Genomic DNA, 57421 nt, shown 5'->3' on the forward strand with positions numbered 1-57421 from the left:
TGTTGGGAGGGCGGTCGTTTGGCCGTCGCTTTCTTCCCCTGGCAATTTTGATATAACACTGGCTCTGCGTTCGGATTAGGCGCCCGCAGGCGGAGCTGCATTCCGGAAATACCGAACAATCCTCGTCGGACAGCCGCCTGTCGTTCCTGACAAGGTCTGACCGGCGCCGGGCCGTATGACTGCGCGAATGGGGCGATGGGTTCGATCGTCGCCCATCAGGTGGCTCAGGTGCGTGTAATCGATGCACCGCCGTCGACGAGCGAAGCCGTGCCGGTCACAAAGCTTGAATCGTCCGATGCGAGATAAAGAACGGAACGGGCCAGTTCGTCAGGCGTGGCAACCCGCTTCAATGCATGCAATCCGGTGATGAAGGCCTGCTTTTCAGCCGTATCATTCATGTCGCGATACATGTCCGTATCAACGGCGCCGGGAAGGATCGAATTGACCCGCACGTTCTTCGGGCCGTATTCGGCGGCCAGCGCCTGGGTCAGGCCGATCAGGCCGGACTTGCTGGCAGCGTAAGCGGCAACGCCGGGGAATGCAAAGCTGTAGCCGACGAATGTTGAGGTGAAGATGATCGACCCGCCACCATTTGCCTCCATGGCGCCGACCTGATGCTTGGCGGCAAGGAAGGAAGCCGTGAGGTTGATCGCCAGTGTGTCGGAAAATCCGGTTTCCGACACGCCGGTGCTCGGTCCGGCTTCGCCCAGCGTGCCGGCGTTGTTGAAGGCGATGTCCAGCTTGCCGAAGCGCGTAATGGCCGTCTCGACCAGCAGTTTGTGATAGTCTTCCGAGCGCACGTCGCCGGCAAGTGCGATCGCCGTGCCGCCGGCTGCTTCTATTTCTGCAACCAGGCTGTCGAGTTCGGCTTGCCTTCGCGCGCCGACAACGAGTTTGGCACCTTCAGCGGCGAAGAGGCGGGCTGTGGCGCGCCCGATGCCAGCACTTGCGCCTGTGATGATAGCAACCTTGTCGCTCAGACGGAATGTGTCGTGGGTCATGTCTTGTCTCCTTGGTGTGGAGGGCGGCTCCCTGTCGCCCGTTCCGATGAGGAGAAGATGGCATTTCCGCATCGTTCGGATTAGTCTCCAGCTGTTGGAACTGGAATCCGGAAATACCGAACAATGATCAAGACGGAATGCATCCTGGCCTTTGTCGCCATCGTCGAGGAAGGCTCGATCAGCGAAGCCGCAAGACGGCTGCGCCTGTCGAAATCGGTGGTCAGCGACAGGCTCGCCGAACTGGAAAAGACCTTGGGTGGCGTGCTTCTGCACCGCACGACGCGCAAGCTCTCCCTGACCGAGGACGGCGCGTCATTTCTGGAGCGCGCCCGTCGTATCAGTCGCGAGATTGAGGAGGCCGCCGCCGACATGTCGGAGCGACGGGGCACGCTCGCCGGCCCGGTGCGCATCGCCGCACCCGTCACCTTCGGTCGTATGCATCTTGGCCCCGCGCTCTATCCGTTCCTCGCCCGGCATCCGGAACTCGAATTGACGCTCGATATCGACGATCGCCGCGTTGATGCTTTCTCGGCCGGATATGATGCGATCATCCGCCATGGCCCGATCATGGATTCACGCCTCGTCGCCTGGAAGCTCGCGCCCAGCCGTCGCATGCTATGTGCATCCTCGGCCTATCTCGAAACCCACGGCACGCCGAAAACCCTGCGCGATCTGGAAGGTCACAGGGGCCTGTTCTACACCAATCGCGGCGTCGCCGACTGGCGCTTCCAGACCGAGGCCGGCATCGAGATCGTCCGCGCCACCCTGGCGCTGGGCATGAACAACGGTGACATGCTGCGCGACGCCGCCATCGCCGGGCTCGGCATTGCCATGCTCCCGCCCTTCATCGCCGGTCCTGCCATCAGGGACGGCCTGCTGCAGGAGATCGACATCGACCACAGGCCGGAACCGGAATTCATCTATCTCGCCTATCCGCAGGGCAAGAAGCCTTCCGCCAAGGTCACCGCGATCGTCAACCATCTCAGGCAGGCCTTCGGCAGTCCGCCTTATTGGGAAAGGTGACAAAGCTTGCATGCCGCGATGCCGATATCTGTATTGTTTACCATCGCCGCAAGCCATGTCTGAACCCAACCGAGCCCACGCGGGGGGGCGAGCACGGCCAATCTTGCCATTCAGCCGTCTCCACGGTACAAGCCTTGCATTCGCAAGGACCCGGTGAAACTCCGGGTGGCTCTTCTGGCCGCCAATCCGCCAGACAACACAGCAACGCAACCCTCTCCCTTGGTCCGATATCTCTCGGCCAGTTGCCTTTACCTGTGGAATCCCATGTCAAACCTGTCTTCCTACCGCCGCGAGTGGTCCGCCAATCCCATGCGCGAAATGCTCGCCGGCGCTGTCGCCACCTTCGCCCTGATCCCCGAGGTCATTGCCTTTTCCTTCGTCGCCGGCGTCGATCCGCAAGTCGGCCTGTTTGCCTCCTTCGTCATCGGCATCGTCATCGCCTTTACCGGCGGCCGTCCTGCGATGATTTCGGCCGCTGCCGGCTCGGTCGCGCTCGTCGTCGCGCCGCTTGTGCATGCGCATGGACTGCAATACCTGCTGGCCGCCGGACTGCTCGCCGGTCTCTTCCAGATTCTCTTCGGCCTATTACGGCTTGGCGTCCTGATGCGCTTCGTGTCGAAATCGGTGCGCACCGGCTTCGTCAACGCGCTCGCCATCCTGATCTTTGCGGCGCAACTGCCGCATATTATCCACGGCGACTGGATCGCCTATGCCGTGCTGGCGGCAGGCCTTGCCATCATCTACCTCGTGCCGCGCATCACGACGGCCATTCCCTCGCCACTGATCTGCATTCTCGTGCTGACTGCGGCGGCCGTGACCTTCGATCTGCCGGTGATGACCATCGCCGATCTTGGCAAGCTACCGGATTCGCTCCCGGTCTTCGGCTGGCCGTCGGTGCCGCTCACCCTGGAAACGCTGTCGATCATCGCCGGCCCGGCACTCGCCATCGCCATGGTCGGCCTTCTGGAATCGATGATGACGGCGAGCGTAGTCGACGATCTCACCGACACGCCAAGCTCGAAAAACCGCGAATGCACCGGTCTCGGTATTGCCAATACCGCCGCCAGCCTGTTCGGCGGTATCGCCGGCTGTGGCATGATCGGTCAGACGGTCAGCAATGTGAAATACGGTGGTCGCGGTCGCCTGTCGACGCTGTTTGCCGGTGCTTTTTTGCTGGTTCTGATGGTGCTGCTGAAGCCCTGGGTATCGCAAGTGCCGGTGGCGGCATTGGTTGCCATCATGGTCATGGTTTCGATCGATACGTTCGACTGGTCGTCGCTGCGTGCCGTCGTCATCCATCCGAAGATGTCCAGCGCTGTCATGGTTGCGACCGTCGTCGTCACGGTGTTCACGGCGAACCTGGCACTTGGTGTCTTCGTCGGCGTGCTCTTGAGCGGCGTCTTCTTCACCTTCAAGGTCGCGCGCCTGCTCAAGGTCGAAGAGCAAGCCGATACCGCGGCCAACCGGTTGACCTACCGCGTCTCCGGTCAGATCTTCTTCGCATCCGCCGATGTCTTCATCGACGCGTTCGATATTGAGGATGCCAACGGCATGACCGCCGTCATCGACCTGTCGGACGCGCATTTCTGGGACATCACGGCCGTTGCCGCCCTCGATCGTGTCGTCCAGCGCTTCAAGGCGCATGGTATTGGCGTGGATGTCGTCGGCCTCAATCAGGCAAGTGCCACCCTGATCGGCAGCCTCGACGGCGGGGAACGTCTGAAGGAAGTGTAATCAGGGCGAGACCGCCGTTGCCGCATATGGCGCGGCGGTCGAGCGCTCAGTTCAGCGTCCGCACCATGCCCGGGCTGTCGAGCGAAAAGGCGGGAATATCGACGTCAAAGGCTTCGCCGTCGTCGGTTTCCATCCGGTAGGTGCCGTGCATCATGCCCGACGGGGTGTCGAGCGGACAACCGGAGGAATATTCATAAGTGTCGCCAGGGCCCAGGCGCGGCTGTTCGCCCACGACTCCTGGACCACTGACTTCGTCCACCTGGCCGTTTTGGTCGGTGATATGCCAGTAGCGATGGGTCAGTCGCACGGACTTTCCGGAGTGATTGGCAATGACGATGCGGTAGCCCCAAACATAACGGCTGTCATCCGGATCGGACTGCTCCTCCAGATAATAAGGCTCGACGCTGACTTCGATATCCCGTGTCAGGGCGCGATACATGCCTGAACCTTCTGAATGCTTCATTTCCAACATCAAATTAGTCTGCCCGGCGTGGAGAGCAAGGTGTCGCTGTCCGGTTCGAAAACATCAATCCATGGCATATTAGCGCATTTCGCCCCGTCAAGGGCAAGTGTCCGGCCGCACGCACAGGTACGGCCGAACTTTTTTTGGCTTGCCGGCGGAACGCCTCGGTCTCAGAGCGCCTTCAGGGCCTGCGCAAAATCCTCGAGCAGATCGGTGGTATCCTCGATGCCGCAGGAGAGCCGCACCGTTCCGCCCGACATGCCGAGTTCCGCGCGGGCCTCATCGGTCAGGTTCTTATGCGTCGTTGTTGCCGGATGGGTGATCAGGCTCTTGGCGTCGCCGAGATTGTTGGAGATCTTCACGATATCCAGCGCGTTCTGCAGCTTGAACGCCGCATCCTTGCCGCCCTTCATCTCGAAGCACACCAGCGTCGAGCCGCCGGTCATCTGCTTGGCGACGAGGTCGGCCTGCGGATGGTCGGCGCGTCCCGGATAGATCACCTTGGCAACCGTGCCCTGTTCCGCGAGGAAATCGGCGATCGCCGCGGCATTCGCCGTTTGTTGCTTGACGCGCAGCGGCAGTGTCTCGATGCCCTTCAGAAGCGTCCAGGCATTGAACGGCGACATCGCCGGGCCTGTGTGGCGGAAATAGTCCTGCAGGTTCTCGGTGATCCATTCCTTATCGGACAGAACCACGCCACCGAGGCAGCGTCCCTGGCCGTCGATATGCTTGGTCGCCGAATAGACGACGATATGCGCGCCGAGTTCGAGCGGCTTCTGGAACAGCGGCGTGGCAAACACATTATCGACGATCAGCTTGGCGCCGATCTGGTTGGCCAGCTTGGCGACGCCGGCAATGTCGACCACTTCCAGCGTCGGATTGGTCGGGCTTTCGAGGAACATCACCTTGGTATTGGGGCGGATGGCCGCTTCCCAATTGGCCAGATCGCGGCCGTCGACCAGCGTGAACTCGACGCCGTAGCGCGGCGCCAGCGTTTCGATGATGTAGCGGCAGGAGCCGAACAGGGCGCGCGCGGCAACGATATGGTCGCCGGCCTTGACCTGGCAGAGAATGGCCGCGGAAACGGCCGCCATGCCCGATGCCGTGGCGCGCGCATCTTCGGCGCCTTCCAGCATGCACATGCGCTTCTCGAACATGTCATTGGTCGGGCTGCCGTAGCGGGCATAGATGAAACCTTCGGTCTCGCCCTTGAAGCGGGCTTCGGCCGCTTCCGAGCTGTCGTAGACGAAACCCTGGGTGAGATAGATCGCCTCGGAGGTTTCGCCATACTGCGAGCGCAGTGTGCCGCCATGGACGAGTTGGGTTGCCGGACGCCAGTTCTTGCTCATGTCAGTGCCTTTTCAAACACAAAAAAACCGGTCGCGAAGACGGACCGGTTTACAAGTAACCCGGTCTATTTAGCCATTTGTTTAACGTGGCTGCAAGCCGACCGGCCAAATCACCACGGGATAAGCTTGCCATACGCCGAAGCTGGACTTGCGTCAATTCCTCGGGTTTGGTTTTGTCGGCCCAAACAGGATAGAGAAAATGAGCAGTAAACCCGGGATATTGTCGGATCGCGCCATCGGCACGCTGTTTGGCACCGAGCGGCTGAAAAGCGAGGTCATGCTCGATCACGACCAGATCCAGCCGGCAAGCCTGGACCTGCGTCTCGGCGGCAAGGCGATCCGTGTCCGCGCCAGCTTCATGCCGGGCCGCGGCCATACCGTTGCCGACAAGCTTGAGCGCTTGACCCTGCACGAGATCGATCTGGAGAACGGTGCCGTGCTCGAGACCGGCTGCGTCTATATCGTGCCGCTGATGGAAAGCCTCGATCTGCCGGCCGAGATCTCGGCCTCGGCCAATCCGAAGAGTTCGACCGGCCGCCTCGATATCTTCACCCGCGTCATGGTCGATTATGCCCAGGAATTCGACAAGGTGCCGGCCGGCTACAAGGGCCCGCTCTATCTCGAAATCTCGCCGCGCACCTTCCCGATCATCGTCCGTCGCGGCTCGCGCCTATCGCAGATCCGTTTTCGCGTCGGTCATGCCCTGCTCGGCGAAAGCGAACTGCTCGACTTGCACAGAGCCGATACGCTGGTTGCCAGCGACATGCCGAATGTCTCGGGCGGCGGCATCGCCTTGTCGATCGACCTCAAGGGCTCCGGCCCGCAGGGCCTGATCGGCTATCGTGGCAAGCACCATACCTCGGTCATCGATGTCGATCTGAAAGGCGCCCATGAGGTCCTCGATTTCTGGGAACCGCTCTACAGCCGCGGCGCCGACGAACTGATCCTCGATCCGGACGAATTCTATATCCTCGTCTCCAACGAAGCGGTCCATGTGCCGCCGCTCTATGCGGCCGAGATGACGCCTTACGATCCCTTGGTCGGCGAGTTCCGCGTCCACTATGCCGGCTTCTTCGATCCGGGCTTCGGCCACGCCCCCGCTGGCGGCTCCGGCAGCCGTGCCGTGCTTGAAGTGCGCAGTCACGAGGTGCCCTTCATCCTCGAGCACGGCCAGGTCATCGGTCGCCTCGTCTATGAGCACATGCAGGAGCGCCCCGAAGGCCTCTATGGCACCGGCCTCGGTTCCAACTACCAGGCCCAGGGTCTGAAGCTGTCGAAACACTTCCGCCTGCCATAAGTGAGCACCGTTTCTGCGAGGCCGGCGCTTGACAGCGCCGGTGAACTGTTGGATTCCTCCCCCTGTCGCGGGTGTAGCTCAATGGTAGAGCAGCAGCTTCCCAAGCTGAATACGAGGGTTCGATTCCCTTCACCCGCTCCAGCTTCCCCCTTCTTGCTCCTGTTTCTGATCGACACTGTGTCACCCTTTGACCACGGCATCAGTGCGTTCCACTGTCTTCGTTTTGCTGTATGCAACGTCCTGTAGACAAGAACGGAGAACGCATGACCAGCGGCCTGCACCACATCACCGCCATCACCCGCAAGATCCAGGCGAATGTCGATTTTTATCTCGGCTTTCTGGGGCTTCGGCTAGTCAAGCGCACCGGCGGTTTCGAGGATGCGGCCCAGCTTCATCTGTTTTATGGCGATGCGACCGCCAGTGCCGGTTCGCTGGTGTCTTTCCTCGCCTGGGAGGACGGGGCACCGGGACGGGTCGGCCATGGGGCGCCCAGCGAGATTTCCTTTGCCATTGAAGCGTCGGCCATCGGCTTCTGGCTGACACGCGCGCTGCAGTTCGGCATCAAGGCATCTGGCCCGTCGCTTGAATTCGGCGAACCGGTGCTGCGTCTGACGGATCCCGACGGCATCATTGTCAAGCTGGTCGGTGTCAGCGGCCTGATCCTCGGCAAACCTTGGCTTGCTCCCGGAATTTCCCCCGGTATTGCGGCGGAGGATGCCATCATCGGCCTGCGCGGTGCGACACTGTTGTCCGAGCAGCCGGCAGAAACCGCAGGTTTTCTGGTTCGCCACGGAGATTTTGCCGAAAGCGGCAGCGAAGGTGCCGTGACGCGGCTTGTCTCCGGCTCAGGCCAGATCATCGATATCCGCAATGCCACCGGCTTCTGGCCGGCTATACCCGGCACGGGCATGATCGACCATATCGCGCTGCGTTTGACCGATCAGGCCCATGTCGATCGGCAGGCTGGCCGCTTGCTCGTCGAAGGTCACAGCGACATCAATGTGCATGACCGCAAGTATTTCTATTCGCTCTATGCGCGCGAACCGGCTGGCAGCCTGATCGAACTGGCCAGCGACGGTCCCGGTTTCGACATTGATGAGCCGATGGACGCCCTTGGCCAGCGGCTGTTCATTCCCGAACATTTCAAGCTGGACAATGACGACATCACGCCGATGCTGCCGCAATTCGGCCTGCCTGGCGAGCCGCGCATCATCTATCGCGATCTGCCCTTTGTTCACCGTCTGCACGAGCCGGAGACGGCTGACGGATCGACCCTCATCCTCCTGCATGGCACCGGTGGCAACGAGGCGGACCTCCTTCCTTTCGCCCGTAAGCTCAATCCGGATGCGCTTCTGATCGGTCTGCGCGGCCGCTCCACGGAGGAAGGCGTCGCCCGCTTCTTCCGGCGTTTCTCCGAGTTGAGTTTCGACCAGAAGGATATCCGCTCGGAAGCCGAAGCCTTGTCCGCCTTCGTCGACGACGCCGTGCCCGCCTATGATCTCGACAGGCAGGACCTGACCTTCATCGGCTATTCGAACGGCGCCAATATGCTGGCCGCCGCCATGCTGCTCCATTCGGGTATTGCCACCACGGCCGTGCTTCTGCGCCCCATGCGGGTGCTCGAGGAAACGCCGGACGTGCAGCTTTCCGGCAGTCGTGTGCTGATCGTCTCCGGAGATGGTGATCCCTACGGCGACCATGCGCTGGCGCTCGCAGAGCAGTTGCGCTCGGTCGGCGCCAGTGTAACCCATCGTGTCATCCCGGCAGGCCACACCATCGTGGCCGGCGACATCGACGTCGCCCGGGAGTGGCTGGCGAATGACGCGCAGGCGTGAAACGTATCTGGGACAGTGCAACCCATTGCGGGGCCGGTGGATGCGCCATCCGGTCAGGCCGCAAATATCGCGCCCTGTGCGTCGATCCTGGTGTTTGGTGCCGAGGCATGCGACGGCAGATGCGGCGTCTTGCTCCAGTAGAACGGCCGCAGTCGAAGCTCGATCACCGCCTTCCAGGCTGCGATCGAAATCGCCATCCAGTAGACAGGGATAAACAGCCAGCAGCGGCCAAGACTGCTTTTTTCACGCGGGCTCATCGGCATCGAGCCGGAGACATAGAACACGGCATAACTGCCGAGAATATTGACCATGTCGATCGCCAGCATGACCTTGGTAAAGACAGAGCTGTCGCTTGCCGGTGATTGCAGCATCGATAGGACAGACAGGCTGATGAAGCTCAGAAGCGCCGGGTGGCTGAGTGCCGAGATCAGCATGCCGCCAATCAGCAGCTGGAAGACGAAGAAGGGCAGCGGTCGCATCTCCCGCATCGTTCGGCCCGGATTGCGCATCAGCACCAGCCAGGTCTGGAGCCAGCCCTTGTACCAGCGCGTCCGCTGCCCGAGCCAGACCGGAAACCGCGTCGGCGCGTCCTCAAGCGTCGGCAGGGACAGCGTTGCCACCTCGTAGCCCATGCGATTGAGCCGCATGCCGAGATCGGCATCCTCGGTAACGTTGAACGGATCCCATCCGCCGCAGCCGGTGAGGGTCGCAGTGCGGAAATGATTGGAGGTGCCGCCCAGCGGCAGCGGCATGCGATAGAAGCCGAGCGCCGGCAAGAGACGTCGAAACAGCGCCGCATATTCCAGCGCAAAGATCGCACTCAGCCAGCTTTCGCCGCCATTGGCGATCACCAGCGGCGACTGCAGGCAGGCGAGCTTGTCCGAACTCAGGCGGAAGCGGTGATAGGCTTCCCGCAACTGCTGCGGATGCGGCCTGTCCTCGGCATCATAGATGGTGACGAACTCGCCGCGTACACCTGCCAGCGCATAGGTCAGTGCCTTGGGCTTGGTGCGCGGCTGCATTGCGGGTACTTCCACCACTTCGAAATGCGGTCCCGGACGAACCTTTGCGATTGCGGCCAGCGTCTCCAGGTCGTCCGCCTCGCAGACGAGCTTGATGTCGAGCCGGCTGCGCGGCCAGTCGATCTCGTCCAGTGCCGCGATCAGCTGCGGCACCACCGCTGCCTCGCGGTAGATCGCCACCATCACGCTATAGATCGGCAGGGCCATGTCGGCGCTTTCCAGCAATGCCTCATGCTCTGGCCCATGGCGACGGGTATGTGCCAGAACAGCCAGCCGCAACATCAATGCACCGAGATAGAAAAGCGACAGGACCAGATGCAGGATGCTCATCAGAAGCTGCGGCGCCAGCGCAAGCATCATCAGCAGCCCGCTGATGAACAGCCCGGCGGAAAACCCCTGGTCGCCGGTCACAACCGTGCGCGCCGAAAGCGGCTGTGTATCCTGGAACAGCCCGTGCACGGCGACCCGGCCACGTCGCTCTCCGCCTGCCTTCCACACTGCCCGTCGGATCGCGGACGGAGTGGTGATCACGATCGCCTCGCCAAGGCAGGCGCTGCGTTTCACTCGCGATGCCAGGCCTTCGATATGGGTAATTTTCGGCACAAGCGCGATCACCGGTGTCCGGCCGTTGCAATGCAGCCGCACCAGGGTCGGTTCCTTCAACTGGCTGTCCAGCGCCGGACCGTCATTGATCATTCCGTCGGGAATCTCCGCGATAAACGGCAGTCCAGCCATGCGTGCCAGTCCGCCGTAATAGGCCTCTTCGTCGATGGAGCCTGACGCAAGCAGTTCGGTTTCGATGCTGGTTCCCGTCACCGCCGCGCACTGCGCCATGCGGGCGATCAGCGGCTTGGAGATGCCGAGTGTCTTCAGCAGCATGGCCTCATGGCGAAACCTGGCAAAATGCCGCGCCCGCGCCGCGCTGACTGCGCCTCGCTCTGAACGGCCCGTGTCTGGCAATCGGCGCGCGACAAGCCGCGCGAACCCATATTCCCTCGTCCACATGAACCTGATACACGTCACCACCCCAGATGACGCCCCCAATGACCCCGGTATGTGATGATACGGATACGCGCAGAAGTTACATCCCTAGATTTACGTGGGTTGTGTTCATGGCTGTCTCGATTTTTGCTGCTTTTGCTGGTGACACTTGCAGCGGCTGCCCAGGCGCAAGGCCCGGCCGCACAGGCTCCAAGCGAAGCGACGGGCGATCTGCCGGTGCTCTTCGATGCCCGCGAGCGACTGGCGCGGCCGGACGTCAACGACATCCTGCGCCTCCGCTTCCTCACCACGACGGATTTTCCGCCCTTCAATTTCACCGATCAGACAGGCCGTTTGGCCGGCTTCCACATCGATCTTGCCCGCGCATTATGCGCCGAACTCGGCCTGGAGGCGAAATGCCAGATTCAGGCGCTTCCCTATGCGCAGTTGCAGGAGGCGCTTGAGGCTGGGCAAGGTGATGCGGTTCTGGCCGGTGTTGCGGTCACGGCAGCCCTGCGCCAGCGTTTCGTCTTCAGCCGGCCCTACATGCTCCTGCCGGCGCGGTTTATCCGTCATCGCGATACACAACTGCTACGCCAGGATTCTGCTGCCCTGTTCGGCCGTCCTGTCGGCGTGCTGACTGGTACGGCGCATGAGGCGATGCTGAAATCCTTCTTTCCCGACATCAAGCCGGTGGCTTTCGAAACCCGCGAGGCGCTGCTTTCAGCGGTGAAGGATCGCAAGGTCGATGCCGCCTTTGCCGATGCCCTGCAGCTGTCCTTCTGGACACAAAGCCCGGCCGCCGGCAATTGCTGCATGCTGTTTGACGGCCCTTACATGTCGGAAAGGTTTCTCGGCGAGGGCATGACCATCATGCTCGGCCCGCAGGGCGGCACGCTGGCTGCAGCCCTCGACAGCGCGCTTGCGGCGCTGTCGCGCGATGGCCGGCTGGAAGAGATCTATCTGCGCTATTTCCCCTCCGGCCTTTATTGAGCGAGGCCGGCTGACATCAGGCGAAATCAGGCCTGGCGGTATCGCGCCGCCGCACTCCGCTCGATTGCCGCACACACCAGCTTGTCGAGCTTCAATCGGCTGCGCAACAATTCCAGCAGCCGCAATTCCTCGGAACGGATCGCAAGATCTACTGCCGCAATCTCGACGGCAAGCGCATAGGCGGTCTCGTACAAACGCTCCGGCAAGGCGTCGCGAACGGTCTCCAGTGCGACATCCAGGCCTTCTGCGCCATTGAGGATTTCGGCACAGCGCTGTGAAACCACGATCAGCCGATCTTTGTCGAAATCGCCAAAGACCGGCAGGATGTCGATCAACTGGCCGATCCGGCGCAGCTCCTTTTCCGCCATGGCATTGTCGACGGCCGAAGCCATCACCATGACGAAAATAAGCGCTTCTTCGGTGGAGACGTGGTTTTGCATGAAATCAGGTCCTGATTGTTTCGGCCGAGAGTAGGCACTGCGTTGGTCGCTTTCAAGGCCGGCACCTGTGTTGCGCCTGGATTGCGGGTCTGCCGGTCTGTGGGCTGACTTTAGCGGATAGCGTCGCCGAACAGTCCGATTCCATCTGTCCGCGCCTTTTCGGTCAGCATTGCCAGCGCCGAGCCAGCGCGCGCCTCTGCCCAGCCATGCTGGGCAAGCCAGGTCGAGACATCCAGCGTGCCGACCCAGCAGCGTGTCTCGATCTCGCCCACCCAATGTTGCTCGCTTGTTTCACAGGCGAGCGACCGGTTGCGCAGCAAAAGTCTTTGCTGCGTGCGCGCCATCATGCCGCACGGCCATTCGCCGGCATCCGCCGCCGGACAATTGCGCTCGAGCGCGGTCGCCTCGATATCGACGAGCCGTATGCGCTGATCGTCCCCGAAAGCCACGATCCCCGCCTGCAGTGAGATCGGCCGCGGCAGAAGAACCACATCCGGCTTGGCCGCCACACGGTTCTCGCTGAACGGTTCGCGGGGCGCCACGCGTTCGAGGTTTTCGGCATTGGCAACGGCCGGCGAAGCAAACACCTCCGGCGCAATCGGCCTGACGCTGCGCCCCTCGATCTGCGGCTCGACGATGGTCTCGGCTTCCGGCAGCTCCAGTTCCGAGGGATCCGGCACATCCATGTCTTCGAGATCGTATTCGACCGGCTCATCACGCAGGGAATGGCCGGCGGAAGCAACCAGAAAGCTCCACAGCAGAAGTCCGGCCATTCCGATGGCGATAGTGATGCCGTTCCGTCGCATAGGTGCGTTTTCCTACTGGCTGGCCCAGATGATCCGCGCCACCCATTCGACATCGCCCATGTCGATACTGCGTGGCGGGTGTTCCGGGTTGAGCGATTGCAAGTCGATGCTTTTGGCGCTTTGCCGCGCCATGATCTTGGCCATGACCTCGCCCTCGCGGGTCTTCACCACCACGCGGTCGCCACGGCGCACCTGTGCGCCCGGTTCGACGATCAGGATGTCGCCGTCCCGGTAGAGCGGCTTCATGCTGTCGCCCTGCACCTCGAGCGCATAGACGCCGGCGCCGCGCCCGGGCGGCGAGGGGAATTCCACCAGGTCCCAGCCCTGTCCTGCCGGAAAGCCGCCATCGTCGAAAAATCCGCCCGCGCCGGCCTGCGCCATGCCGAGCAACGGTATGGAGCTGGCCTGGGCCGGAAAGGAGCCTTGCGGAATCTGGTAACGACCGGCGTCTGGCGAGACATAGCTCATGAACTGGTCGAGGCTCGCGCCGGTCGCGTCCAGCACCTTGGAAATCGATTCCGTCGATGGCCAGCGCATCCGGCCGTCGGCAGCCACACGTTTGGATTTGTTGAACGAGGTCGGGTCCAGGCCCGCCTTGCGTGCAAGCCCTGATGGCGTCAGCGAATGCCGCTCGGCAAGGCGGTCAATCGCGGCCCATATGCTGTCGTGCGAAAGCATGATCGCGCCTGCTCCAGGACCGGATAGGCGGCACACAGCCTGCCCCGGCCAATTCGGCTGGAACAATAAGGCAGAGCGTCATCGTAGTAAAGCAAAAAGGAATAAAATCCTTGCACTGAAAGCCGCCCGTCAGGCGACCATGGCCATGTTGATCTTGCCGAGCTGAATCACGGCCTGGGTCCGGCTGTCGACCTTGAGCTTCAGCAGGATGGCCGAGACATGCGCCTTGATGGTTGCTTCCGATACGCCGAGTTCATAGGCGATCTGCTTGTTCAGCAGCCCTTCGCCGAGCATGCCGAGCACGCGGCTCTGCTGCGGCGTCAGCGTCCTCAGCCGGCTGATCAGGTCGGCCACGTCCGGATCGGTCTCCTGTCCGCCCTGATAGCTCTTCGGCGTCCAGATATCGCCTTCCAGCACACACTGGATCGCCGCCCGGATATCGTCGATGCCGGAGGATTTGGAAATGAAGCCGGATGCGCCCAGTTCCAGCGCCCGGCGAATGGTCACCGGGTCGTCGCTGGCCGAGACGATCACCAGCGGCAGGCTAGCAAATTCGGCGCGCATCGCCATCAGGCCGGAAAAGCCGCTGACGCCCGGCATGGCGAGATCGAGCAGCATCAGGTCGGCATCGGGATGGGCCGTTGCCGCCGCCCGCGCCGCTTCGAAATCGCCGGCCTCGATGATCGTCTGGGTACCGTCGATGCCGGTCACGGCCTGGCGCAGTGCGCCGCGAAACAATGGATGGTCGTCAGCAATGATGAAAGTGGATGCAGCCATGTCAAAGCCCCCTCCCAAGAGCTGTGTCAGCTATGGCGCAATGCGCCTGTCTTCTTTTAGCGCTTGCTGCGCCACTAGACAATGACAATAGACAAGTCCGCTCGACAAGCACGATCATCAACGCCAATCGACGGAGCCCATTCGACATGACATCGCCGCCATGGCGCGGCGTGCTTGCCTCAGTTCTTGCTCGCCTCAGGTCTTGCTCGGCGGTGTCTGCTCCTCTTCCTGCCTGAACTCCTGCACCAGTCCGAAGAAGGCCCGCATGAAGCGCTCCATGATCCCGATCGAGCGGTCGATTTCGGCATCGCTCGGCAACTCGCCCTTGGCCGCCGCCGCAGGCATGCCGGACGCCAGCTGTTTTTCCAAAAGGTCGACGCGTTTTTCCAGCCGCGCCAGATCCTCGTCATAGGCTGCCCGTTCATCCGCCGCCATGCGGCAGGTCAGGCTGCCATCGACCTCCTTGCACAGCGTCACAGTCCCCGTCTGCCGGTCAAGACGGACAAAGCCGGTTTCGGATTTTTCCAGGCTGTAGCGATCGGCCGATGCATCCTGGGCGACTGCCGGCAGGCTCGACAGCGCCAGCACTGTGGCAACAAGGCTCGTGGACAGCATTCCCACCATTTCTTTATTCCTCCTCTTGTCGTGCAATTGGCCACAGGCGTGGACAAGGACGCCGCTTTGCGGCAAACCGCTGCCAAAGATCGCGTCGGAACACAAGAACGTCAGGAGCGACCATGGATCGGATCATATACAAGATCGTCCCGCAGGAATTATGGCAGGCGGCGCGTCCCGGCGGCCAGTTCACGGGAGCGGCAATCGATCTCGCCGATGGTTATATCCATTTCTCCACTGCCGCCCAGGCGGTTGAGACCGCAAGGCTGCATTTCACCGGACAGTCGGGCCTCTTGCTGGTTGCGGTTGAAACGGCAGCGCTGGGAGACGCCCTGAAATGGGAGCCGTCGCGCAATGGTGCACTCTTCCCCCATCTTTACGCCGCTTTGCCGTTCGATGCTGTCGTCTGGGAAAAGCCGCTACCGCTTGGACCGGACGGCGCCCATCTTTTTCCCGACGCCTTCAAGAACGCTTCTTCCAGGGATACCCAGTAATGCTCGATTTCGCCTCTCTCGCCCGCCGTGGCCTCTTCCTCTTCGACGCCGAAACCGCCCATGGCATGTCGATTGCCGCGCTGAAATCCGGCCTCCTGCCGTCCTGCCGCATCCATCCCGATCCACGCCTCGCCCAGACGGTCGCCGGCCTCTCCTTCGCCAATCCGCTCGGCATGGCCGCCGGCTATGACAAGAATGCCGAAGTGCCTGATGCGCTTCTGTCGCTCGGCTTCGGTTTCGCCGAAATCGGCACGCTGACCCCTAAGCCGCAGGCAGGCAATCCCAAGCCGCGCATCTTCCGGCTGGTGGACGACATGGCGGTGATCAACCGCCTCGGCTTCAACAATGAGGGTCATGATGCCGCCTATGCGCGTCTGTCTGCCCGTTCCGGCAAACCCGGTCTTGTCGGCGTCAACATCGGCGCCAACAAGGATGCAGAAGACCGGATCGCCGACTATGTCGCCGGTATCCGCCGCTTCTATCCGGTCGCCAGCTATTTCACCGCTAACATTTCGTCGCCCAACACGCCGGGCCTGCGCGACCTGCAAGCGCGCGAGAGCCTGGCGGCCCTGTTGTCGGCCGTGCTCGCCGCGCGCCAGGAGGAGGCGCTGCGCGCCGGCCGCCGCATCCCGGTCTTCCTCAAGATCGCCCCCGATCTGACGGAAGAGGGCATGGACGACATCGCCGAAGTGGCGCTCGCCCATGATCTCGACGGCCTGATCGTCTCCAACACCACGCTCGCCCGCGACGGCCTCTCTGATCCGGTCGTCGCCAAGGAAGCGGGCGGCCTGTCCGGCAAGCCCCTGTTCGACAGGTCCACCGCGGTGCTTGCCCGCATGCGCAAGCGTGTCGGCAAGGATCTGGCGATTATCGGCGTTGGCGGTGTGTCGTCAGCGGAAACGGCGCTGGAAAAGATCCGCGCCGGCGCCGATCTCGTCCAGCTCTATTCCTGCATGGTCTATGAAGGCCCCGGCCTGCCGGCCAAGGTCGTCCGTGGTCTGTCGACCCTCATCGACCGCGAAAAGGTCGCCAATATCCGCGAACTGCGCGACAGCCGCCTCGATCACTGGCTCTCGGTGAAGGTCTGATCGATCTTCATCTTCAGCCGTGACAGCAGCAAAAGGCCGCGCAGCGCCAGAAACACGTTGAGCGCGACCCAGAGCCCGTGATTGCCGGCCAACGGTACCAGGATCGCCACCGCCAGCAGGTAGCCTGCGAGCGCCACGATCATCATGTTGCGCATCTCGCTCGACCATGTCGCGCCGATGAAGACGCCGTCCATCTGGAAGGCGAGCGCCCCGGTCAGGGCCGTCAGCGCGGCGTAGGGCAGGTAGGTAGAAGCCATGGCCCGCACGTCTTCGGCCGTGGTGATGAAGCCGATGATCGCCGCGCCGAAGACGAGGAAGAAAGCGAGGCTGGCGAGCGCCAGCCCCAGCGACCAGATCCCGGTCAGCTTGACTGCCTTTTCGAAGCCTGCCCGAGATCTGGCGCCGACCGTCTGGCCGGTGATCTGCTCGGCGGCCGTGGCAATGCCGTCGAGATAGAAGCTGGCGATCATGAAGAAATTCATCAGCACGGCGTTTGCCGCCAGCGTCACCGGCCCGAAGCTCACGCCCACCCGTGTCATCACGGTAAAGGCGGTGATCAGCGAGAAGGTCCGGATCAGGATGTCGCGGTTCAGCTGGAAGAGATGAGCGAGCCTGGCTCTGTCGGTCAGCATCGCCAGCCGGGGCATGGCTGCGCCGCGATAACGCCAGAAGACGAAACAGATTCCTGCGACAGCTGCGACCCCTTCGCCGATCACCGTGCCCCAGGCAACGCCGGCAATGCCCCAGCCGAATGTGATGCCAAGCGTGATCGACATGATGATGTTGACGCCGTTCAGCAGGATCTGCAGCGCCAGCCCCACCGATCCCATGCCGCGCCCCAGCACGAAGCCGAGCAGGGTGAAGTTGGACAGTGTCAGCGGCCCGGCCAGGATGCGGATGGCGATATAGGTGGATGCTGCCAGTGCCACCTCGCCCTCGGCTCCCATCAGTGCCAGACCACCGGCCGCGATCAGCGGCGACAATGCCAGGATGAGCAGCCCGAAGCCGACCGATAGCGCCATCGATCGCCAGAAGACGGCAAAAACCTCGTTGTCGTCCCGGCGGCCCTCTGCCTGTGCGACGAGCGCCGTGGTCGAGGTGCGCAGAAAATTGAGACTGGCAAACAGCAGGTCGAAAAGGGCGGCTGCAATGGCAAGGCCGGCCAGGCTTGCCGCAGTGCCGGTGCGGCCGATCACGGCGGTATCGGTCAGGCCAAGCAGTGGCGTGGTCAGGAAGCCCAGCGTCATCGGCACGGCGATTGCCAGCACCGAACGATGCGTCACCTCTATGATGCGAGAGGGATCTGCGCCCTGATCTCGAACCTTGCTATGGTCCATGTCCTGCCCTCTGTCCTGCCCTTGGCGGCAAGGCGGGAATCGCTCAGGCCGACAGCACCATGGCCCAATACGGCCGGTTTGCGGAAGAGGCATTAAAGGCTACCGCGACGCCCAGCCCGCGATAGGATCCGAGCATATTGTCCAGGTGCCGTCGTGAATCGATCCACGCCTGAACCGCGCGACCGACCGTATCCTGGCCGGTGGCGATGTTTTCCGCTGCCGGAAGCGGCACATCGCTGTCCTTCATCCGCTCCAGGAAGCTGTCGTTGAAGCCGATCAGATGGGTCATCTTGCCGGCGCGCGCCATGCGCTTGGCCTGGACGATGGCCGCCACTTCCGCCTCTTTGGCCCGCACCAGCGGCGAAAGTCCCTTCGCGTTACGCAGATCGTTGACCAGTTTCAGCGCACCCTCGGTCTCGGCCCGCGCCTGGGCGTCGTCCGGGGTCAGCACGTCGGTCGTGCGGCAGCCGGCGATCGAAAGCGCCAGGCCGCTGCCGGCCAAGAGGAGAAGCCGGCGGCGCGGCAGATGCAGGTTTTGTTCGTTCATGTCATTTCCGCGAGGCAAACAGGCGCAGGATGATGAACACCGGAATGACGATGGTCGCGCCGATTAGCAGGTAGTCGCCGACCCGGCCAAGGGCGGCAAAGCCGGTATGCCAGAGGTCGAGGATGAAATACTTCACGCCCTGGATCAGGTCGAGCGGATCGAGCCCGAACACGGCCATGACGAAGCCGACGATCAGCGACACGACGATCAGCTTGACGATCGTGCGGCCTGGCGTATCGCCGAGAAATCTGTTGACGCTATCCGACATAGGGCGCTCCTGTTTGCTCTGATATGGGAGGACTGACCAGCCCTCGCAAGCATTCCTTGAGGCGAAGACCTGCTTCGCATTCCATTTAGCACTTGAGTTTTTTCCGGCCGTCGGTCAAGACCGCGCGCCTTCCACATCCTGAAAGGCCTTGAGGGATACCATGCATCCGACCCAGTTTTCCTCCGGCGACGTTATTGCCGACCGTCGCGCCGACTATGCCCGCATGCTGGCAGAAAGTGGCGATCCTGCGGCCGCCGTCGAATTGATGGAGCAGGCGCTGGAACTGGCCCCCGTCTGGCCGGCCGGGCTGGTGCGCCTTGCCGATTATGCCGAGAAATCCGGCCAGCCGGACAAGGCGATCGCCGCCTTGCGGTCCGTTTTGTCGCTCGACCCCGAGGACATTTTCGGCGCGCAGCTGAAGCTTGCCCTGCTCGGTGCGGAAAAGATGCCCGACACGCCGCCCAGTCGCTATGTCGAGGCGCTGTTCGACGATTATGCCGACCGCTTCGACACGGCCCTGGTCGAGCGGCTGGATTATTCGGTGCCCGGCAAGCTCGCGGCCCTGGTCGCCTCCAGGCCGCGGGCCAAGCCCTTCGCCTGCGCGATCGATCTCGGCTGCGGCACAGGCCTGTTCGGCGCCGAGATCCGTCAGCATGCGACCCGTCTCGAAGGTTTCGACCTGTCCGCCAACATGCTGGCCCGGGCAGAAGAGAAAAATCTCTATGACCTGCTGGCGCGCGCCGATCTCTCTCTCGACCCGGAACCCTCCGGTCTCTTCGCCGGCGGATTGGCCGGTCACCGTGCCGATCTGGTCTCGGCAGCCGATGTGCTGATGTATCTGGGCGATCTCGCCAACGCCTTTTCACTCGCGGCAAACCTGTCGCAACCCGCCGCACTCTTTGCCTTTTCCGTCGAGGACGCAGCCCTGGCCGAAGGCTTCGCGCTTCAGCCGTCGCTGCGTTATGCCCATTCCGAAGTCCATGTGCGCCAGCGTCTCGCGGAAAACGGCTTCGACGTCGTCAAACTCGAGCGCACCACCATTCGCATGGATGGCGGAAAACAGGTCTTCGGCATTCTGTTTCTTGCGGTGAAGAAGCCCTGAACGACGGTTTTCTTGCGATCTTTTCGATAGGTCAGTATTCCTGACCCATCACCCTTGTGAACAGGCGTTTCTCAGGTCATCTTGGCGGTTGGGAGGCCCCTTTTCGCGGAGATGGTTGATGGCGCAGATCACGAGCATGCTGGGTATCTGGAATTCCAATCCGACGCGTCACACCGTGGCCGAAGATCTGCAGGGCCTGATCGCCGGCAGCATGATCGCGGCGCTGGGTCTCTATCTTCTTGCCAAGGTCGGCTTGCTCACCGGCGGCATGGCCGGCCTTGCCTTCGTCCTGCACTACTGGACCGGCATGAGCTTCGGCCTGCTGTTCTTCGTTCTCAATCTGCCCTTCTATATCCTGTCGCTGCGCCGCGTCGGTGTCGATTTCACCGTAAAGACCTTCCTCGCGGTCGGCTTCACCTCGTTCCTCGTCGAAATCGAAAGTCGCTTCCTGGTCATCGAAAGCATCGCTCCGGTCTGGGCCGCGATCCTGGGTGGCCTTCTCCTCGGCTTCGGCCTCCTGGCGCTTTATCGCCACCGCGCCAGCCTCGGCGGTCTCGGCATCCTCGCCATCTATATCCAGGACCGCTTCGGCATCCGCGCCGGCCTTGTCCAGCTTGCCTTCGACCTCTGTGTCATGGCGACAGCCTTTGCCGTGGTCAGCCCGATGGTTGTCGCCTATTCGGTTCTCGGCGCCGTTGTCCTCAACCTTTTCCTCGCCATCAACCACCGCTCGGACCGCTACATCGCGCTGCGGTGACCACCAGGCGCCGATAAGAACGACACTGCATTGGTTGGATCGATATGCAGCGGTGCAGTGGTGCACTGCTCTGTCGCGCATCTGAGCTTGGTCGCGGTCGCCAGAAAAATAGTCAAAACTCTATATGGCCGCTCTTGTGACGCGCGTCACATAAAGCTACGTTTACGTAAATGGAAGTCGGGAGGCGTCCATTGCGGGTGGCATGAGCGAGGCCGCCTTGTCCTCTGGGAGGAGGTGGCTTCATGTTTGACTATGTCATCGTCGGCGGCGGTTCGGCGGGCTCCGTTCTGGCTGCGCGGCTGAGCGAAGATCCGGATATCCGCGTCTGCCTGCTGGAGGCCGGCGGCCTGGGTCGCGATCTGCTGATGCGGGTGCCGTCCGGTGCGGCCGCCATCGTGCCCGGCTATCTGAAAGGCGGCAACTGGGCCTTTTCCACCACGCCGCAGAAGGGTTTGAATGATCGCGTCGGCTATCAGCCGCGCGGGCGCGGACTGGGTGGCTCGAGCCTGATCAATGCCATGCTCTACACCCGCGGCCATCGGGGCGACTATGACGAATGGGCGGCACTTGGTGCAAAGGGCTGGTCCTTTGCCGATGTCCTGCCGTGGTTTCTGAAAGCCGAGGACAATGTCCGGGGCGCTGATCCCTGGCATGGCCGTGGCGGTCCCTTGCAGGTCAGCGACGCCAACTGGGCCCGTCCGATCAACCAGGCCTTCATCAAGGCCGGCGAACAATGCGGCTTTCGACCCAACGAGGATTTCAACGGTCCGCTGCAGGAAGGGCTCGGGCTCTATCAGGCAACGCAATACTGGCGTGGCCCGAAAAAGGGCGAACGCTGCTCGTCTGCCGCCGCCTATCTGCACGATCATCTGGATCGTCCCAACCTGAAGATCATTCGGGGCGTCCGGGCAAGCCGGATCGTCATCGAGCGGGGCAGGGCCGTGGGTGTCGCCTATCGCCGCGGGCGCAGCGAGATCGTGGTCGGCGCCCGGCGAGAGGTGCTGCTGTCGGCCGGGGCCTTGCAATCGCCGCAGTTGCTCATGCTGTCGGGAATCGGCCCCGCCGAGCACCTGCGCGACCACGGCATCGCGGTCGTGCACGACCTCCCGGAGGTCGGTGCCAACCTGCAGGACCACCTGGATTATACCCAGATCTTCAGGTCTGCCGACAAGGACATGATCGGCCTCAGCTTGGCCGGCGCACGTGACATCATCACGGCAGCGTGCGAATGGAACCGCGACGGCACAGGCCATCTGCGCTCCACCTTTGCCGAATCCGGTGGTTTCCTCAAGACGGACCCGACACTGCATCGTCCCGATATCCAGCTGCATTTCGTCGTCGCCATGGTCGATGACCACGCCCGGAAGATGCATTGGGGGCAGGGTTACTCCTGCCATGTCTGCGTGCTCAGGCCGCATTCGCGCGGCACGGTCCGGCTGGCAAGCGCCGATCCTCTCGCGGCACCTGAGATCGATCCGGCCTTCCTCTCCGACCCCCGCGACATGCAGACGCTGAAAGCCGGTGCGCGGCTGATGCGACAGATCATGGAATCTCCGGCGCTGGCCCGCTATCGCGGCCGCGAACTCTATCCGGCAGGCCGTTCCGATGACGAACTCGAGGCGGCCATCCGCGCCCGCGCCGATACCATCTACCATCCGGTCGGCACCTGTCGCATGGGATCGCATGCGACCGCGGTCGTCGATCCCTCGCTCAGGGTCAACGGGGTGGAAGGGCTACGTGTCATCGATGCCTCGATCATGCCACGTCTGATCGGCGGCAACACCAATGCGCCGGTGATCATGATCGCCGAGAAGATTGCCGCAAGCATGCGCGCCGAGCGCAAAAGAGAGATCGAGCCCGCTTCGGGATTGCATTTCGCCTGAGCCTGCCTATCGTCCCGCACGCAAATCGCAGATGAAGCATGCAGGAGGAAAAATGACGGAGAAAACCGGATCGACGCAACTGGCCGTCATCGTCATGGGTGTGAGCGGCTGCGGCAAGTCCTCCGTCGGCGCGCTGCTGGCAGAACGTCTCGGCCTGAGTTTCGCTGAAGGCGATGCACTGCATCCACTGGCAAACGTCGACAAGATGGCCAGGGGCACGCCGTTGACCGACGACGACCGCTGGCCGTGGCTTACCAGGATCGGCCACGATATCGCGGCAGCACGAAGCGAGGGCATCGTCGTGTCATGCTCCGCCCTGAAACAGAGCTACCGCGATCTCCTGCGTCGGGAAGCCGGCGGTCCTCTGCATTTCGTCTATCTCGAAGGCAGTCACGCGCTCTTGCTGTCGCGCATGGGCGCCCGCACAGGCCATTTCATGCCTGTCGCTCTGCTCGACAGCCAGTTGGCGACGCTGGAAGTGCCGACCGGTGAGGCCGGTGTGGTCACCGTCAGCATCGACCAGAGCGTCGAGGGCATCGTCGAGGATGCGGTTCGCGGGCTTACGCCCTCTTTCTGATGAAAGAGGGCGGGTCGCTTTGTAGCCTCAGCCGTTCAGCGCTGCGATATGGTCCATGGCATAGGTCTCGACCGAGCGCGGCGCCTTGCCGGTCAGTGTCTCGACATCGGTGGTCACCGCTGCCGTCCATCCTTCACGCACCGGATAGAATATCGAGGCGAGGAAGCCGGCATAATCGGCGGGAACGCCGACGCCGGTCAGCATGGCGATGAAGGCCTCGTCGCTGATCGCGCTGTAGCCGACCGGCTTGCCGATCGTCTTGGCGATGATCGCGGCGGCTTCACCGTAGCTCAGCGCCTGCGGGCCGGTCAGGTTGAAGGCGCGGCCGTTGAAGACGTCGGTGGTCAGGGCTGCAGCCGCACTGGCCGCGATGTCGCGGGCATCGATGAAGCTCGACTTGCCGTCGCCGGCCGGAACCGCGATTTGGCCATGGTCGATACCGGCCTTCCAGTAGGTGTGGAAATTGTCGGAAAACCAGTTCGGCCGCAGGATCACATAAGACACGCCCGACTTTTCGATGGCGATCTCGATCTGGCGGTACGGGATGCTGTCATCGGCATCAACGCCGAAAACGCTTTGGAACACCACCTTCACTTTTTTCGCAAAGGCAGCCTCAAGCACCGGCGTCAGCAGGCCGATCGCATCGACATTGCTCGATGCCAGCATGATATAGGCGCGATCGACGCCTTCGAGCGCCGGGCCGAAAGTGGCGGAATCGGTGTAGCTGAACACAACGCCTTCCGCGCCATCGACGGGCTTACCCGCGCGCGAGGCGGCCTTGACCTTTTCGCCCTTGGCAACGAGCGCCTTCACCAGCGGCGTGCCCACATTGCCGGTCGCACCGAGAACCAGGATCTTGTTCGACATGTCGTTAATTCCTCGAATGATTGAATAGGTATCTATTGGAAACCAGCTTCCGATTTGATATATACTCACAAATAGAAATCGCGAAAGAAGGCACTTTCGGGTGACATGGTTTCCTTCAGGAAACCGCCCGCAACCGAGCAGGACCAATCATGCAGCATGACTACGACGTCTATGAAGAGAACTGCCCGACCCGTCAGGTACTCGCCCGCGTGGCCGACAAATGGGCCTTGCTGATCCTTGATCGTCTGGATGGCGAGCCGGTGCGTTTCAATCACTTGAGGCGCGATATCAAGGGTGTGTCGCAGAAAGTCCTGTCGCAGACGCTCAAGCGGCTGGAGCGCGACGGCATGGTTTCGCGAACCGCTTTTGCGACAGTGCCGGTGACGGTGGAATATGCGCTGACGCCGCTGGGGCGGACACTGACCGAAACCGTCGCTGCCATGGCCCATTGGGCTGAAAAGCACATGGATGCCGTGCTTGTCGCCCAGCAGGCCTACGACGCCCAGCCACGATAGGGCAGGCCGCCGCACGGTGATCCGTGCGATGGCTTGGTCAGATATACGTCAGTTGCCTGCCGGGAATGTGAATGCGGCTCAGGCGTTGCCGTCGAGCGTCAGCACCCGTCCATAAAGATCCGGCCGGCGATCGCGGAACAGGCCCCAGGAGGCGCGCTGCTTGGCAATGCCGTCAAGATCGAAGCTGGCTGTCAGCACGATCTCTTCCAGGCGTCCGGCTTCCGCGACCTTGCCACCTGTCTGGTCGGCAATGAAGGACGAACCATAGAAGGTCAGTTCCGTGCCCTTGCGGCCGGGCTCGACGCCGATACGGTTCGAGGCGATCACCGGCATCAGGTTGGCGCCTGCATGACCCTGCATGACGCGCTGCCAATGGGCGGCGCTGTCGATGGTCGGATCCTGCGGTTCCGAGCCGATTGCTGTCGGATAAAACAGCAGTTCGGCGCCCATCAGCGCCATGGATCGCGCCGCTTCCGGGAACCATTGATCCCAGCATATGCCGACGCCGATCTTGGCGTAGCGGGTCTGCCAGACCTTGAAACCGGTATCGCCGGGCGAGAAGTAGAATTTCTCCGTGTAGCCCGGACCGTCCGGCAGATGGCTCTTGTGATAGAGACCAAGTACGCAGCCATCCGCATCGATGATCGCGATACTGTTGAAGAAGGTGGGGCCGGCCTTTTCGAAAAAGCTGATCGGCAGCACGACGCCAAGCTCGGCAGCGAGCCTGGAGAAACGCGCGATCAGCGGATTGCCCTCGAGCGGCTTTGCCAGATCGAAGAATTCGGCAATCTGGTCCTGGCAGAAATACGGCGCCTCGAACAATTCCTGGATCAGCACGATCTGCGCACCTTTGGCAGCAGCCTCCCGGATCAGTTTTTCGGCCCGCGCGATATTGCCGGCAATATCCCAGCTGCAGGCCATCTGGGTTGCGGCGACGGTTACGATGCGTGTCATGCTGTGCTCCTCAGACGCCGAGTTTGTCGCGCAAGCCGTACCACCAGGCACCGAGCGCCGTCAGCGGCACGCGGAACATCCGCCCGCCGGGGAAAGGATAGGCCGTCAGCGACGACCAGACATCGAAGCGGCTCATCTGGCCGTTGAGCGCCTCGCCGAGGATCTTGCCGAGCAGATGCGTGGTGGTCACACCATGGCCGCTGTCGCCATGCGAGAAATAGACCGTGTCCGACAGCTTGCCGATATGCGGGATGCGGGTCAGCGTCAGCGCAAAATTGCCGCTCCAGGCATAGTCGATCTTCACGTCCTTCAGCTGCGGGAAAGTCTTCAGCATGTTCGGCCGGATGACCCCGGTGAGATTGGCCGGATCCTGGCCGCCATAACCGATCCCGCCGCCATAGAGCAACCGATTGTCGGCCGTGCGGCGATAGTAATCGAGCACGTAATTGGCATCCTCGACGCAGTAATTGGCCGGCAGCAATTCCTCGATCAGCTTGGCATCCAGCGGCTCCGTCGCCATGACCTGGCTGGAAACTGGCATCATCTTTTCGGTGATCTTTGGCGCAAGCCCGTTCATATAGGCATTGCCGCAGACCAGCACGAACTTCGCCCGCACCATGCCGTGTTCGGTGCGGACATAAGGCTGCGCACCGGTGTCGAGTTCGATGACCTTGGAGTTTTCGAAGATCCGGCCGCCGAGGCTTTCCACTGCTGCCGCTTCGCCAAGCACCAGGTCGAGCGGCTGGATATGGCCGCCGAGCCGGTCGATCATGCCGCCGACATAGCGATCGGCCTTCACATATTGCGACACCTCGGAACCGGAGACCATTTCCAGCCCGTCATGGCCGTGCTTCTGCCAGGTGGCACGCACTTCGCCCATCTCGCGGACCTGCTTGTCGGTGAAGGCGGCAAAGAAGCCGCCATCGACGAGATCGCATTCGATACCGTATTTGGCGACGCGCTCGCGGATGATCATGCCGCCCTCCAGCGACATCTCGCCAAGCCTTGCTGCCCGGTCCGGACCATAGCGTTTGGCAATCGTATCGAGATCGCGGCTATAGCCGTTGACGATCTGGCCGCCATTGCGCCCGGACGCGCCAAAGCCGATACGGTCTGCTTCCAGCACGATGACGGAATAACCGGTTTCCGCCAGTTGCAGCGCTGCCGAAATGCCGGTGAAGCCGGCGCCGATGATGCAGATGTCCGCGTTCAGTTCGCCTTCGAGGCTTGGGCGAATACGCTTGTCACGCGCCGATGCGGCATAATAAGTGGCCGCATGGCCGGGATTTTCTCCAATAGACTTGTCCATGGCATTCACCTCATACGGTCCGGATATAGGCGTCGTATTCGACGTCTGTCACACGCTGGGAAAACTCCGACAGTTCCTGCTGCTTGCAGGCCGTATAGAGCCCGCGATATTTCGGCCCGAGCGCGGCATAGGCAAAGCTCGACTTGGCAAAACGCTGGATCGCATAGTCCCAATTGGTCGGCAGCGGCTCATGGCTGACGGCATGCTCGTCACCCGAAATCGCGCCGCCCGGAGGTGTCTTCTCCTTCATCCCGGCCAGCGCCGCCGACAGGATCATCGCCAACACCAGATAGGGATTGGTATCCGAACCGGCGACGCGGTGCTCGATGCGGGTCGCGGGCTTGGAGGCTGTGATCACCCGCACGGCGGCCGAGCGGTTGTCGAAACCCCAGGACGCATAGGTCGGCGCATGTTCGGAGGGGCGCAGGCGGCGATAGGAGTTCTGATGCGGCGCAAAGACAGCCATACTCTCGCCCATGGCTTCCAGCAGACCGCCGACCGAATGCAGCAAAGTGTCGGCCGGACCATTTTCGCCGACATAGATGTTGCGGCCGTTTTCATCCAGCACCGAGAAATGCACATGCATGCCGCTGCCGGCCTGCATGCCATAGGGCTTGGCCATGAAGGTGGCGTCAAGGTCGTTGGCGCGTGCCACGCCCTTGACGATGCGCTTCAAAAGCACCGCATAATCGGCCGCCGCCAGCGCATCGGGTACATGGTTGAGGTTGATTTCATACTGGCCGGGACCGTTTTCGCGCAGCGTCGTATCCGCCGGCACGCCCTGCGCCCGGGCGGCATTGGAAATGCCGTGGAACACCTCTTCGAAATCCTGCAGTTCGGAAATCGACAGCACCTGCGTCTGCCCGGTATGCCAGCGCCCGTCGCGCGTGTTCGGTGGCCGCACCGGATCGAGTGCCGAGCGTACCGGGTCGATCAGGTAGAATTCGAGTTCGGTGGCAACGACCGGCGTCAGCTTCTCGCGCTTGTAGCGCTCCACCACATTGGCGAGCACCTGCCGCGGATCGGCATAGAAGGCATCGCCCTCGGTCGTCCGCATCTGCAGTAGGACCTGGGCGGTTGGTCGTGACAGCCAGGTGACGCGCGATAGGGTGCCGGGCACCGGAAAGCAGATCCCGTCCGGATCGCCGGTCCCTTCGGCAAGACCTGCGGCGTTGACGTCACGGCCCCAGACATCGAGTGCATAGACCGAGCGTGGCATGGCCATGCCGTTGGTCAGGACGTCGATCGCCCGTTCGCGCGGGATCCATTTTCCGCGCGGCACGCCGTTGACGTCGATGACGAAGGCTTCGAGAACTTCAATATCAGGGTTTTGCGCGAAAAATTCTCGCGCCTGCTCGGCAATGTCCATAGGGCACCGTTTGGGTAGATGGTCTGCTTGATCTTTAAACACGTGTCGCCACGCCAGCGGGACATGCCGCTAACGGTAGACGCTTTTCACGTTATAGATCAGAAACCGGACCATGCCGCGGTAACCTCTAGATTTCCCCTCGACCGGTGGCCTCTTCTTGAGGCCGGTTTTTATCCGATCAGCCACCCTTTCGAGCGACAATTTGGTCATATGACCAAATCCCGTTTAGCATTCCGACGCGACAAAGGCTAGCCCGCACCGAGCAGGCTGGCCTTTGTCGCGCCTGACTTCATGTTTGGCCTCATGTCCGACCTTATGCCTGAGCCTAAGGATTGAACCGCTCCGGACGCCAGGCTGTCGTGTCGAGAAACGGCTTTTCGCCGTCCATCATCTCCGCGATCAGACGGCCCGTGACCGGTCCGAGCGTCAGGCCGTGATGCGCATGACCGAAGGCAAACCACAGGCCGTCATGGCGGGGTGCCTTGCCGATCACCGGCATCATGTCCGGTGTGCAGGGGCGGGCGCCCATCCACGGTTCGGCGTCCAGTCGCTCGCCCAGCGGGAAGATCTCGCGCGCCACCTTTTCCGCCCGCGCCAGCTGCACCGGTGATTTCGGCGCATCGCGATCGGCAAATTCCGCACCGGTCGTCAGGCGGATGCCCTTTTCCATCGGCGCGAGGAAATAGCCGCGCTCGCCATCCATCGCCCAATTGTTCAAGACCGCATTGCCGGCCGGCGCATAATGCATGTGATAGCCGCGCTTGACCCCGAGCGGGAAGCGGTAGCCGAGCTTGGCGGTCATCTCCTGTGCCCAGGGACCGACAGCCAGCACCACCTCGTCGGCCTCGACCATGCCGTCGTCGGTCCTGACCTTCCAGCCGCGGCCACTGGCACCCGGCTCGAGCGTGCTCGCGTCGCCCTTGATGAAACGGCCGCCGAGCGACTGGAAATAGGCGAGATAGGCCGCCGTCAATCCGTGCGGATTGGTGACCGACCACGGATCGTTCCATTTCAGCGCGCCGACGAAATCGCCCGAAAGATGCGGCTCTTCCTTGGCCAGTTCCTCGCGCGTCAGGCTCTTGAAGCTGATGCCGTATTCGCGACCGAGCCGCTCGGCCTCCGCCACTTCGCCGTCGCGCTTGGCCGTCGTGCGAAACAACTCCATCCAGCCGTCCTTGCGGATGAATTGCTCGGCCTTGGCAGCCTCGATCAGCACCTGGTGTTCCGAGATCGAGTTTTCGATCAGCGGCGCATAGGCGCGCGCAATCACCTCGTGCCGCGGCTTGTTGGAATGCCACCAGTAGCGCGCCAGGAACGGCACGAGTTTGGCGAGCGCGCTGCCGTGATAATGTGCATCTATGCGGTTGTTCAGCCCGTAGCGCAGCAGCAATCCCAGATCCTGCGGGAAGGCATAGGGCACCACGCCCTCGCGCTGGATGAGCCCGGCATTGCCGAACGAGGTTTCCTCGCCCGGATCGCGCCGATCCACCAGCACCACCGCGCGCCCGCGACGCGCCAGATGAATTGCGGTGGACACGCCGATGATGCCGGCGCCAAGCACGATGGTAACCTTGGACATGAAGATTCAATTCCTTGAAGGCAAGATGTATACAAAGATGCAATTGCCACGGGTGCGGCGCAAACGAAAAATGGTCGCATTCGCCAAAATCCGCAAAATCCTTGGCGAAACGGCGATCCTTCACTATTTCCGACACTGCTGCTGCAGGTATATGACCGCATCAGTCAGCTTTGAGGAAAGGTCCATGATGCGTCTTCTGACACTCGCTGCAGCCTGGCTGCTGGTTGCGATTGGCATCATCGGTGTTTTCCTGCCGGTTCTGCCGACCACCCCGTTCATGATCTTGGCCGCGGCTTTGTTTGCCCGTTCGTCGCCGCGCTTCGAACGATGGCTCCTGGAACACCCGCGCTATGGCCAGCCGCTGACCGACTGGCGTCGCCAGGGTGCGATTTCGAAACAGGCGAAGATCGCCTCGGTTTCGTTGATGAGCGCAAGTTATCTCATCGTCTGGTTCCTCGGGCCGCCGCAGCTCTGGCTGAAACTGGCAATCGGCGCGATCCTGATCGCCTGCGCCGCCTTCGTGCTCACCCGGCCGCTGCCCAATCCGTGACGTGCATCGGTTCGCGCGGTTGTCGCTGGGTGCGCAGTACGCTCAGGCCCTCCGGTTGGAGGGCCCTTGCAGGTCGGGTCCGCTTCGATCAGGCCTTGTAGGTCAGGCCTTGTAGGTCAGGCCTTGTACTTGGCCACGGCGCCCGAAAGCTTGCTCCATTCGCCATACCAGCTGTTGAACAGCTTGAACTGCGCTTCGACATAGCCGCGCTGGCTGGCCGTCAGGGCGTCGCTCTCGTTGAAATGCAGCGTGTATTCCGCGTCACCCTTCAGCACCATCATGTGCTTGAAGTAGAGAACAAGGTCGGCACCTTCGTCGAAGGATGACAGCACGGCCAGCGCCTGTTCCAGTTCCAGCGCCCGCTGGCGTGCTTCGGCATCGCCGGCAGCCGCAGCCTGCGACAGGTTGCAAAGATGCAGCACTTCTTTGGGCAGAACATTGCCGATGCCGGTGATAGCGCCGGTCGCACCGCAATTGACATAGCCGTGGAACACCGCCGTATCGACGCCGATCATCAGCGAAACGCTGTCGTCGTGATTGGTGATGTGCTCGGCCGCATAACGCATGTCGGCAGGGCCGCCGAATTCCTTGAAGCCGATCAGGTTCGGATGTTCGGCGCGCAGCGCGAAGAACAGGTCGGCGCGGGTGGCAAAGCCGTAATACGGGCTGTTGTAGATAACGGCTGCCAGATCAGGCGCTGCCGACAGGATCGCCTTGAAATGCGCCTTCTGCGCCGTCACCGACGAGCCACGCGACAACACGCGCGGGATGACCATCAGGCCCTGTGCTCCGACCTTTTGGGCGTGCGCCGCATGGGCGACGGCCGTGGCCGTGTTGACCGCACCGGTACCGACGATGACCGGAATGCCGGCCTGAACCAGCCGCTCGACACCTTCCATGCGCTGCGCATCGGTCAGAAGCGGCCAGTCGCCCATCGAGCCGCAATAGACCACGGCCGACATGCCGTCACCGATTAACTGCTTGGCCTTGCGCACCATTGCGTCGAAGTCCGGGCTGCGATCGGCCTTGCAGGGCGTCATCAGCGCCGGAACAACACCGGAAAAAATCGTTGCCTTCATTGTCGAATTCCTCTTTGCGACGAAGCGTAATCTGGATCGCCCCGACCATCGAAGCGCCACCTTGAAGACTGATATACAACTTTGTATTCTTTTTGTCGACAGAGAAAATGCAACTTCAGCAGCAGGTGCCGTGACGCGTCGCCACGCGAAAATATTGCGAGGCTACGGTTGCAAACGGTGCGCGTTCGCGGATCGCCTGAGCTTGCCGATGATGAGTGCGTCGATGTTGGTCGCGCCAATGGCGAACGTGCCGATCAAGGCCGCCATTCCCGGAAAACGACCCCCCTCTCGCCGCGGCAATTGCACAGGCATCCTCGGTCGTCTTAAGGTTTCCGGCAGCAAGCTGATGATGATTGTGATGGAGGAGGGCGCTCATGCACCGGTTCACCGGCGGTTGTTTATGCGGCAATGTCAAAATCGTCGCCTCGGGGCAGCCCAACAGGGTGGGGCTTTGTCACTGTCTCGATTGCCGGAAGCATCACGGCGCGCTGTTTCATGCGTCGGCGATCTTCCCCGAAGATGCGGTTGGGATCGAGGGTGAAACAGGCGAATACGCCGGACGGCATTTCTGCCCGCGCTGCGGCTCCTCCGTCTTTTCCCGCTCGGCCGACGAAATCGAAGTCAACCTCGGTTCCCTCGATGCGCCTGACCAGTTGCGACCGACCTATGAACTATGGACCGTCCGCCGCGAATCCTGGTTGCCGCCGTTTCCACGGATGAGACGATACGCCCATGACCGCGAGACCACCGGTTGCACTGAAGAGTAGAGCGCAAGCACCTATCGCGACGACAGGAAGTCGATCTCACGCACCGCCGCACAGTGCTAACGAATTAAAATTGCAGGGAAAAGGCGAAAATTGGCTGGGGAACCTGGAAAGTAATCCAACTTTCATCAACGCCTTGATGCGAAACAACCTATTGCAATTAAACGGCTTATTTTCTAGCAGTGTTCCGGTTGGGTGTTCCGGAATAGTGCTACGGATGGGCAGAAATGGCAAGGGTCACATATCTCGAACGGCGTGGTGCAACCTACTACGCCAGGCTGGATGTTCCGCTCGATCTGGTCGCCCACTACGGCACCACAACTCGCAAGAAGTCGCTGCGCACTAAGGACGAGAACGAGGCCAAGAAGCGCCTTTGGCCCGTGGTCGAAGGTTGGCAGGCCGAGTTCGATGAGGTGCGGTCACGCCGTGAACTGACGCCAGACGACAAGGCGGCTGCCATCTGGCAGCACTATGAGGCGACGCTGGAAAGCTACGATCGCAAACAACGTGCAATGCCGATGCCGGAAGACCAGGACGCAGAGCTACAGAGCCTGTATCGCCGGATCGATCTCGGCGAGATCACGTCCGACAACTTCTTTGGCATGATCAACGCCTACACCGACTTCGAGCTGATGCTGAGAGCGCGGACCGATGACGCTAATCTGCGCAGTCGCCGTCTTGCGGCACTGAAGAGGGCACTTGCTTCTGGTGACCACAAGTTGATTGCGTCGGCGGCGAAGGACTTCGTTACCAAACACAAACTCCTGGTCGATGAAGGCTCGGATGAGTATCGCGAGCTTTGCGTCCTGATGACACGTGCTGAGATCGAGGGGCTCCAGCGCACCCTGGAACGTGACGAGGGTGACTTTACCGGAGCCCCAAAGGATCCGATCGTCAAGCCGGCGTCCGGCAACGCGCGCGAAGCCGCAGCTTCGGGCGAGACGATCATGGAACTCTTTGAGATCTATGCCCGCGAGAACCCCAACCAGATCAAGTCGGATACGCTCGCGCAAGCTCGTCGGGACGTCGGTCTGTTTGTGGACCATGTTGGCAGCACGTTCCCAGTCCATCGGATCGACAAGAAGGCTGTCCGGGAGTGGAAGGCGCTCTTGCTTCAATACCCCGTCAAAGCGACCGAGACGCGGGCTTTTGCAGGCATGAAGATCGCCCAGATCGTCAAGCACAATGAGATTGTAAAGAAGCCTACAATCAGCGCCCCTACGGTCAATCGTCATCTATCCGGATTCAGCGCCTTCTGCACCTGGCTGACGAACCACGGCTATCTGACGGCGAACCCGGCGGCCGACATGTTCCTCAAGAAGTCGAAGGAGAAGACGACCAAGCCCTTCACCGTGGATGAGATGAATGTCTTGTTCAAATCGCCGTTCTTCACCGGATGCCAGAATGATGATGCTCCTCGTTTCTGGAGCAAGCCCGGCAATGTCCTGATCCGAGACCATCGTTTCTGGGTGCCGCTGATCATGCTGTTTTCCGGCGCCCGTCCCGCGGAGATCGCGCAGCTTGGAATAGACGATGTCCGCGAAGACCGCGGTCATTGGATCATGCACATCACGACTGAAGGAGATGGGGACAAGTCCGTAAAGACTGCTGGTTCAATGCGCGTCGTGCCTGTTCACCCCGAATTGGTGAAGCTTGGGTTGCTCAAGTATCATGCTGCACTGAAGAAGCAGGGAGAGAAGCGACTGTTTCCGCTAGCTGAGCGCAACGAGCGCGGCCAGATGATTGCTACGTTCAGTCGAGACTTCCCGCGCTACCTCACAAAGATCGGGTTAAAGGAAGGTCGCGGCCTGTCCCTCTACAGTTTTCGGCATGGGGCGGCTGACGCTCTCCGTCGTGCAGGTTTCCTTGACGAGCAATTCGGCTTCATCCTCGGACACACGTCTGGCACTATGACACAGCGTTACGGCACGTTGCCTCAGGGGATGCTTGAACAGCGAGTGGAGCTGATCAATTCCATCGCTTATCATGGATTGCTGATCGATCACCTGAAGGTCGCCGACGGTGTAGAGGAGGCGGCTTAGTCACGCTCATCCTGTTGTCCGGATCCGGCAGCTTGGTCCAGTTCATAGCCGCGGCGCCAGCTTGGCGCGGCATCAATCGCTGCCTGATACCGCCAACGCTGCTTGGTGCGCGGCTTCACCCAGGTGACCGACATGCGCTTTCCCTCGTCTAGCGCTTTCTTGATGGCCTGCTGCATTTCGGATGTCGGCTTGGCAGGGACAATTCTGAGCCCGCTCTTCTCAATCTGCTCGAGCATGAACCGTGTGATGAGGGATGCTTCGTCGTCGCCCACGCAGATCCCTCGATCAGAGAGTCCTGTCTTCAACGCCTTCTTGAGAATGCGCCAGGTGTCGCGGTCGAGCTGGTGCGGAAAGGTTTGATCGCTGCAGGCTGGAAGTTGATCACTCATGCAGCGTCGTCCTGATCGCGGATCATTTGACGCCCTTTTTCTTTTTCGATTTTCGCTTTGCGGTCGTCTCCCGTGACCGGCCCGCGAGCCTATCAGATGGGTCAGTTGGACCACTGGACAGCGCCTGGCACATGAAGTCGACAGTTCTATCGGTGAAGAACTGCCTAAGCACGGCACGGGTAAGGTTTGTTGGCTCGATTCCAAGGGCCTCTGCCGCGGCTTCAATAAGGTCTGGGGGAAAATAGTGGCGCCCGGTGATTAAGTTCATCACCTTCGCTCCTTGTGGCAGCCCGAGACGCGTCGCTAGCTGTTCCGTCGATAAGCCGGACGCGCGCAGGTGGTCCCTCAGTATCTGTCCAACAATTAGAGCGGCGTTGGGGTTCTTCTTCATTTGGGGCGTTTTCCCTAGTTTTCTCCCTCATTAATCCTGTCACTGCTTGAGAATGTCAATAAAGGTTAGTCTTATACTTTATGGCAATAAGTAAGTGTTTACTTATTTCTTTGATTATAGATGATTTCCCTTAAAATAACCTGCCAATTAAGTGCTAAATACACGTTGAGATTAATCAATGAGAGCGTAATGATGATTGACGATAATAAGGCCGATATCTCCACCTTGCTCAGGGCGCATATTGATGAGAGTCCCTACAGTCTGAATGAAATCGCGATCCTGTGCGGTTTCCACGGACCTGAAATGCTGGAAGGTATTCTGCGTGGAGAACTCCGGGTTCCCCTCGACAAGGCAATGCCGCTGGCCAAGGCAATCGGGTGCGACGGACGGACCTTGTTCGCGCTCGTCCTCAAGAGTTGGTTTGGGGTAGAGTTGGTGAATACGATCGAGGAGGTGTTCACGAATGATGCCGCTTCGGCGGTTGAGCGCGGCTGGATCGCCTTCCTCCGTGACTTCTATGGTGACCGTATCCCGGAGCTGACCCCTACGCTGCGTCGCCGCCTTCGGTTGCTTGTCAGCTTACCAGGCTGACGGCGGGCTTGTTCTTAACGGACATGATTGGGTGCGGCCCGCCGGTCGAACCATAACCGGTATGGGAGGATAGACGACCGGAGACTCGCGGCCACGGAATGCATCCCCATGGCTGATGCGCGCCTACCCTAGGACTTCGATGTTTCGGGCGTAGGTCAATATCACACTTTGTTCGCGGACGCAGGAGGCTAGCGGGCACCAGGTGGCAGCCAGCAAAGTGAAGGTGCGCGCCAGCCCATCGTCCGTTGATGTCAGGATCGATGAAAGACGGCTAATTCCGGCGCTGCTGGTCCCGCGGCTAGAGCTCAGATGGATAGTCAGTCAAAGGCGTGGACACACATCGTGCTCATTCGAAGCGGACAACTCTGAATATGTTTTAGACGCTGGCAATCATAGGATCCCTGCCCACGACATGAAGCCGGGTCAGCCGCAAAACCTCATTTGCAAGCCGATGTTCTTTCAAGCGCCAGTAAGCCTGGGCCGACAGTCCTTCCTGCAACCTGATCGTGTTCTCCAACCTTTACAGCAAGAGGGAAAACACAGATTTCATGCTTTTCTGTCAAGATAGCGGAAAGATAGCGTCAAGGTTTCGGGCATTTCCGCAATGATTGCGGATTTCATGTCAGGTTTGATGACAACCTGAGGTAGGTGGTTGTCAAGGTTCAAAGGTCGTGACCTTTACATAATCGGGGTCGGCAAACCTGTTATGTAAAGGTCGATTCCAAACGCAGAGAATCTAGCAAGGCTGCAGGTGCGGCAGCCCTCCAGGTGGGGATCTCCGTCGTCAGTTAAAACTGGCTTGAAATGCTGTTGCGGTCAGCGTCACATGAGCCTCAAGCGGAGGAGCGAGCTCGAACGCCTTCGGTGCTCGCGAGAAATTCCAGAGCCGCAAAAGGCGCCAATGCGTGCGGCGTTCCTGGGCGACGGCGAGCTCATTGCGGCTGATATGGAAGGGGGTGCGCTCCCACCCGTTTGTCGTCTTGACCTCGATGAGCCTTTCCTTGCCGGACAGGTCGAAGCTTGCAATGTCGTAGCCCGCGCCATCGCCTTCGTCCTCAGAGACCCAGCGCACATTTTCCGCTAGGTCGGTGCGACCTGCTGCCCTCAAGGTCATGCGCTCATGAGCAAGGACGAGCTCCTCGCCGGCGCGCCCAAGTGTGCGGTTGCGCTCGTCTCGACCGGCAACATCGAATTTTCGAGCGATGTGCTGCATCTGCTCAAGCTCTTGCGGGGGCGGTTGGTTGGACATGGTCGGCGCTGGTCCGATCCAGAGGGGTTCAGGCTCGCGCATCGCAGATGTCCAGGGTAGCTTCGGTTCGCGCTGAAGCCAGGCCGGGTTGGCGGAAAGCCACCGAGCAACCGCGTCATCGAGAGACTTTTGGAAATTGAATGCCGGCTTGTAACCTGGGATCCATTCCTCGCCGAACCCCTTGAGCACCGCACTGATGTTCTGATGCTTAAACTCGATCGAGGTGCGGGATCGGCCGATCAGGTGCTGGAGGTGACGGTTATGCTCGGCCTTGTTGTAGGGGCTGCCTGCAACGTCGAGCATTAGCATCTCAAAATAATCTGCAACGATCAGGTCGTTTTCTGTATCGGTCCAAGGTCCTTCAGCCATGAGGCAACGTTACAAGCAACAGATTCAGCTGTCATTTCATTTTGAAGTCTGTCCCTGTCCCGAGTCCGGCAGAGAAGATCGAGGACTACTCCGCCGTAAAGCAACAGCTAAGAGATTTCGCATACTTGCACCACCCGCACCATTGTTGTTTGATGCTTACCATCTCTGATTGCCCGAAACGGAGACTTGCGTCAGGGTGACATGGCAATGCAGAGCGAAATCGGTTGAGATGAAGGTGTGCAACATCGACGATACTGCCCCTTCATTTGTTGACCGATGCCTGTCTATCGACCTCGAGGTCAACCCAGAGAGCTCCAAGATCTTTGCCTTCGCTGCGGTCCGTTCTCGCGACCTCGAGAAGGTAGTCTTCCGAGACGGAGATCGCGACGCTGCACTTGATCGACTGGAAAAGATGGCATCAGAGGCAGAGTTTTTGCTCGGTCATAACATCCTGCGGCATGACCTTCCGCATCTGACCGCAGCGAGGCCCAGCTTTGGCCGGCTCTCGTCAAGCCCTGTCGATACGCTCTGGCTGAATCCGCTGGCGTTTCCACGCAATCCTTACCATCACCTGGTCAAGCACCATCATGACGGAAGGCTGCAGGCCGGGCATGTCAACGATCCAGAATTAGACGCTCGGCTGGTTCTACAGGTCTTGGTAAATCAGATAGAGGCATTCAAGAACCTTGCTGATCGTGCACCAGAAGTTATCGAAGCCTACCACTATCTCTCGACCTGCGCGCCAGGTAGCGCTGGGTTCGACGCCCTCTTCGCCCATGTTCGCCTGGCTGCTCGCCCGACTCCTTTGGATGCCGAGCGGGCGGTCATAAAACTCCTTAAGGGTCAGGCCTGCGCAGCCCGAGCGCGAGATATATTGCAGCGCCTTTCGTCGCCCCATCTGGGGTGGCCGATGGCCTATGCGCTCTCCTGGATCTCGGTAGCGGGTGGAGATTCTGTTATGCCACCTTGGGTGCGGGCGCAGTTCCGTGAGGCCGCGCAGATCGTCCGGCACCTTCGGGACAATGCGTGCGACGACACCGGTTGTCATTGGTGCCGTGAGAGAAACGATCCAAAGAAAGCACTGTCTCGCTGGTTCGGGTTTGACGGGTTCCGCGCCGAGCCAAAGGATGAGGCCGGTCGCCCCTTGCAAGAGCGCATCGTGGCCGAGGCAATGGCTGGCCGCTCGGTGCTCGGCATCCTGCCGACGGGCACTGGCAAATCTGTCTGCTACCAAATCCCAGCACTTTCACGCTTCGATAAGACCGGCGCTTTGTCTGTCGTGATCTCGCCACTGGTGGCACTTATGGCCGATCAGGTCCAAGGCCTTGCACGACATGGCATCCCTAGCTGCGTGACGATCAACGGCCTCCTGTCACTGCCAGAGCGGCATGCAGCACTAGATCAAATCCGGATGGGTGAGGCGGCCATCTTGCTGATTTCGCCTGAGCAGCTGCGAAATGCTTCTGTGCGCTCGATCCTGTCGCAGCGTGAGGTCGGCTACTGGATCCTCGATGAGGCCCATTGCGTGTCGAAGTGGGGACACGACTTCAGACCGGACTATCGCTACGTATCGCGGTTCATCCGCGAATACACCGGGGACCGAGAGCCGGCACCCGTCATCTGTCTGACTGCGACGGCCAAGCCCGAAGTAGTGCGCGACATTAGGGACCACTTTCATTCTCGGCTTGGGGTGGAGCTCCTGCTGCTCGACGGAGGAGCAACGCGAGACAACCTCACCTTCGAAGTCCAGGAAACCCATCGCAGTCGCAAACTGGCAGACATCCTGGATACGATCGAGCGCGCGCTTCCTCAAGTGGGAGTATCAGGGGCGGTTGTGTATTGCGCCACGCGTGCTGCAACTGAAAAAGTTGCCGGCTTCTTGCAGCAGCAGGGATTGGCCGCTGACTACTTCCATGCGGGCCTAACACCCGAACGCAAGCAGGATACCCAGGAACGCTTCCGGGTAGGTGACCTCAGGATCATTGCCGCGACTAATGCATTCGGGATGGGGATAGACAAGCCTGACATCCGGCTGGTGGTCCATGGCGATATACCGGGATCGCTGGAAAACTATTTGCAAGAAGCGGGGCGCGCCGGACGAGATCGCAGCCCTGCCGTGTGCGTGTTGTTGTTCAACACGGATGATGTCGAGCGACAGTTTTCGCTTAGTGCACGCTCACGCCTGGCGCGTCACGAGATCAGTGGGATCCTCAAGGCGCTGCGTCGCCTGGATGCAAAGGGCAAGCACCGAGGTGGAGTCGTTGCGACGCCTGGCGAGATCGTTCGTGAGGATACAGCGCAGGATTTTGAGCGCGACAGTGCGACCGACGACACGAGGGTCAAGACCGCGATTGCTTGGCTTGAAGAATCCACCTTGCTGACGCGCGACGAAAACCGCGTGCAGTTGTTTCCTTCATCTCTTCGAATTCGCACCATGCAGGAGGTCGATGCCATCCTGACAAAGGCGGAGATCACGGGGTCGCGGCGAAAGCAGTTCATAGCTCTGGTTCAGCACTTGATGACGGCCTCTTCGGACGCCGGAATATCCACTGATGAACTTTCGGGTGCGAGCGGCCTCACAGGAGGTGCGCTCCGTAAGGCTTTATCCGATCTCGAAACTCTCGGCATCGCAACCGACGACACCGCAATTACCATGTTCGTGCATGTCGGTGTTGAGGGGGCTTCGCGGCACAGATTTCAGATGGCTGCTTCTCTAGAGACTGCGCTGATTGCGGCTTTGCGCGAAAATGCGCCAGATGCCGAAGACGGGGAGGCATACCCACTACACCTTGCGACGACCTGTCAGATGCTGCGTGACCAGGGTCATGCAAGCGTTCGCCCGGATTTAATCGAAGCCCACCTTCGTAGCTTTGCGCAGGATGGTCGTGACGAGGACGGAGGCCGTGGCAATGTGCATTTCCAGAAGCTGAATAGGAGCACATCCCTGGTGCGGCTACAGCGATCCTGGGAGGTGCTGAGCAGAACAGCGGAGCTTCGGCGACGTGGATCGGAATTGCTGCTGCTGCACCTGGATGGGCTTGTGCCTAAGGGAACACGCGGCAAGGACATCAGAGTCGAGACGACGATCGGCAAGCTACAAGCCGCCATAATGGGAGACGTCTTTCTGAAAGGATCTGTCCGTGATGAAACAAAGCTCTTGAGCCGGGCGCTGATGTGGCTTCACGAGCAGGGGGTAATCACGCTCGGGCGAGGCCTGACGATCTTCAGGCCCGCGATTACCGTGAACTTGCGCCCTGGCACCGGCCAATTCACCCAGAAGGACTTTCTGCCTCTCGAAGAGCATTACAGCGAACAAACCATTCAGACCCACATCATGGCGGCCTACGCGTCTCGTGGCCTCACCTCTATCGATGAGGCTGAGCGATTGGCGTCGGACTATTTCCAGTTGGAGAAGGAAAGCTTCCTCAAGCGGTGGATGCCAGACCGCGCCGGAGAGCTTCGGAGACAGACGACACCGGAAAGCTGGCGTCGGATCGTCGATGATCTAGGCAGTCAAACGCAGTCGAAGATTGTTGCAGATGATCGTGAGCAGACCAATGTGCTGGTGCTGGCTGGCCCAGGCTCCGGCAAGACACGCGTCTTAGTGCATCGCGTTGCCTATCTGGTTCGGATCCGGCGCGAGGATCCGCGCGGTATCCTGGTGCTGACATACAATCGCCATGCCGCCGTTGAAATTCGCAGGCGACTGAAGGACCTCATCGGCGACGACGCAATCGCCGTGACAGTGTCGACTTGCCACGCATTGGCTATGCGGTTGGTGGGCGCGAGCTTTGCCGGGCAGATTGACAAAGACAGCGAGCGCGACTTCGACAAGGTCGTGGTAGAAGCAACGGCCTTGCTGAAGGGCGACGGTCTCCAGAAGGAAGAAGCCGAGGCTCTTCGCCAAACGTTGATCGAGGGGTATCGGTGGATCCTGGTGGATGAATATCAGGACATTGGTCCGGAGGAGTATGGGTTGATCGCAGCGGTAGCCGGCCGCTCCCTCGACGACCAGGATCAGCGCCTTAGCCTCTTTGCAGTGGGGGATGATGATCAGAACATCTACGCCTTTGCTGGTGCCTCGATTGAGTTCATCCCGCGCTTTGAAACGGACTACAACGCCAAGCCGACGTATCTTATCGAGAACTACCGTTCGACCGTAGCAATTATCGCTGCCGCCAACCGGGTCATTGCGCCAGCTGCAGGGCGCATGAAAGCGGAGCATGATATCCTCATCAATCGGGCTCGAGCAAAAGCTCCCGCAGGCGGCGCGCTTGCCAATCTCGATCCTGTAGCGCAGGGACGGGTTCAACTTTTGCACTGTAGCACTGACGGACAGGCTCAAGCCGCAGTGGATGAGCTGGTTCGATTGTCACAGCTGGTGCCGGATTGGTCCTGGTCAAAGAGCGCAATTATCGCCCGGGAGTGGCGTCTGCTGGAACCGATTCGAAGCTATTGCGAGGCGAGCGGCATTCCGGTGCAGCTTGCGAGCGAGACCTTGCCGCCTTTTTGGCGACTTCGTGAAGCCCGAGCTTTCCTTGCTTTCGTGAGAGCAGCACCTTCAAAGATGCTGACGGTCTCGCAGATGCAGGAGTTCATCGCCGCGCAGACTGCGAACTGTTGGTGGACGATGATATCCGATGCCATCTCGGCATTCAGCCTGGAGCTGGATGGGAAGGCGGTGCCGGTCGCCGACCTTATCGAAATGCTGGCAGAGTGGGCACGTGATGCACGTCAGGAACAACGCGGCCTTATGCTCCTGACTGCTCATCGCGCCAAGGGGCTCGAATTCGATGATGTGGTGATCTTGGATGGAGGTTGGGATCGCAATTCACGAGGAGAAGATCGGGATGCGCCGAGGCGGCTTTTCTATGTCGCCATGACCCGTGCCAGGCGCAGCCTTGCGATCATGACGACCAGAGAACAGCACTCGCTCATCGGCCCCGATTTGCAAGGCACACCGCAGCGGCAAATCACGGCCAGGACCGATCAACGCGGCGATCGCTCACTCCGCTATCAACTCGTGGAGCCGCAGATGGTGGATCTCTCTTGGACAGGTCGGCAGAGCACATCACATCCGGCGCATGCCGCCTTGGCAAAACTGCAAACTGATGATCCTGTATCGTTGGCTGAGAATGATGGTCGGTGGCTGATCCAGAACGCGGATGGCGTGACAATCGGGCGGATGGCCAAAAGCTATCGACCGCCGGATGGGCTATGCTTCATTCGAGGGTCAGCACGGGCCATCATCCAATGGCGCAAGGTCGACAATGGCGAGGAGTTTCAGGAATCTCTTCGCCAAGAGGTTTGGGACGTGGTTCTGCCCGAGCTCGTATTCGGAGGCGGGATTGTCCCTTAACCTATCCGCTTCGGGGGGGCGGGGGAACAATCGAAAGGTCCGCTTCAGTTTCTGACCCAATGTTGCCGAGGTTTAATTCGCCCGAACTAGGAGCACTTGAGCTTACCAGCATCCTCTGAGCTTCCGGATCGTCGCCATGTGACCTCCCAACGATGTTGAAGGTCACGCGTAGGACGCCCCCGGTGGGGTGCCAAGGATTATCCCGGCACAGACGAAGCTAGGGCAATTCTCTTTGAAATGTCGGCCACGCGGCCACGGAATGTCTGATCGAGCCGGATCATCGCATCGACCATATATTCAATCATTGCCGGCCATTGTTCACGATCGAAGATATTGCCAGGTCGTTCTGATTTAATTCGGCAAGCCCGTCGACCTTCCAGACGCTCCCAGACCAATTCCTCGCCGAATTCAGTTTGTATTGCTGCGGCATCAGACAAGAGCGCGTCGAAGATGCGCTCATTTTGTCCTTCAGCACCTGCATCGATATAGACTTCTACCCTGGCAACCGTGCTAGTCACTACAAACGTGAAGCTCACCCCTCGGCTGCCCGCACTGGTCCCAATGTAGTTCGTGGTCCGGGGGGACAAGTTTCGAAATAGTGGACTCTTCTGGTTCATCGCAGGTAGCAACAGTGTCCAGAACTCTAGCCGCAGAGCGTGCCGCGTCTTTTCAGCCTCCACTCCTTTGACTTCTGTTTGCGCCTTCGCAGCCAAGCCGATCATAAAATCCTCGGTATCCTTAGTCGGGATGATTTGGTCAACAGTTAGAAAGAGGTCATCACCCTGCGAGAACGGCGAGACCTTGAAGCACTGGATGCGCAGATTGAAGCTTGATAGCCAGAGAACCGTCGAGGTGACCTCTTTGCGGAAGTTTGCTGCAACTAAAATTATGCGTTGTGTCACCCCTTTGTTCAGCGTGACATCCTGGTATTCATCTTTGTCCAGAAAATTGCAGAGCTGTTCTTCGGCATTGGCGCCAGGGAAATGTCGGTCCAGATAGGATTGAAAGATATCGCGAATGTCGTCGGACGCTAGCCGGGCGCAATAGGAGGCGTATTTTAGGGCCTGCCATGTGACGTCACGGCCTGTGTCGTCGAGCTTGTTCTCGATGATAACTAGCGAGCCCTGCTTGTCGATGGCGAGAAGGTCTAGGCGCTCTTGTGTGTCGGAGAAGCCAGCAAACTCTTTTTGGATTATGAGCAGATCCTCGCCCAAGGCGTCCGGCCTATTTGCGATCCACTCCTGGAGATGAGCACGCTCTTTGAAACCAAGTTCCATAAAAGAGCGGGGCGAAAGACGCTCTATCCGGTTCTCTTGCTTTTCGATTTTGAACACCAATAGCTCCAGCTTCGTGGATTGGGTCGCCTCCCTACAGAGGATACACTCATTACGGGCCGCTATATCAATTCGGTTAATCACAGAAAGCAACCGGCGCTAGCAAGCTTTTCGAAGCTTCCGGATCGTCACTATGAAGCGTCCACTCTTCGTTAAGCATCGCAGGCAGCATCGCTTTAGCGGGATGCTGCAGACGAATCCGCAATATTTTGATGGCGAAGCCTCACCAAGGATTTCCAAATATACAACTTTTTAGGGAAGCGGGGCTAGTTTGGCCTCGATAACGTGGCGGGTGACAAGATGATACCAACAAGCAAAAACACATTAGAAGAATTCAATATTGACGATGTGAGAAGTGGGAAGCATGCGATAACTGGCATTTGGAGCGTCTTGATTACCCCATCCGCTGCGGCCGCAGTGGATTTCGCCGAACGCTATCTCGATATTTTCGATGAGGTGGTGCAGGGGGATTGGCATCTGGCTGTAGGAGTGCATCCCGCAACCGATGGGCGCGGTCGATGGACGGCAAATTTCGAATTTCAAAAGAGCATTGACGAGTTGCGCGAAAGACTGGGCGCGGGAGGAGAACGTATTCCTGATCTCGGAATTGTGTTCTTTGACCCACATGGTAACGCGATTGAAGATGGCTGTGTCATAGTCCCGCTCGATTCCCGTGTAATCGGCAATGCCAACCTATACAGGGCAGGCTTCGAGGCGACCCACCTAGCAATCCGACGATCATTCGAGGCTTGCGACCTGAGCCCCTACGAAAGGGTTCAGCCTGGTTCGACCAATGCTCTTTTGCGCAGCCTCGACCGAGAGCTCAAGAAAGTGAAAGTCACTGGATATTTTCGTTCTTTTGGCTTCGCTTTTGCTAACGCCCTTTTGGGTGCAGCAGTGGGGATGCCCTTCTGACGACGTGATCGGAGACCGGGGGCGAGGCAGCAATTGCATTGGTGCGCCTCCGGTGTGGCCCTATCCAATTTCGGCATCTGCATTCAAAGTCTAGAACAATCAGCCGAATGCGGGGAAACGCTGGCTACCCAGGTTCTAGATGGCGGAAAGGGTGGGATTCGAACCCACGATACCCTTGCGAGTATGCCGCATTTCGAGCGCGGTGCTTTCGACCACTCAGCCACCTCTCCGGTCACATCGGTCGGCGCATGGTGGCGCAGGCTGTCTCGTGGCGGCTGTAGTGCTCGCTGAACGTGTGTCGCCGGAGATCAATATTCAGTGGCCTCCCGCCCGCGTTGTGTCGCAACCTGCGAGGATGCCTGCCACTTTTTTCAATTATTGGTATTGATGAGCGACGACTTTTTTGCTCCATTCCTCGATGATTCTGCGAGGGGGCGGAGATAGCATGAGTTTCTTTGACAAGCCGATCATAAACACGCCCTATGCACTGCCGACCAGGCATTGGGAACTCGATCTAAATGGTCATCCTACGGATCGTATCATTGAGCAGCGTCGTGGGTCGGCACTTTGGACGGCGCTTCCAGGCGCTGCGTCGACGACCGCGAAATCTACCCAGTCGAGTCTTGTGTTTAATGATGACTTGTCGACGGATGCGACCGAGTTCAACCCGTCGCCGATGATCAACCAGCTGCGGCAGGAACTAGATACCTGGCGCTCACTGAAGAATCCCTCTCAGTGGAAGGTCACACCAGTCACCCAAAGGCTGTTGCAGCACTGGCGCTCCCTGCAATTGGACGATAGCCAGATCATACGCCCTTTCTTCTGTCAGCTCGAAGCCGTCGAGGCTGCCATCTGGCTTTCTGAGGTGGCTCCAGACATGGGTGCCCGAGGACGCAGATTCCTTAATTGGATATCCACAGCCAATAATTTCGCATTGCAGGCTGAGGGTGAAGCTCCATCCGAGGCTGCGCCTGATCTGATGCGATTTGCGTTCAAGCTAGCGACGGGCGCCGGAAAGACCACCGTCATGGCGATGCTGATCGCATGGCAGGCCTTAAATGCGGTGCGCTCGCCCACAAGCAAGCGGTTCTCTAAGGCTTTTCTGATCGTGACGCCTGGCATCACGATTCGCGACCGTCTGCGAGTGCTGATGCCGAACGACGAGCAGGGATATTATGATAAGCTGAACCTCGTGCCGCATGATCTTTTGCCAGACCTCCAGCGCGCGGACATCGTCATAACGAACTTCCATAAGTTCAAGCTGCAGGACGGCTTTGACGCTGCGAATGGAACTCGCCAAGTGCTTCAAGGGCACGGAGACGCGCTGCAGACACTGGAAACCGAAGGAGAGATGATCCGGCGGGTTATGGGTGACCTTATGGGTCACAAGAACGTCGTCGTGATCAATGACGAGGCGCATCACTGTTATCGGGCTCGTCCTGCAGCAGATGTGATAAAGCTTACTGGTGAGGAGCGTAAGGAAGCGGAAGAGAACGCCGAGGCTGCACACCTATGGATGTCTGGCCTAGAGGCGCTCAACCGACAATTAGGCGTCCGCGCAGTTTACGATCTGTCTGCGACGCCCTTCTTTCTCAGTGGCTCCAATTGGCCAGAGGGCACGCTGTTCCCCTGGGTCGTGACAGACTTTTCGCTGATGGATGCCATCGAGTGCGGGATCGTGAAACTTCCGCGCGTGCCGATCGCTGACAATCGGGCGGATGGTCAGCAAGTGATGTATCGGAACCTTTGGCCGCAGATTCGCCAGCGCATGCCTGACAAGCGCAAGAAGGGCGAAGGCAAGCCTGATCCACACAAGCTGCCGATTGAGCTTAAGGTAGCGCTCGATGCTCTATACGGGCACTATGAGAAAACGTTCAGGCTCTGGGAACAGAACCAGGTGGGAATACCGCCCGTTTTTATTGTGGTCTGTAACAACACGACCAATTCGGAGATGGTCCGGGACTACATCGCGGGCTACACCTACACCGACGAGCAGGATCAGGAGCGCGTCCGCCAGGGCGAGTTGGAGCTATTCCGGAACTATGACGATCACGATCAGCGGCTTGAGAAACCCCGAACAATCCTGATCGACTCAGCGGCGCTTGAAAGCGGTGGGGAGATCGACAAGGGATTCCGTGATGCCCATGCGACAGAGATCGAAGCATTCAAACGGGAACGCCTACGCAGAGATCCCGGCGCCGGCGAGCTCAGCGATGCGGAGATCCTGCGCGAGGTGATGAACACCGTCGGCCGCAAGGGACGTCTCGGAGAGCAGATCCGCTGCGTTGTGTCAGTCTCGATGCTGACTGAAGGATGGGACGCTAACAATGTCACGCACATCATGGGATTGCGCGCGTTTGGCTCAAGGTTGATCTGCGAGCAGGTTATCGGCCGTGCCCTTCGGCGCCTGTCATACGAGGCTGATCCCGATACTGGCCTTTTCCGCACGGAATATGCCGACATCATGGGCATCGATGGGCTGAACTTCTCGGACCAAGCGCGCCCCGCACCTCCGCAGCCCCCGCGACCGGTCGTGCACGTTCAGGCGATGAGCCCGGAGCGCGACCACCTCGAAATTGCCTTCCCACGGGTCGAAGGTTTCCGCACGGACTTCCCCCGAGAGCGTATTGACGTCGACCTGTCGCGGATGGAGCCTTATGTGCTTACACCCGACAAGGTCGGCGCGACGGTGGTGCAAATGTCCGGTATTGTCGGTGAGAAGCACCAAATCGGCCTCACTCATCTAGACGATAAGCGCCTGTCAACCATTGCTTTCGATATCGCAAGCTACTGGGTCTCAGAGAAGCTCCGCGATCCGAATGGCGCCCCGAAAACCCATTTGTTCCCGCACGCAAAGCGCATCGTGCTGCAGTGGCTCAACTCTGATCGCTTTGTCTGTAAGGGAGATACGAGGCCAGCGCAGTTGCGCTACCGCCAGCTCGCTGACGAAGTTTGCGATTTGTTGATGGGCGTTTTGATCGACCAGCCCGGCGGCGAGCCTATCATCCGTGCCGTGCTTGATCCCTATGCACCTGAGGGCTCAACTGCATCCGTCAATTTTAATACCTCAAGCGCCAGCCGGCACTGGCCGAACCCGGAACGTAGCCACATTAACTGGATCGTCACCGACCAGGACTGGGAAAACAAGCTTGCCGAACTTCTCGACGAGCATCCCGACGTTGAAGCATATGCCAAAAATCATAACCTGCACTTCGAGGTGCCATACTCGAAGGAAGGTGAGCCACACCGCTACCGACCCGATTATCTGGTGCGCGTGAGAGTGCCTGAAGGGGAGCCGCCGCTCACCCTGGTTCTTGAGGTAAAGGGTTTCCGCGGCCACGATGCGATGCTCAAAGCCGAGACGATGAAGAACAAGTGGATCCCGGCTGTGAACCGACTTGGCGCTTATGGGCGGTGGGGATTTGAGGAGTTGCGCAGTGTTTACGATTTCGGTGCGGAACTTGACAGGGTGATTGCGGAACTGCGCGGGACTGTATCAGCATGATCCCTGAACGCCTGGCTGAGAAGAACCTGTTCGTCGCTCTTTGCGAGCGGCTGCGATGGTGGCTGTGGTTCGATGCCCCTCGACAGCGGCTGATTGAGGCACATGGCGGGCTGACGCCCGATGACGTGCACCAGATAGCAGGATCTTACCGCTTCGCCCGCAATCTACACAATGATAGCATCGAAGAACTCATCGAAAGTCTGTCACTGGCCGCCCAAGACGATTTTACAACACTGGAGGCTCGTGCAGAACAGCTGGCCGGCATCATCGATCGTTTGCACACGCAGCACGCGACTCGTTTTCGCCTGATGTCTGGCACCACCAAGCTCTTCTGGTTCGTTCGTCCTGAGGGATGGACACCCTGTGATAAGTTGGCAAGAGCAGGGCTTGGAACCGGGGGGCAAGCACCGATCGATCAGATGAGGCGTTTCTATCGGCGCTTAGACGAGGTTGGTTTCCTTGAACATGCCGCTGCGTTGGATCGCTTTATCGCAGATCATGGACTCCCTCCCTTGTCGGGAACCCGTGTGCTCGACGTTCTTCTGATGACACTGGGTGATCCTCGGGCGTGGGCCCAAAGGCGTGAAATGGCGATGGCATTTGCCAAAAGTCTGCCCGACTCCATGCAGTCTTCGCTCATTTCGCTGGCAGAGCAATTAACGGACGCGGCTGATGGCGGCCTGGGCATCGAGGTTTCATCATGACCGATGTCACCTTCGGACGCCTCATGGATCTGATCCCGCGTGAGGCTTGGCCGCATGAGGCGCTGTCATTCACACCATGGCTAGCTGATAACATAGACCAACTGTCGGAAGCTGTCGGCATCCCGCTCGAGATAACCGGAACCGAAATCGCTGTAGATACCTTCGCAGCCGATATCTTGGCGCGAAACCCAAGCGACGGCACAGTGGTGCTGATCGAGAACCAGCTTGAACAGACCGACCACACGCATCTCGGTCAGATCATGACTTACCTTTCCGGTTTGGAAGCACATACCGTTATCTGGATAGCGCCGAAGTTCCGCGAGCCCCACCTTTCTGCGATCCGATGGCTCAACCAGCACACAGCCGACGATTTTGCCTTCTTTGCAGTGCGTCTGCGTGTTGTCCGCATTGGAGACAGTCCCTTCGCTCCCATTTTCGAAGTGCTGGAGAAGCCCAGCCATTGGGAGAGAAAACTTAAAGAGGCGGCGAAGCCCGCGGTTTCGAATGATCCGGAGTCGCAGTTGAGAGCTGAATTCTGGAACCTATACGCCGAACGTTATCCTGAGATCGCTGCCGTCAAGCCCAGATCCGGTTGGAACTATTGGGTGCCAGTGGCTGGCGGTCGACTACTTTTCTCCGCTTACATCGCGCGCAAGAATTGCGGCGTCTATGTTCGCCCTCCCTGGTCAGGAGACAGAGATGCAGTGGCGACCTTGGTGATGCCATTCCGCAACGAGCTGGAGAGCGATCTGGATGCGGTGTTTGATGGGACCAAAGATCATTTTCTCGTCAAGAAGCGCACACCAGGCTTCGGCATAAAAGAAGATTGGCCGGCTTTGGTGGATTGGTTCGAAGAACAAAGGCGTCGCTACACCGCGGCGCTAGAAGCAAGATTGGGGGAGCCAACCGATGGCGAATGAAAACAAGACGCCGGTGGACATTATCACGCATGGCGAAACACGCGCAAACATCCCGCCGGCTGAGCTGGAGCCCGTGCTGACAGACGACGACAAGAAGCCAATTCGCACGGCTTGGGACCGGCGCAACCGCGATCTCGATCCGCAGCTTGTCTGGCGGGGCAAGGATCCGGATCAGGCCGAGCTGACGGTCGATGCGCCGCCTATCTTTCTCCAGGAGCAGGTCCACCCCAAGGCGCTTATCGACGACCTGAGGAATGGTCGCGGCAAGGCTGATGATTTGTTCGGCCATTTCGGCCTGACCGAGGAGGATCGTGAGGCTGAGATCGAGTTCTACCGCCACACGCGAAAATGGTCGAACCGCATGATCCTGGGGGACGGGCTGCAGGTTATGGCTTCGCTTGCCGAGCGAGAGGGACTGAAGGGTGAAGTGCAGGCGATCTATATCGACCCGCCTTATGGCATTAAATTTAATTCCAACTTCCAATGGTCCACCACGTCCCGCGACGTAAAGGATGGAAAGCTCGAACACCTGACGCGTGAGCCAGAGCAGGTGAAGGCTTTCCGCGATACTTGGAGAGACGGTATTCACTCTTATCTTGCATACCTGCGTGACCGTCTAACTGTAGCGCGCGAGCTTCTGAAAGATAGTGGAAGCTGCTTTGTTCAGATCGGAGACGAAAACGTTCACTTGGTTCGAAATTTAATGGATGAGGTTTTCGGAGAGAAGAATTTTGTCAGTCAGATCAATGTCCGTAAGACCGCAACGCCTGCTGCATTACTTGATGACAACTTTTACTACATAATATGGTATGCTCGCAATCGCGAAAAGGCCAAATATCGCGCTCTTTTGCTTGATAAGCCGGTCGAAGAGTGGGTTTCTGAAACGCGTGGTGGATCGTGGGGCCTACGTTTCTCTGATGTCGATTATCGTCCATTGACGGCAGATGAACGCAACGCACCGAAGACGATTCCTGCAGGAAGAGTCTATGCGCTGTCAAAAACTAATTCTGCCGGCCCATCACAGAGCGACCAAAATTTTGCGTTTCAGGGCAAAACGTATCACCCAGGCCGAGCTAATCATTGGAAAACTACACAAACAGGAATGTCACGGCTGGTCAAAGCAGACAGGCTTGAGACTAGAGGCGGTCCACCCTGGATGCGGCGGTTTCACGACGATGGTGCATTCAAGAGAATGACGAATGCCTGGCTGGACACCTCGGGCAAATCGACCGAGAGGTGGTATGTTGTTCAGACGGACAGTCCGGTCATTGCACGTTGTCTTCTCATGGCGACAGACCCCGGGGATCTGGTTTTAGATCCGACTTGCGGTTCAGGCACGACTGCGTATGTTGCCGAACAATGGGGACGGCGTTGGATCACGATCGACACCTCTCGCGTCGCGCTGGCGCTTGCACGCGCTAGAATCATGGGCGCCAAATATCCTTGGTATCTGCTTTCTGACAGCCCGGAGGGACAGAAAAAGCTTGCAGAAGTAACACGCTCTACTCCCTCGACGCAGGCCACTTATGGTGATGTCCGACAAGGATTTGTCTACGAGCGCGTGCCCCACATTATGTTGAGCGACATAGCAAACAACGCCGAGATCGATGTGATCTGGGACAAGATACAGCCAGCGGTGGAGGACGCGCGAGCGGCGCTGAACGCTGCGCTTGGCGGTTACAACAGCCCGTTCAAGGTCGAGACCGGCAGTCGTGCCGGCAAGTCAATCGACTTTTCCGCTTCTGGTCAGGTTACGCTGCCTTCTGGAGAGGCGGCGCCAGCTAACGGTTTTCTGGAATGGGAAATTCCACGTGAAGCGCCTGACGGATGGCCGCAGGCAGCGAAAATGGCTCTGGAGAATTTCTGGAAGGTGCGCATCGCCCGCCAGAAAGAGATCGATGCCTCAATTGCTGCCAAAGCCGAGTTCGAGAACCTTTATGATAAGCCCTACGTGGACAACAAGCGCATCCGCGTGGCAGGGCCCTTCACAGTCGAGAGCCTCTCACCGCACGCGATCTCACCGGTGGACGAGCATGGCGAACTCATCGATGAGGTGAATGCTGCGGATGGCCTGCGCACCAGCGAAGAGCGCGAGGCTGAGAACTTCCGAAAAGCCATTATGGAAAACCTGTCGAAGGCGGGGGTGCATCAGTCCGGCAAGGCCGACGCGATACGCTTCGATACGCTTACACCTTGGCCCGGCGAATGGATCGGCGCCGATGGGCGCTATTTGGAGGGAGAGGTCGAGCGTAGGGCAGCTATCTTCATTGGCCCTGAATACGGAACGGTCAGCCGTCCGGATCTGGTCGCTTGCGCCCGCGAGGCAGCTGATGCCGGCTTCGACATTGTCATCGCTTGCGCATTCAATTTCGAAGCGCACGCTCAGGAGCTGCACAAGCTCGGTCGCGTTCCAATCCTGCACGCGCGCATGAACGCGGACCTGCACATGGCCGGCGACCTCAAGGCAGGCGGTGGTAACCTCTTCGTTGTCTTCGGCGAGCCGGAGATCGAACTGCAGAAAGATGGCGATCGCTACCGCGTCGAACTCAAGGGTGTCGATATCTTCAAGCCAGCGACGGGCGAGGTGGTGAGCTCCGAGCCCGACGATATCGCCTGCTGGTTCATTGATACTGATTACTCAGGCGAAAGCTTCTTCGTGCGCCAGGCATATTTCCCTGGCGCCGAGGTGCCCTACAAGGCTCTGCGGTCAACGCTGAAGGCCGAAATTGACGAAGAGGCCTGGGAAAGCCTCAAACTCACAGTATCCCGCCCATTCGCTAAGCCGAAGAGCGGGCGTATTGCAGTCAAGGTCATCAATCACCTCGGCGACGAGGTGATGAAGGTCTTGGGGGTGTGAGGCGATGCGTGACCTCAACGACCTGGTTGACATCGGTTACTACATACCTCCGATGAAGGACAAAGGCAGGCACCATGTCATCTCCCAAGGACAGTCTCCAACATTCTATCGGCCGGAGGATCTGAGGGATAAGGGAGAGGGTAAAACAGCTTGGGTTGACGCCTTTGAGAAGCTTGTCGTTGCGCTCTTCTGGGCCACAGGAAAGCCTCTGCCTTACGCATTTCGGACCCCTGATGGCTTGATCCGGTCGCTGGACGCTGGATGTCTGAAAATGTTGCTCAACCGCAATCCTCCTGACTTGATCCTCACATGCGATCATTTTGGTTTTATCGACACCGTTCAGCCATCGAAACGATTGCAGGACCTCTATGATCCGATAAGAGCGAACCTCATGAACCGCGTCTATGACGCTAAGCCGACGGACTAGCTGATGACTGTCCTCATCGCCACCAGCTTCACCAAAGCCCTCGACAAACTGACTGGACAGGAGCAGGCGGCCGTAAAAGTCACTGCTTTCGACATCCAGCAGAATCCGGAAAGCCCCGGTCTGTCGCTTCATCGGATTGATCGCTGCCAGGACCCTGACTTCTGGTCCGCTCGCGTCAACAAGGACATTCGCATCGTCCTTCACAAACGCGGAGGCAACACGCTCCTTGCCTATGTCGACCATCACGATGACGCCTACGTTTGGGCTCAGCGCCGGCGCGTCGATGAGCATCCGACAACCGGGGCGGCACAGATCGTCGAGGTGCGTGAGACCATCGAAGAAGTGGTAATTCGGCGATATGTCGAAGAAGCAGTTGGAAAACCGAAGATATTCGCTGAGGTCGCCGACGACACGCTCCTGACCTGGGGCGTGCCGCGCGACTGGCTAAACACAGTGAGGCAGGCGACAGAAGACACGGTGCTTGATATCGCTGGTCATTTGCCGGACGAAGCGCAAGAGGCGCTGCTTGCGGCAGCTGTGGGTGAGGTCCCAACCATCCGGATTGCCACAGGCGACCAGACAGGTTACGCGCACCCAGATGCCCGTAGGCGCTTTATGGTTGTGGGCGACGAGGTGGAACTCGCCGCTGCACTCAATGCGCCTTGGGAGGATTGGGCGATCTTCCTCCATCCTGCCCAGAGCGAATTTGTTGAGCGCAACTTCAATGGACCTGCGCGGGTCATTGGGTCTGCAGGCACCGGTAAGACGGTCGTAGCGCTCCATCGGGCGGTGAGGTTGGCCGGAGAAAACGCCGCGCACCGCATTCTACTAACGACCTTCTCTCCACAACTCGCGGACGGGCTGGCCAAGAAGCTTGACCGTCTAGCTGCCAATCATCCCGAAATCGCCGAGCGCATTACCGTTGGCACCCTTTCAGATCTTGCACAAAGGCTGGCTGCCGAGCGCCTGGGAGACGTAGAAATTGCCTCCGACAGCGAGGTGGCCAGCCTCTTGCAGCATGCGGCTGCGGCAGAGAGCACGGATATCGGGCCAGGCTTTCTTGCCGAAGAGTGGCGCCTGATCGTTGATGCCTGGGACGTTCGCGATGCAGACACCTATCGTGATTTGCCGCGCTTGGGCAGGAAGGTGCGAATGGCTACGTCACGACGTGACGAGTTGTGGCAGGTATTTGCCAGAGTGCGTGCAGCGCTGGACGAGCGCGGTGTGGAGACAGAGGCTGGCCTGATGCACCGGCTGGCGAGAGAGCTGGGCGAGGCTCCATTCACGCATGTCGTGGTGGACGAAGCGCAGGATATCTCTGTTCCTGAACTCCACCTGATTGCGGCAATCTCAGGCGCCCGCCCGAATGGCCTGTTCTTCGCGGGAGATATCGGTCAGCGCATCTTCCGCTCGCCTTTCCCCTGGAAGGCCGCAGGCGTAGACATCCAAGGGCGTTCCCGCAGCCTGAAGGTAAACTACCGGACTTCACACCAGATCCGCTCGAAGTCGGATCTGCTGTTACCACCCCGCCTCTTGGAAGCTGACGGTGGCGAAGATAGTAGATTGGGTGTCTCTTCGGTGTTTCACGGTCCCCCCCCGGACCTGCATCTGTTCAACACTCCTGAAGAGGAAATTGCGGCCGTCGCGAGCTGGATCAATGAGGGACTGCAGCAAGGAATTCTTCCTGAAACTATCGTCCTGCTTGTGCGGTCCAAAGCCGAGCTAGCGCGCGCTCGCGCCGCCATAGCCGCGTCCAGCGACGATAACATTAAGGCTATGCTCATGCATGATGCAAAGGGCCGGGAATTCCGCGCCGTTGCAGTCATGGCTTGCGATGCCGACGTGCTGCCGAGTGAGCGGAGATTGCTTGAGGCGAGTGACGAACGAGCATTGAAGGAAATCTACGACACCGAGCGCCACTTGCTCTACGTGGCAGCGACTCGGGCACGCGAACGTCTATGGATTTCCGCGAGCGGAACCCCTTCGGAATTCCTAGAGGACTTAATAGCCTCGACTTCAGCCTGAGCGGCGACGCTCTTAAGCATGCATCCGCGAAACGCAGATTGAGACCTCACATGACCCGCCATACGATCGAAGCCACTGAGAAGCCGATCCTTGATATCTTTTGCGACAAGTATCTGTTTCGCATACCATCTTACCAGCGACCGTATGCTTGGACGACTGAGCAGGTAAGCGAATTATTCGACGATATAAAGACAGCCTGCGAGGGCTCGAGCAGCGTTGCCGATCTAAGTCCTTACTTTCTCGGCAGTGTCGTTCTCATCAAGGATCCACAAAGACCCGAAGCCGATGTCGTCGATGGTCAGCAGCGTCTGACAACCATGACGATTTTGATGAGTGTCCTTCGCGATCTGTCTGACGCGAAAATCGCCTCCGCAATCCATAGCTATGTCTGTCAAACGGGAGACCCGATAAAAGGAACGTCGGATGTATTCCGGTTGACACCACGAGAGCGCGATACGGACTTCTTTCGTGCTACGATTCAGAGTGAGGGGGCAACCGCTCAGCTGCCGGACGCCCGGCAGTTTAAAGACGCTAGGGCACGAATGGTTGAAAACGCTGTCTTCCTGCGCGAGCGCCTGAAGACCTTTTCAGACGAGCAACGCCGTCGACTTACAATGTTTATTGCCCAGCGCTGCTTCCTCGTTATCGTGGCGGCATCAGACCAGGATTCAGCCTTCCGGATCTTCTCTGTAATGAACTCGCGCGGCCTGGATCTGTCTCCGGCAGATGTGCTGAAGGCAGAGATAATCGGTGCTCTACCTACGGATAAGCAGGATGCTTATACTCAGAAGTGGGAGGACTTGGAGGACGCATTGGGCCGCGCTCGGTTTGCAGAGTTGTTCGGTCACATTCGAATGATCCATCGAAAGCAAAAGATGCAGGGAACGCTCATAGCGGAGTTTCGAGAATTTGTGCCGACAAGAAAAAGTCCGGCGATGTTCATCGATAAGGAGCTTTCGCCCTATGCGGATGCCTACGAAGAAATAACTGATCGCGCCTTCTCGAGCTACAAGAATGCCGATGAGATAAATCGGCAGCTTACTCACCTTTCGCGTCTGGATAACTTCGACTGGCAGCCGCCTGCAATCGAAGTCATTGCACGTCGGCGTGAGGATCCTGATTTTGTTCTCCGCTTCCTATCCGACCTGGAGCGTCTCGCGTATGCACTCTTTCTGACACGGGGTGACGCTTCCGAGCGCATCCGCCGTTACGGTAAATTGCTCTCTGCAGTCCAGGCTGATGAGGACCTATTTGCAGAAGGCAGTCCCCTCCAACTCGAGGCGCAGGAAAAAGCAGACGTCCGAAAGGCCCTTGCTGGCGATATCTACACGATCACCCGTATCCGGCTTCCTCTTCTTCTCCGCTTAGATGAACTGTTGTCTGGCGGGAGCGCAGTCTACAACGCACCCATTGTCAGCGTAGAACACGTGCTACCACAGAACCCAGGAGTGGAAAGCCGGTGGTTAGTAGACTTCCCAGATGCCGATGAGCGAGCTAAATGGGTGCACAAGCTGGCAAACCTGGTGTTGTTGACACGTCGTAAAAACTCGCAGGCGGGTAACCTAGAATTCTCCGAGAAGAAAGAACGATATTTCTCGACTAGGGCAGGGGTTTCAAACTTCGCTTTGACAAGCAAAGTGCTATCGCAAGAGCACTGGACGCCAGAAATTCTTGAAAAAAGACAATCGGAGTTGACAGGTGCGATTGATAAGCTCTGGCGCCTCACTTGAACGATGTATCGTCCGGAGAGTCGCGCGAGCAACTAAGAGGCACTTGTGGAGTCGCCTGTTCGTGCAAAACATGCATCTGAGCGTTGGCCCATGCGACACAAAATAGAGCCTGCCGGAGAGTTTTGGTCTCCGGCAGGCCTCAGGCATCTTCGTTTGTTAGGCGCTTAGCAGCGCAGTCTTGAACGCCTGGTAATCGATCTGCACCAATACATCCCGAAGCTTTTCATAGTCGTTGCCGAGCCGCTTCTTGAGGATTTCCGCTACACGTGCCGCCGTAGTTTCCATGCGTTTCTCTAGCTGCAATGCCGCTTCCTCGCGCTGCTTAGCCTCTAGAGCCTTTTGGTCGGCGTCTCGCTCTTCGCGTGCCTTCTTCTTATCCCACCGCTTGCGCTCATTCTTGATTTCGTCGTCGGTCTTTCCTTCAGCCCGCAGAGCCTGTTCATGCTTCTGCCAGGCGCGCTGCTCCTGCTTCGCCGCACGTTCATCTTCCCGCCTCTGGCGCTCTTCCTCCTGCGCAGCTGCGATTCGAGAATTGATTTCCTTTTGGTTCACCGGGAGGCC

The 57421-nt window shown here is 59.6% G+C and carries 48 protein-coding genes, 2 tRNA genes, 1 riboswitch and 1 other annotated feature (1 of these 52 running past the window's edge); of the genes, 26 read left to right on the forward strand and 24 right to left on the reverse strand.

The annotated features are described in order from the left end of the window. Positions 1–224: 224 nt before the first annotated feature. Entirely contained in the window at positions 225–1001 is a 777-nt protein-coding gene (locus GVK95_RS02215; RefSeq protein WP_159946225.1) for an SDR family oxidoreductase, read from the reverse strand. A gap of 123 nt (positions 1002–1124) precedes the next feature. Here GVK95_RS02215 and GVK95_RS02220 point away from each other — a divergent pair, with 123 nt between their 5' ends. Then, positions 1125–2024 (forward strand): LysR family transcriptional regulator, encoded by a 900-nt coding sequence (locus tag GVK95_RS02220; protein ID WP_159946226.1) that lies wholly within the window; start codon positions 1125–1127, stop codon positions 2022–2024. A 143-nt stretch (positions 2025–2167) separates the two neighbouring features. Continuing rightward, positions 2168–2223 (forward strand) — a sequence feature (sul1 is cis-regulatory element that is thought to sense ions involved in sulfur or methionine metabolism; They are found in Alphaproteobacteria). 65 nt (positions 2224–2288) lie between these two features. Further along, a complete protein-coding gene (locus tag GVK95_RS02225) occupies positions 2289–3758 on the forward strand; it encodes a SulP family inorganic anion transporter (RefSeq protein ID WP_159946227.1) in 1470 nt (489 codons plus the stop codon). Positions 3759–3804: 46 nt separating this feature from the next. Here GVK95_RS02225 and apaG read toward each other — a convergent pair whose 3' ends face one another. Both apaG and GVK95_RS02235 read right to left on the reverse strand, forming a co-directional pair. Further along, positions 3805–4197, reverse strand: a complete 393-nt coding sequence (gene apaG / locus GVK95_RS02230) for a Co2+/Mg2+ efflux protein ApaG (protein WP_159947438.1) — start codon at positions 4195–4197, stop codon at positions 3805–3807. A gap of 194 nt (positions 4198–4391) precedes the next feature. Continuing rightward, a complete protein-coding gene (locus GVK95_RS02235) occupies positions 4392–5570 on the reverse strand; it encodes an O-succinylhomoserine sulfhydrylase (protein WP_159946228.1) in 1179 nt (392 codons plus the stop codon). A gap of 48 nt (positions 5571–5618) precedes the next feature. Continuing rightward, a riboswitch (SAM riboswitch) is annotated at positions 5619–5697 on the reverse strand. Positions 5698–5769: 72 nt separating this feature from the next. Here GVK95_RS02235 and GVK95_RS02240 point away from each other — a divergent pair. From GVK95_RS02240 to GVK95_RS02250, 3 genes are all read left to right on the forward strand, one after another. Next, the gene (locus GVK95_RS02240; RefSeq protein ID WP_159946229.1) at positions 5770–6867 is read left to right on the forward strand and encodes a 2'-deoxycytidine 5'-triphosphate deaminase; all 1098 of its coding nucleotides are present in this window, start codon (positions 5770–5772) and stop codon (positions 6865–6867) included. A gap of 67 nt (positions 6868–6934) precedes the next feature. Continuing rightward, positions 6935–7008 (forward strand) — tRNA-Gly (locus tag GVK95_RS02245). 122 nt (positions 7009–7130) lie between these two features. After that, the gene (locus GVK95_RS02250; protein ID WP_159946230.1) at positions 7131–8702 is read left to right on the forward strand and encodes a VOC family protein; all 1572 of its coding nucleotides are present in this window, start codon (positions 7131–7133) and stop codon (positions 8700–8702) included. 53 nt (positions 8703–8755) lie between these two features. On the opposite strand, the gene GVK95_RS02255 is transcribed toward GVK95_RS02250, so the two are convergent. Continuing rightward, a complete protein-coding gene (locus GVK95_RS02255; protein ID WP_244618625.1) occupies positions 8756–10603 on the reverse strand; it encodes a glycosyltransferase in 1848 nt (615 codons plus the stop codon). Between the two features lie 258 nt (positions 10604–10861). Between GVK95_RS02255 and GVK95_RS02260 the strand changes: the two genes are divergently transcribed. Further along, the gene (locus tag GVK95_RS02260) at positions 10862–11698 is read left to right on the forward strand and encodes a transporter substrate-binding domain-containing protein (protein WP_244618656.1); all 837 of its coding nucleotides are present in this window, start codon (positions 10862–10864) and stop codon (positions 11696–11698) included. Positions 11699–11724: 26 nt separating this feature from the next. Here GVK95_RS02260 and GVK95_RS02265 read toward each other — a convergent pair whose 3' ends face one another. The 5 genes from GVK95_RS02265 to GVK95_RS02285 form a co-directional block, all read right to left on the reverse strand. Continuing rightward, positions 11725–12138 (reverse strand): tellurite resistance TerB family protein, encoded by a 414-nt coding sequence (locus GVK95_RS02265; protein WP_159946232.1) that lies wholly within the window; start codon positions 12136–12138, stop codon positions 11725–11727. Positions 12139–12248: 110 nt separating this feature from the next. Beyond that, a complete protein-coding gene (locus GVK95_RS02270) occupies positions 12249–12944 on the reverse strand; it encodes a hypothetical protein (RefSeq protein WP_159946233.1) in 696 nt (231 codons plus the stop codon). A gap of 12 nt (positions 12945–12956) precedes the next feature. After that, positions 12957–13622, reverse strand: a complete 666-nt coding sequence (locus GVK95_RS02275) for a helix-turn-helix transcriptional regulator (RefSeq protein ID WP_159946234.1) — start codon at positions 13620–13622, stop codon at positions 12957–12959. A 129-nt stretch (positions 13623–13751) separates the two neighbouring features. After that, on the reverse strand, positions 13752–14399 hold the full coding sequence (locus GVK95_RS02280) for a response regulator transcription factor (protein ID WP_159946235.1): 648 nt from the start codon (positions 14397–14399) through the stop codon (positions 13752–13754). A gap of 195 nt (positions 14400–14594) precedes the next feature. Then, on the reverse strand, positions 14595–15023 hold the full coding sequence (locus GVK95_RS02285; protein WP_159946236.1) for a hypothetical protein: 429 nt from the start codon (positions 15021–15023) through the stop codon (positions 14595–14597). A gap of 113 nt (positions 15024–15136) precedes the next feature. On the opposite strand from GVK95_RS02285, the gene GVK95_RS02290 reads away from it, so the two are divergent. Together GVK95_RS02290 and GVK95_RS02295 are read left to right on the forward strand one after the other, a co-directional pair. Beyond that, positions 15137–15508: a DUF952 domain-containing protein gene (locus GVK95_RS02290; protein WP_159946237.1), complete on the forward strand. Its 372-nt coding sequence runs from the start codon at positions 15137–15139 to the stop codon at positions 15506–15508. Then, the gene (locus GVK95_RS02295; RefSeq protein WP_159946238.1) at positions 15508–16596 is read left to right on the forward strand and encodes a quinone-dependent dihydroorotate dehydrogenase; all 1089 of its coding nucleotides are present in this window, start codon (positions 15508–15510) and stop codon (positions 16594–16596) included. The genes GVK95_RS02290 and GVK95_RS02295 overlap by 1 nt, the downstream gene beginning before the upstream one ends. Here GVK95_RS02295 and GVK95_RS02300 read toward each other — a convergent pair. From GVK95_RS02300 to GVK95_RS02310, 3 genes are read right to left on the reverse strand one after another with little or no spacing between them, the layout of a single operon-like run. Continuing rightward, positions 16572–17933, reverse strand: a complete 1362-nt coding sequence (locus GVK95_RS02300) for an MATE family efflux transporter (protein ID WP_159946239.1) — start codon at positions 17931–17933, stop codon at positions 16572–16574. The two genes, GVK95_RS02295 and GVK95_RS02300, sit on opposite strands and share 25 nt — an antisense overlap. A 43-nt stretch (positions 17934–17976) precedes the next feature. Next, positions 17977–18480 (reverse strand): CAP domain-containing protein, encoded by a 504-nt coding sequence (locus GVK95_RS02305; protein WP_159946240.1) that lies wholly within the window; start codon positions 18478–18480, stop codon positions 17977–17979. A 1-nt stretch (position 18481) separates the two neighbouring features. Continuing rightward, positions 18482–18748, reverse strand: a complete 267-nt coding sequence (locus tag GVK95_RS02310) for a DUF6460 domain-containing protein (protein ID WP_113143176.1) — start codon at positions 18746–18748, stop codon at positions 18482–18484. A gap of 160 nt (positions 18749–18908) precedes the next feature. On the opposite strand from GVK95_RS02310, the gene GVK95_RS02315 reads away from it, so the two are divergent. The 4 genes from GVK95_RS02315 to GVK95_RS02330 all read left to right on the forward strand — a co-directional run bounded on the left by GVK95_RS02315 (position 18909) and on the right by GVK95_RS02330 (position 23067). Next, positions 18909–19850, forward strand: coding sequence for a methyltransferase domain-containing protein (locus GVK95_RS02315; protein ID WP_159946241.1), 942 nt, complete (start codon positions 18909–18911; stop codon positions 19848–19850). Positions 19851–19968: 118 nt separating this feature from the next. After that, on the forward strand, positions 19969–20607 hold the full coding sequence (locus GVK95_RS02320; protein WP_007607848.1) for a YitT family protein: 639 nt from the start codon (positions 19969–19971) through the stop codon (positions 20605–20607). A 242-nt stretch (positions 20608–20849) separates the two neighbouring features. Then, on the forward strand, positions 20850–22490 hold the full coding sequence (locus GVK95_RS02325; RefSeq protein WP_159946242.1) for a GMC family oxidoreductase N-terminal domain-containing protein: 1641 nt from the start codon (positions 20850–20852) through the stop codon (positions 22488–22490). Between the two features lie 52 nt (positions 22491–22542). Beyond that, positions 22543–23067 (forward strand): gluconokinase, encoded by a 525-nt coding sequence (locus GVK95_RS02330; protein ID WP_159946243.1) that lies wholly within the window; start codon positions 22543–22545, stop codon positions 23065–23067. A gap of 27 nt (positions 23068–23094) precedes the next feature. Here the strand turns inward: GVK95_RS02330 and GVK95_RS02335 are convergent, their stop codons facing one another. Continuing rightward, positions 23095–23934: an SDR family oxidoreductase gene (locus GVK95_RS02335; protein WP_159946244.1), complete on the reverse strand. Its 840-nt coding sequence runs from the start codon at positions 23932–23934 to the stop codon at positions 23095–23097. A 149-nt stretch (positions 23935–24083) separates the two neighbouring features. Here GVK95_RS02335 and GVK95_RS02340 point away from each other — a divergent pair, with 149 nt between their 5' ends. After that, positions 24084–24449 (forward strand): helix-turn-helix domain-containing protein, encoded by a 366-nt coding sequence (locus GVK95_RS02340; RefSeq protein ID WP_159946245.1) that lies wholly within the window; start codon positions 24084–24086, stop codon positions 24447–24449. A 78-nt stretch (positions 24450–24527) separates the two neighbouring features. Here the strand turns inward: GVK95_RS02340 and aguB are convergent, their stop codons facing one another. From aguB to GVK95_RS02360, 4 genes are all read right to left on the reverse strand, one after another. Then, a complete protein-coding gene (gene aguB, locus GVK95_RS02345; RefSeq protein WP_159946246.1) occupies positions 24528–25403 on the reverse strand; it encodes an N-carbamoylputrescine amidase in 876 nt (291 codons plus the stop codon). 10 nt (positions 25404–25413) lie between these two features. Beyond that, positions 25414–26712 carry an FAD-binding oxidoreductase gene (locus tag GVK95_RS02350; RefSeq protein WP_159946247.1) on the reverse strand — a complete coding sequence of 433 codons (1299 nt, stop codon included), beginning with the start codon at positions 26710–26712 and terminating at the stop codon, positions 25414–25416. Positions 26713–26722: 10 nt separating this feature from the next. Then, positions 26723–28081: a glutamine synthetase family protein gene (locus tag GVK95_RS02355; protein WP_159946248.1), complete on the reverse strand. Its 1359-nt coding sequence runs from the start codon at positions 28079–28081 to the stop codon at positions 26723–26725. 325 nt (positions 28082–28406) lie between these two features. Next, positions 28407–29660, reverse strand: coding sequence for an FAD-binding oxidoreductase (locus GVK95_RS02360; protein ID WP_159946249.1), 1254 nt, complete (start codon positions 29658–29660; stop codon positions 28407–28409). A 187-nt stretch (positions 29661–29847) separates the two neighbouring features. On the opposite strand from GVK95_RS02360, the gene GVK95_RS02365 reads away from it, so the two are divergent. Then, on the forward strand, positions 29848–30210 hold the full coding sequence (locus tag GVK95_RS02365) for a YbaN family protein (protein ID WP_159947442.1): 363 nt from the start codon (positions 29848–29850) through the stop codon (positions 30208–30210). A gap of 116 nt (positions 30211–30326) precedes the next feature. Here the strand turns inward: GVK95_RS02365 and GVK95_RS02370 are convergent, their stop codons facing one another. After that, the gene (locus GVK95_RS02370) at positions 30327–31289 is read right to left on the reverse strand and encodes a dihydrodipicolinate synthase family protein (RefSeq protein ID WP_159946250.1); all 963 of its coding nucleotides are present in this window, start codon (positions 31287–31289) and stop codon (positions 30327–30329) included. A gap of 374 nt (positions 31290–31663) precedes the next feature. Here GVK95_RS02370 and GVK95_RS02375 point away from each other — a divergent pair, with 374 nt between their 5' ends. Together GVK95_RS02375 and GVK95_RS02380 are read left to right on the forward strand one after the other, a co-directional pair. Then, positions 31664–32056 (forward strand): GFA family protein, encoded by a 393-nt coding sequence (locus tag GVK95_RS02375; RefSeq protein ID WP_159946251.1) that lies wholly within the window; start codon positions 31664–31666, stop codon positions 32054–32056. 224 nt (positions 32057–32280) lie between these two features. Beyond that, a complete protein-coding gene (locus GVK95_RS02380; RefSeq protein WP_159946252.1) occupies positions 32281–34095 on the forward strand; it encodes a site-specific integrase in 1815 nt (604 codons plus the stop codon). Here the strand turns inward: GVK95_RS02380 and GVK95_RS02385 are convergent. Both GVK95_RS02385 and GVK95_RS02390 read right to left on the reverse strand, forming a co-directional pair. Then, positions 34092–34484, reverse strand: a complete 393-nt coding sequence (locus tag GVK95_RS02385) for a hypothetical protein (protein WP_159946253.1) — start codon at positions 34482–34484, stop codon at positions 34092–34094. The genes GVK95_RS02380 and GVK95_RS02385 overlap by 4 nt on opposite strands. Before the next feature lie 22 nt (positions 34485–34506). Then, positions 34507–34875: a helix-turn-helix transcriptional regulator gene (locus GVK95_RS02390; protein ID WP_159946254.1), complete on the reverse strand. Its 369-nt coding sequence runs from the start codon at positions 34873–34875 to the stop codon at positions 34507–34509. A gap of 189 nt (positions 34876–35064) precedes the next feature. On the opposite strand from GVK95_RS02390, the gene GVK95_RS02395 reads away from it, so the two are divergent. After that, on the forward strand, positions 35065–35466 hold the full coding sequence (locus GVK95_RS02395) for a hypothetical protein (RefSeq protein ID WP_244618626.1): 402 nt from the start codon (positions 35065–35067) through the stop codon (positions 35464–35466). 784 nt (positions 35467–36250) lie between these two features. On the opposite strand, the gene GVK95_RS02400 is transcribed toward GVK95_RS02395, so the two are convergent. After that, positions 36251–37084: a DUF3883 domain-containing protein gene (locus tag GVK95_RS02400; protein WP_159946255.1), complete on the reverse strand. Its 834-nt coding sequence runs from the start codon at positions 37082–37084 to the stop codon at positions 36251–36253. Between the two features lie 229 nt (positions 37085–37313). Between GVK95_RS02400 and GVK95_RS02405 the strand changes: the two genes are divergently transcribed. Further along, entirely contained in the window at positions 37314–42443 is a 5130-nt protein-coding gene (locus tag GVK95_RS02405; protein ID WP_159946256.1) for a RecQ family ATP-dependent DNA helicase, read from the forward strand. Positions 42444–42640: 197 nt separating this feature from the next. On the opposite strand, the gene GVK95_RS02410 is transcribed toward GVK95_RS02405, so the two are convergent. Then, a complete protein-coding gene (locus GVK95_RS02410; protein ID WP_159946257.1) occupies positions 42641–43777 on the reverse strand; it encodes a DUF4268 domain-containing protein in 1137 nt (378 codons plus the stop codon). 300 nt (positions 43778–44077) lie between these two features. Here GVK95_RS02410 and GVK95_RS02415 point away from each other — a divergent pair, with 300 nt between their 5' ends. After that, the gene (locus GVK95_RS02415) at positions 44078–44692 is read left to right on the forward strand and encodes a hypothetical protein (protein ID WP_159946258.1); all 615 of its coding nucleotides are present in this window, start codon (positions 44078–44080) and stop codon (positions 44690–44692) included. Between the two features lie 140 nt (positions 44693–44832). On the opposite strand, the gene GVK95_RS02420 is transcribed toward GVK95_RS02415, so the two are convergent. Continuing rightward, positions 44833–44922: transfer RNA gene (locus tag GVK95_RS02420), tRNA-Ser, on the reverse strand. A gap of 215 nt (positions 44923–45137) precedes the next feature. Here GVK95_RS02420 and GVK95_RS02425 point away from each other — a divergent pair. From GVK95_RS02425 to GVK95_RS02455, 7 genes are read left to right on the forward strand one after another with little or no spacing between them, the layout of a single operon-like run. Next, positions 45138–48197, forward strand: a complete 3060-nt coding sequence (locus tag GVK95_RS02425) for a DEAD/DEAH box helicase family protein (RefSeq protein WP_159946259.1) — start codon at positions 45138–45140, stop codon at positions 48195–48197. Next, the gene (locus GVK95_RS02430; RefSeq protein ID WP_159946260.1) at positions 48194–48901 is read left to right on the forward strand and encodes a hypothetical protein; all 708 of its coding nucleotides are present in this window, start codon (positions 48194–48196) and stop codon (positions 48899–48901) included. The genes GVK95_RS02425 and GVK95_RS02430 overlap by 4 nt, the downstream gene beginning before the upstream one ends. Continuing rightward, a complete protein-coding gene (locus GVK95_RS02435) occupies positions 48898–49821 on the forward strand; it encodes a hypothetical protein (protein WP_159946261.1) in 924 nt (307 codons plus the stop codon). The genes GVK95_RS02430 and GVK95_RS02435 overlap by 4 nt, the downstream gene beginning before the upstream one ends. After that, positions 49811–52678, forward strand: a complete 2868-nt coding sequence (locus GVK95_RS02440) for a site-specific DNA-methyltransferase (protein WP_159946262.1) — start codon at positions 49811–49813, stop codon at positions 52676–52678. The genes GVK95_RS02435 and GVK95_RS02440 overlap by 11 nt, the downstream gene beginning before the upstream one ends. Positions 52679–52682: 4 nt before the next feature. Then, a complete protein-coding gene (locus tag GVK95_RS02445; protein ID WP_159946263.1) occupies positions 52683–53105 on the forward strand; it encodes a hypothetical protein in 423 nt (140 codons plus the stop codon). A gap of 3 nt (positions 53106–53108) precedes the next feature. Continuing rightward, positions 53109–55130: a UvrD-helicase domain-containing protein gene (locus GVK95_RS02450; RefSeq protein WP_159946264.1), complete on the forward strand. Its 2022-nt coding sequence runs from the start codon at positions 53109–53111 to the stop codon at positions 55128–55130. Positions 55131–55180: 50 nt separating this feature from the next. Continuing rightward, on the forward strand, positions 55181–56860 hold the full coding sequence (locus GVK95_RS02455) for a DUF262 domain-containing protein (protein WP_159946265.1): 1680 nt from the start codon (positions 55181–55183) through the stop codon (positions 56858–56860). 156 nt (positions 56861–57016) lie between these two features. Here GVK95_RS02455 and GVK95_RS02460 read toward each other — a convergent pair whose 3' ends face one another. Further along, positions 57017–57421, reverse strand: partial view of a DUF3102 domain-containing protein gene (locus GVK95_RS02460; protein ID WP_159946266.1) — the 3' portion only. The gene runs 468 nt beyond the window's last position; only the last 405 of its 873 coding nucleotides appear in the window; its start codon lies off the right edge, out of view; its stop codon occupies positions 57017–57019.

Source organism: Rhizobium sp. 18065 (assembly GCF_902706095.1).
In the GTDB taxonomy this organism is placed as follows: Bacteria; Pseudomonadota; Alphaproteobacteria; order Rhizobiales; family Rhizobiaceae; genus Allorhizobium.

Coding starts and splice junctions, on each gene's coding strand:
- GVK95_RS02215 (WP_159946225.1), bottom strand. CDS start 1,001: ATGACCCACGACACATTCCGTCTGAGCGACAAGGTTGCTATCATCACA.
- GVK95_RS02220 (WP_159946226.1), top strand. CDS start 1,125: ATGATCAAGACGGAATGCATCCTGGCCTTTGTCGCCATCGTCGAGGAA.
- GVK95_RS02225 (WP_159946227.1), top strand. CDS start 2,289: ATGTCAAACCTGTCTTCCTACCGCCGCGAGTGGTCCGCCAATCCCATG.
- apaG (WP_159947438.1), bottom strand. CDS start 4,197: ATGTATCGCGCCCTGACACGGGATATCGAAGTCAGCGTCGAGCCTTAT.
- GVK95_RS02235 (WP_159946228.1), bottom strand. CDS start 5,570: ATGAGCAAGAACTGGCGTCCGGCAACCCAACTCGTCCATGGCGGCACA.
- GVK95_RS02240 (WP_159946229.1), top strand. CDS start 5,770: ATGAGCAGTAAACCCGGGATATTGTCGGATCGCGCCATCGGCACGCTG.
- GVK95_RS02250 (WP_159946230.1), top strand. CDS start 7,131: ATGACCAGCGGCCTGCACCACATCACCGCCATCACCCGCAAGATCCAG.
- GVK95_RS02255 (WP_244618625.1), bottom strand. CDS start 10,603: ATGCTGCTGAAGACACTCGGCATCTCCAAGCCGCTGATCGCCCGCATG.
- GVK95_RS02265 (WP_159946232.1), bottom strand. CDS start 12,138: ATGCAAAACCACGTCTCCACCGAAGAAGCGCTTATTTTCGTCATGGTG.
- GVK95_RS02270 (WP_159946233.1), bottom strand. CDS start 12,944: ATGCGACGGAACGGCATCACTATCGCCATCGGAATGGCCGGACTTCTG.
- GVK95_RS02275 (WP_159946234.1), bottom strand. CDS start 13,622: ATGCTTTCGCACGACAGCATATGGGCCGCGATTGACCGCCTTGCCGAG.
- GVK95_RS02280 (WP_159946235.1), bottom strand. CDS start 14,399: ATGGCTGCATCCACTTTCATCATTGCTGACGACCATCCATTGTTTCGC.
- GVK95_RS02285 (WP_159946236.1), bottom strand. CDS start 15,023: ATGGTGGGAATGCTGTCCACGAGCCTTGTTGCCACAGTGCTGGCGCTG.
- GVK95_RS02290 (WP_159946237.1), top strand. CDS start 15,137: ATGGATCGGATCATATACAAGATCGTCCCGCAGGAATTATGGCAGGCG.
- GVK95_RS02295 (WP_159946238.1), top strand. CDS start 15,508: ATGCTCGATTTCGCCTCTCTCGCCCGCCGTGGCCTCTTCCTCTTCGAC.
- GVK95_RS02300 (WP_159946239.1), bottom strand. CDS start 17,933: ATGGACCATAGCAAGGTTCGAGATCAGGGCGCAGATCCCTCTCGCATC.
- GVK95_RS02305 (WP_159946240.1), bottom strand. CDS start 18,480: ATGAACGAACAAAACCTGCATCTGCCGCGCCGCCGGCTTCTCCTCTTG.
- GVK95_RS02310 (WP_113143176.1), bottom strand. CDS start 18,748: ATGTCGGATAGCGTCAACAGATTTCTCGGCGATACGCCAGGCCGCACG.
- GVK95_RS02315 (WP_159946241.1), top strand. CDS start 18,909: ATGCATCCGACCCAGTTTTCCTCCGGCGACGTTATTGCCGACCGTCGC.
- GVK95_RS02320 (WP_007607848.1), top strand. CDS start 19,969: ATGGCGCAGATCACGAGCATGCTGGGTATCTGGAATTCCAATCCGACG.
- GVK95_RS02325 (WP_159946242.1), top strand. CDS start 20,850: ATGTTTGACTATGTCATCGTCGGCGGCGGTTCGGCGGGCTCCGTTCTG.
- GVK95_RS02330 (WP_159946243.1), top strand. CDS start 22,543: ATGACGGAGAAAACCGGATCGACGCAACTGGCCGTCATCGTCATGGGT.
- GVK95_RS02335 (WP_159946244.1), bottom strand. CDS start 23,934: ATGTCGAACAAGATCCTGGTTCTCGGTGCGACCGGCAATGTGGGCACG.
- GVK95_RS02340 (WP_159946245.1), top strand. CDS start 24,084: ATGCAGCATGACTACGACGTCTATGAAGAGAACTGCCCGACCCGTCAG.
- aguB (WP_159946246.1), bottom strand. CDS start 25,403: ATGACACGCATCGTAACCGTCGCCGCAACCCAGATGGCCTGCAGCTGG.
- GVK95_RS02350 (WP_159946247.1), bottom strand. CDS start 26,712: ATGGACAAGTCTATTGGAGAAAATCCCGGCCATGCGGCCACTTATTAT.
- GVK95_RS02355 (WP_159946248.1), bottom strand. CDS start 28,081: ATGGACATTGCCGAGCAGGCGCGAGAATTTTTCGCGCAAAACCCTGAT.
- GVK95_RS02360 (WP_159946249.1), bottom strand. CDS start 29,660: ATGTCCAAGGTTACCATCGTGCTTGGCGCCGGCATCATCGGCGTGTCC.
- GVK95_RS02365 (WP_159947442.1), top strand. CDS start 29,848: ATGCGTCTTCTGACACTCGCTGCAGCCTGGCTGCTGGTTGCGATTGGC.
- GVK95_RS02370 (WP_159946250.1), bottom strand. CDS start 31,289: ATGAAGGCAACGATTTTTTCCGGTGTTGTTCCGGCGCTGATGACGCCC.
- GVK95_RS02375 (WP_159946251.1), top strand. CDS start 31,664: ATGCACCGGTTCACCGGCGGTTGTTTATGCGGCAATGTCAAAATCGTC.
- GVK95_RS02380 (WP_159946252.1), top strand. CDS start 32,281: ATGGCAAGGGTCACATATCTCGAACGGCGTGGTGCAACCTACTACGCC.
- GVK95_RS02385 (WP_159946253.1), bottom strand. CDS start 34,484: ATGAGTGATCAACTTCCAGCCTGCAGCGATCAAACCTTTCCGCACCAG.
- GVK95_RS02390 (WP_159946254.1), bottom strand. CDS start 34,875: ATGAAGAAGAACCCCAACGCCGCTCTAATTGTTGGACAGATACTGAGG.
- GVK95_RS02395 (WP_244618626.1), top strand. CDS start 35,065: ATGATGATTGACGATAATAAGGCCGATATCTCCACCTTGCTCAGGGCG.
- GVK95_RS02400 (WP_159946255.1), bottom strand. CDS start 37,084: ATGGCTGAAGGACCTTGGACCGATACAGAAAACGACCTGATCGTTGCA.
- GVK95_RS02405 (WP_159946256.1), top strand. CDS start 37,314: ATGAAGGTGTGCAACATCGACGATACTGCCCCTTCATTTGTTGACCGA.
- GVK95_RS02415 (WP_159946258.1), top strand. CDS start 44,078: ATGATACCAACAAGCAAAAACACATTAGAAGAATTCAATATTGACGAT.
- GVK95_RS02425 (WP_159946259.1), top strand. CDS start 45,138: ATGAGTTTCTTTGACAAGCCGATCATAAACACGCCCTATGCACTGCCG.
- GVK95_RS02430 (WP_159946260.1), top strand. CDS start 48,194: ATGATCCCTGAACGCCTGGCTGAGAAGAACCTGTTCGTCGCTCTTTGC.
- GVK95_RS02435 (WP_159946261.1), top strand. CDS start 48,898: ATGACCGATGTCACCTTCGGACGCCTCATGGATCTGATCCCGCGTGAG.
- GVK95_RS02440 (WP_159946262.1), top strand. CDS start 49,811: ATGGCGAATGAAAACAAGACGCCGGTGGACATTATCACGCATGGCGAA.
- GVK95_RS02445 (WP_159946263.1), top strand. CDS start 52,683: ATGCGTGACCTCAACGACCTGGTTGACATCGGTTACTACATACCTCCG.
- GVK95_RS02450 (WP_159946264.1), top strand. CDS start 53,109: ATGACTGTCCTCATCGCCACCAGCTTCACCAAAGCCCTCGACAAACTG.
- GVK95_RS02455 (WP_159946265.1), top strand. CDS start 55,181: ATGACCCGCCATACGATCGAAGCCACTGAGAAGCCGATCCTTGATATC.